The sequence below is a fragment of the Luteimonas kalidii genome, assembly GCF_029887935.1.
In the GTDB taxonomy this organism is placed as follows: Bacteria; Pseudomonadota; Gammaproteobacteria; order Xanthomonadales; family Xanthomonadaceae; genus Luteimonas; species Luteimonas kalidii.
Genome location: NZ_JARXRO010000020.1, coordinates 490,985 through 545,646, shown reverse-complemented (window position 1 = coordinate 545,646; position 54,662 = coordinate 490,985). Strand labels below are relative to the sequence as shown.

56 protein-coding genes, 1 tRNA gene and 1 pseudogene (2 of these 58 running past the window's edge) are annotated in these 54,662 nt (G+C 70.9%); 23 read left to right on the top strand and 35 right to left on the bottom strand.

Features of this window, described 5'->3' with window-relative positions; translation table 11 throughout:
* On the bottom strand, nucleotides 1–63 hold the 5' portion of the coding sequence (rplM, locus tag QFW81_RS16025; protein ID WP_280580204.1) for a 50S ribosomal protein L13. It extends 366 nt beyond the left edge of the window; only the first 63 of its 429 coding nucleotides appear in the window; the start codon lies at nucleotides 61–63; its stop codon lies off the left edge, out of view.
* Nucleotides 64–266: 203 nt separating this feature from the next.
* On the opposite strand from rplM, the gene coq7 reads away from it, so the two are divergent.
* Complete coding sequence (gene coq7 / locus QFW81_RS16020; RefSeq protein ID WP_280580202.1) at nucleotides 267–977, top strand: 2-polyprenyl-3-methyl-6-methoxy-1,4-benzoquinone monooxygenase; 711 nt, start codon at nucleotides 267–269, stop codon at nucleotides 975–977.
* 228 nt (nucleotides 978–1,205) lie between these two features.
* Here the strand turns inward: coq7 and speD are convergent, their stop codons facing one another.
* Nucleotides 1,206–2,000 carry an adenosylmethionine decarboxylase gene (gene speD, locus QFW81_RS16015; RefSeq protein WP_280580200.1) on the bottom strand — a complete coding sequence of 265 codons (795 nt, stop codon included), beginning with the start codon at nucleotides 1,998–2,000 and terminating at the stop codon, nucleotides 1,206–1,208.
* Between the two features lie 182 nt (nucleotides 2,001–2,182).
* On the opposite strand from speD, the gene crp reads away from it, so the two are divergent.
* Nucleotides 2,183–2,818: a cAMP-activated global transcriptional regulator CRP gene (crp, locus tag QFW81_RS16010; protein WP_425604073.1), complete on the top strand. Its 636-nt coding sequence runs from the start codon at nucleotides 2,183–2,185 to the stop codon at nucleotides 2,816–2,818.
* Nucleotides 2,815–3,288 (top strand): GNAT family N-acetyltransferase, encoded by a 474-nt coding sequence (locus tag QFW81_RS16005; RefSeq protein WP_280580196.1) that lies wholly within the window; start codon nucleotides 2,815–2,817, stop codon nucleotides 3,286–3,288. The genes crp and QFW81_RS16005 overlap by 4 nt, the downstream gene beginning before the upstream one ends.
* A gap of 166 nt (nucleotides 3,289–3,454) precedes the next feature.
* Here QFW81_RS16005 and QFW81_RS16000 read toward each other — a convergent pair whose 3' ends face one another.
* From QFW81_RS16000 to QFW81_RS15960, 9 genes are all read right to left on the bottom strand, one after another.
* On the bottom strand, nucleotides 3,455–4,168 hold the full coding sequence (locus tag QFW81_RS16000; RefSeq protein WP_280580194.1) for a haloacid dehalogenase-like hydrolase: 714 nt from the start codon (nucleotides 4,166–4,168) through the stop codon (nucleotides 3,455–3,457).
* Nucleotides 4,165–4,992 carry an indole-3-glycerol phosphate synthase TrpC gene (trpC, locus tag QFW81_RS15995; RefSeq protein ID WP_280580192.1) on the bottom strand — a complete coding sequence of 276 codons (828 nt, stop codon included), beginning with the start codon at nucleotides 4,990–4,992 and terminating at the stop codon, nucleotides 4,165–4,167. Before trpC ends, QFW81_RS16000 begins: the two co-directional genes overlap by 4 nt.
* A 148-nt stretch (nucleotides 4,993–5,140) precedes the next feature.
* Complete coding sequence (locus QFW81_RS15990; RefSeq protein ID WP_280580190.1) at nucleotides 5,141–5,500, bottom strand: antibiotic biosynthesis monooxygenase family protein; 360 nt, start codon at nucleotides 5,498–5,500, stop codon at nucleotides 5,141–5,143.
* 60 nt (nucleotides 5,501–5,560) lie between these two features.
* Nucleotides 5,561–6,601, bottom strand: coding sequence for an anthranilate phosphoribosyltransferase (gene trpD, locus QFW81_RS15985; protein ID WP_280580187.1), 1,041 nt, complete (start codon nucleotides 6,599–6,601; stop codon nucleotides 5,561–5,563).
* A gap of 66 nt (nucleotides 6,602–6,667) precedes the next feature.
* Nucleotides 6,668–7,246, bottom strand: coding sequence for an anthranilate synthase component II (locus QFW81_RS15980; RefSeq protein WP_280580185.1), 579 nt, complete (start codon nucleotides 7,244–7,246; stop codon nucleotides 6,668–6,670).
* Nucleotide 7,247: 1 nt separating this feature from the next.
* Nucleotides 7,248–8,738, bottom strand: a complete 1,491-nt coding sequence (gene trpE, locus QFW81_RS15975; protein ID WP_280580183.1) for an anthranilate synthase component I — start codon at nucleotides 8,736–8,738, stop codon at nucleotides 7,248–7,250.
* Between the two features lie 225 nt (nucleotides 8,739–8,963).
* Nucleotides 8,964–9,908 (bottom strand): lipid kinase YegS, encoded by a 945-nt coding sequence (gene yegS, locus QFW81_RS15970; RefSeq protein ID WP_280580181.1) that lies wholly within the window; start codon nucleotides 9,906–9,908, stop codon nucleotides 8,964–8,966.
* 440 nt (nucleotides 9,909–10,348) lie between these two features.
* Complete coding sequence (rpe, locus tag QFW81_RS15965) at nucleotides 10,349–11,023, bottom strand: ribulose-phosphate 3-epimerase (RefSeq protein ID WP_280580179.1); 675 nt, start codon at nucleotides 11,021–11,023, stop codon at nucleotides 10,349–10,351.
* 65 nt (nucleotides 11,024–11,088) lie between these two features.
* Complete coding sequence (locus QFW81_RS15960; protein WP_280580176.1) at nucleotides 11,089–11,427, bottom strand: J domain-containing protein; 339 nt, start codon at nucleotides 11,425–11,427, stop codon at nucleotides 11,089–11,091.
* An 88-nt stretch (nucleotides 11,428–11,515) separates the two neighbouring features.
* Here QFW81_RS15960 and QFW81_RS15955 point away from each other — a divergent pair, with 88 nt between their 5' ends.
* From QFW81_RS15955 to QFW81_RS15945, 3 genes are all read left to right on the top strand, one after another.
* On the top strand, nucleotides 11,516–12,412 hold the full coding sequence (locus QFW81_RS15955) for a phosphoribosylaminoimidazolesuccinocarboxamide synthase (RefSeq protein WP_280580174.1): 897 nt from the start codon (nucleotides 11,516–11,518) through the stop codon (nucleotides 12,410–12,412).
* A gap of 98 nt (nucleotides 12,413–12,510) precedes the next feature.
* Nucleotides 12,511–13,011, top strand: coding sequence for an Mpo1 family 2-hydroxy fatty acid dioxygenase (locus QFW81_RS15950; RefSeq protein WP_280580173.1), 501 nt, complete (start codon nucleotides 12,511–12,513; stop codon nucleotides 13,009–13,011).
* A 4-nt stretch (nucleotides 13,012–13,015) separates the two neighbouring features.
* On the top strand, nucleotides 13,016–13,927 hold the full coding sequence (locus tag QFW81_RS15945; protein WP_280580172.1) for a DMT family transporter: 912 nt from the start codon (nucleotides 13,016–13,018) through the stop codon (nucleotides 13,925–13,927).
* On the opposite strand, the gene QFW81_RS15940 is transcribed toward QFW81_RS15945, so the two are convergent.
* Nucleotides 13,911–14,828, bottom strand: a complete 918-nt coding sequence (locus tag QFW81_RS15940) for an NAD-dependent epimerase/dehydratase family protein (RefSeq protein ID WP_280580170.1) — start codon at nucleotides 14,826–14,828, stop codon at nucleotides 13,911–13,913. The genes QFW81_RS15945 and QFW81_RS15940 overlap by 17 nt on opposite strands.
* Before the next feature lie 104 nt (nucleotides 14,829–14,932).
* On the opposite strand from QFW81_RS15940, the gene QFW81_RS15935 reads away from it, so the two are divergent.
* The 6 genes from QFW81_RS15935 to mnhG are packed head-to-tail and all read left to right on the top strand — an operon-like array spanning nucleotide 14,933 to nucleotide 20,818.
* Entirely contained in the window at nucleotides 14,933–17,713 is a 2,781-nt protein-coding gene (locus tag QFW81_RS15935) for a monovalent cation/H+ antiporter subunit A (RefSeq protein WP_280580168.1), read from the top strand.
* Entirely contained in the window at nucleotides 17,713–18,084 is a 372-nt protein-coding gene (locus QFW81_RS15930; protein WP_280580166.1) for a Na+/H+ antiporter subunit C, read from the top strand. The genes QFW81_RS15935 and QFW81_RS15930 overlap by 1 nt, the downstream gene beginning before the upstream one ends.
* Nucleotides 18,084–19,631: a monovalent cation/H+ antiporter subunit D gene (locus tag QFW81_RS15925; protein ID WP_280580164.1), complete on the top strand. Its 1,548-nt coding sequence runs from the start codon at nucleotides 18,084–18,086 to the stop codon at nucleotides 19,629–19,631. Before QFW81_RS15930 ends, QFW81_RS15925 begins: the two co-directional genes overlap by 1 nt.
* A 13-nt stretch (nucleotides 19,632–19,644) precedes the next feature.
* Nucleotides 19,645–20,133 carry a Na+/H+ antiporter subunit E gene (locus QFW81_RS15920; protein ID WP_280580163.1) on the top strand — a complete coding sequence of 163 codons (489 nt, stop codon included), beginning with the start codon at nucleotides 19,645–19,647 and terminating at the stop codon, nucleotides 20,131–20,133.
* A complete protein-coding gene (locus tag QFW81_RS15915; RefSeq protein WP_280580162.1) occupies nucleotides 20,130–20,411 on the top strand; it encodes a K+/H+ antiporter subunit F in 282 nt (93 codons plus the stop codon). The genes QFW81_RS15920 and QFW81_RS15915 overlap by 4 nt, the downstream gene beginning before the upstream one ends.
* On the top strand, nucleotides 20,411–20,818 hold the full coding sequence (gene mnhG / locus QFW81_RS15910) for a monovalent cation/H(+) antiporter subunit G (RefSeq protein ID WP_425604072.1): 408 nt from the start codon (nucleotides 20,411–20,413) through the stop codon (nucleotides 20,816–20,818). The genes QFW81_RS15915 and mnhG overlap by 1 nt, the downstream gene beginning before the upstream one ends.
* A 47-nt stretch (nucleotides 20,819–20,865) precedes the next feature.
* On the opposite strand, the gene QFW81_RS15905 is transcribed toward mnhG, so the two are convergent.
* From QFW81_RS15905 to hppD, 4 genes are all read right to left on the bottom strand, one after another.
* Entirely contained in the window at nucleotides 20,866–21,810 is a 945-nt protein-coding gene (locus QFW81_RS15905; protein WP_425604071.1) for a sodium:calcium antiporter, read from the bottom strand.
* 56 nt (nucleotides 21,811–21,866) lie between these two features.
* The gene (locus QFW81_RS15900; RefSeq protein WP_280580156.1) at nucleotides 21,867–22,532 is read right to left on the bottom strand and encodes a hypothetical protein; all 666 of its coding nucleotides are present in this window, start codon (nucleotides 22,530–22,532) and stop codon (nucleotides 21,867–21,869) included.
* A gap of 122 nt (nucleotides 22,533–22,654) precedes the next feature.
* Nucleotides 22,655–23,959 (bottom strand): homogentisate 1,2-dioxygenase, encoded by a 1,305-nt coding sequence (gene hmgA, locus QFW81_RS15895; RefSeq protein WP_280580155.1) that lies wholly within the window; start codon nucleotides 23,957–23,959, stop codon nucleotides 22,655–22,657.
* Between the two features lie 57 nt (nucleotides 23,960–24,016).
* The gene (gene hppD / locus QFW81_RS15890) at nucleotides 24,017–25,126 is read right to left on the bottom strand and encodes a 4-hydroxyphenylpyruvate dioxygenase (RefSeq protein WP_280580154.1); all 1,110 of its coding nucleotides are present in this window, start codon (nucleotides 25,124–25,126) and stop codon (nucleotides 24,017–24,019) included.
* 93 nt (nucleotides 25,127–25,219) lie between these two features.
* Between hppD and QFW81_RS15885 the strand changes: the two genes are divergently transcribed.
* The gene (locus QFW81_RS15885; RefSeq protein ID WP_280580153.1) at nucleotides 25,220–25,699 is read left to right on the top strand and encodes a MarR family winged helix-turn-helix transcriptional regulator; all 480 of its coding nucleotides are present in this window, start codon (nucleotides 25,220–25,222) and stop codon (nucleotides 25,697–25,699) included.
* 55 nt (nucleotides 25,700–25,754) lie between these two features.
* Here QFW81_RS15885 and QFW81_RS15880 read toward each other — a convergent pair whose 3' ends face one another.
* The 4 genes from QFW81_RS15880 to QFW81_RS15865 all read right to left on the bottom strand — a co-directional run bounded on the left by QFW81_RS15880 (nucleotide 25,755) and on the right by QFW81_RS15865 (nucleotide 30,365).
* Nucleotides 25,755–27,332, bottom strand: a complete 1,578-nt coding sequence (locus QFW81_RS15880) for a peptide MFS transporter (protein WP_280580152.1) — start codon at nucleotides 27,330–27,332, stop codon at nucleotides 25,755–25,757.
* Between the two features lie 133 nt (nucleotides 27,333–27,465).
* Nucleotides 27,466–29,040, bottom strand: a complete 1,575-nt coding sequence (locus tag QFW81_RS15875) for an AbgT family transporter (RefSeq protein WP_280580151.1) — start codon at nucleotides 29,038–29,040, stop codon at nucleotides 27,466–27,468.
* The gene (locus QFW81_RS15870) at nucleotides 29,037–29,498 is read right to left on the bottom strand and encodes an NUDIX domain-containing protein (protein ID WP_280580149.1); all 462 of its coding nucleotides are present in this window, start codon (nucleotides 29,496–29,498) and stop codon (nucleotides 29,037–29,039) included. The genes QFW81_RS15875 and QFW81_RS15870 overlap by 4 nt, the downstream gene beginning before the upstream one ends.
* A 6-nt stretch (nucleotides 29,499–29,504) precedes the next feature.
* A complete protein-coding gene (locus QFW81_RS15865) occupies nucleotides 29,505–30,365 on the bottom strand; it encodes a tryptophan 2,3-dioxygenase (RefSeq protein WP_280580147.1) in 861 nt (286 codons plus the stop codon).
* A 123-nt stretch (nucleotides 30,366–30,488) separates the two neighbouring features.
* Here QFW81_RS15865 and QFW81_RS15860 point away from each other — a divergent pair, with 123 nt between their 5' ends.
* From QFW81_RS15860 to QFW81_RS15835, 6 genes are all read left to right on the top strand, one after another.
* A complete protein-coding gene (locus QFW81_RS15860; RefSeq protein WP_280580146.1) occupies nucleotides 30,489–34,061 on the top strand; it encodes a lamin tail domain-containing protein in 3,573 nt (1,190 codons plus the stop codon).
* 275 nt (nucleotides 34,062–34,336) lie between these two features.
* A complete protein-coding gene (pdhA, locus tag QFW81_RS15855; RefSeq protein WP_280580145.1) occupies nucleotides 34,337–35,410 on the top strand; it encodes a pyruvate dehydrogenase (acetyl-transferring) E1 component subunit alpha in 1,074 nt (357 codons plus the stop codon).
* Complete coding sequence (locus QFW81_RS15850) at nucleotides 35,407–36,438, top strand: alpha-ketoacid dehydrogenase subunit beta (protein ID WP_280580144.1); 1,032 nt, start codon at nucleotides 35,407–35,409, stop codon at nucleotides 36,436–36,438. The genes pdhA and QFW81_RS15850 overlap by 4 nt, the downstream gene beginning before the upstream one ends.
* 101 nt (nucleotides 36,439–36,539) lie before the next feature.
* Nucleotides 36,540–37,988 (top strand): dihydrolipoamide acetyltransferase family protein, encoded by a 1,449-nt coding sequence (locus tag QFW81_RS15845; RefSeq protein ID WP_280580142.1) that lies wholly within the window; start codon nucleotides 36,540–36,542, stop codon nucleotides 37,986–37,988.
* Between the two features lie 4 nt (nucleotides 37,989–37,992).
* A complete protein-coding gene (locus QFW81_RS15840; protein ID WP_280580141.1) occupies nucleotides 37,993–38,382 on the top strand; it encodes a bleomycin resistance protein in 390 nt (129 codons plus the stop codon).
* Nucleotides 38,383–38,400: 18 nt separating this feature from the next.
* Entirely contained in the window at nucleotides 38,401–38,784 is a 384-nt protein-coding gene (locus tag QFW81_RS15835) for a VOC family protein (RefSeq protein ID WP_280580140.1), read from the top strand.
* A gap of 186 nt (nucleotides 38,785–38,970) precedes the next feature.
* Here the strand turns inward: QFW81_RS15835 and QFW81_RS15830 are convergent, their stop codons facing one another.
* The 3 genes from QFW81_RS15830 to QFW81_RS15820 form a co-directional block, all read right to left on the bottom strand.
* Complete coding sequence (locus tag QFW81_RS15830; RefSeq protein ID WP_280580139.1) at nucleotides 38,971–39,918, bottom strand: MBL fold metallo-hydrolase; 948 nt, start codon at nucleotides 39,916–39,918, stop codon at nucleotides 38,971–38,973.
* An 80-nt stretch (nucleotides 39,919–39,998) separates the two neighbouring features.
* A complete protein-coding gene (locus QFW81_RS15825) occupies nucleotides 39,999–40,310 on the bottom strand; it encodes a hypothetical protein (protein ID WP_280580138.1) in 312 nt (103 codons plus the stop codon).
* The gene (locus QFW81_RS15820; RefSeq protein ID WP_280580136.1) at nucleotides 40,307–41,641 is read right to left on the bottom strand and encodes a tryptophan--tRNA ligase; all 1,335 of its coding nucleotides are present in this window, start codon (nucleotides 41,639–41,641) and stop codon (nucleotides 40,307–40,309) included. The genes QFW81_RS15825 and QFW81_RS15820 overlap by 4 nt, the downstream gene beginning before the upstream one ends.
* A gap of 128 nt (nucleotides 41,642–41,769) precedes the next feature.
* On the opposite strand from QFW81_RS15820, the gene QFW81_RS15815 reads away from it, so the two are divergent.
* The gene (locus tag QFW81_RS15815) at nucleotides 41,770–42,582 is read left to right on the top strand and encodes a hypothetical protein (RefSeq protein ID WP_280580134.1); all 813 of its coding nucleotides are present in this window, start codon (nucleotides 41,770–41,772) and stop codon (nucleotides 42,580–42,582) included.
* A gap of 173 nt (nucleotides 42,583–42,755) precedes the next feature.
* Here the strand turns inward: QFW81_RS15815 and QFW81_RS15810 are convergent, their stop codons facing one another.
* From QFW81_RS15810 to birA, 7 genes are all read right to left on the bottom strand, one after another.
* The gene (locus QFW81_RS15810) at nucleotides 42,756–42,956 is read right to left on the bottom strand and encodes a CsbD family protein (protein ID WP_149103621.1); all 201 of its coding nucleotides are present in this window, start codon (nucleotides 42,954–42,956) and stop codon (nucleotides 42,756–42,758) included.
* A gap of 262 nt (nucleotides 42,957–43,218) precedes the next feature.
* Nucleotides 43,219–43,374 carry an entericidin A/B family lipoprotein gene (locus tag QFW81_RS15805; RefSeq protein WP_280580129.1) on the bottom strand — a complete coding sequence of 52 codons (156 nt, stop codon included), beginning with the start codon at nucleotides 43,372–43,374 and terminating at the stop codon, nucleotides 43,219–43,221.
* Between the two features lie 169 nt (nucleotides 43,375–43,543).
* Complete coding sequence (gene rocF / locus QFW81_RS15800; RefSeq protein WP_280580127.1) at nucleotides 43,544–44,467, bottom strand: arginase; 924 nt, start codon at nucleotides 44,465–44,467, stop codon at nucleotides 43,544–43,546.
* Nucleotides 44,468–44,610: 143 nt separating this feature from the next.
* Nucleotides 44,611–44,686 (bottom strand) — tRNA-Thr (locus QFW81_RS15795).
* Between the two features lie 45 nt (nucleotides 44,687–44,731).
* Nucleotides 44,732–45,547, bottom strand: coding sequence for an SPOR domain-containing protein (locus tag QFW81_RS15790; RefSeq protein WP_280580126.1), 816 nt, complete (start codon nucleotides 45,545–45,547; stop codon nucleotides 44,732–44,734).
* Between the two features lie 9 nt (nucleotides 45,548–45,556).
* Nucleotides 45,557–46,294 (bottom strand): type III pantothenate kinase, encoded by a 738-nt coding sequence (locus QFW81_RS15785; RefSeq protein WP_280580124.1) that lies wholly within the window; start codon nucleotides 46,292–46,294, stop codon nucleotides 45,557–45,559.
* Complete coding sequence (birA, locus tag QFW81_RS15780) at nucleotides 46,291–47,289, bottom strand: bifunctional biotin--[acetyl-CoA-carboxylase] ligase/biotin operon repressor BirA (RefSeq protein ID WP_280580122.1); 999 nt, start codon at nucleotides 47,287–47,289, stop codon at nucleotides 46,291–46,293. The genes QFW81_RS15785 and birA overlap by 4 nt, the downstream gene beginning before the upstream one ends.
* Nucleotides 47,290–47,478: 189 nt before the next feature.
* On the opposite strand from birA, the gene QFW81_RS15775 reads away from it, so the two are divergent.
* Nucleotides 47,479–47,760 carry a hypothetical protein gene (locus tag QFW81_RS15775; protein WP_280580121.1) on the top strand — a complete coding sequence of 94 codons (282 nt, stop codon included), beginning with the start codon at nucleotides 47,479–47,481 and terminating at the stop codon, nucleotides 47,758–47,760.
* 49 nt (nucleotides 47,761–47,809) lie between these two features.
* Nucleotides 47,810–48,544, top strand: a pseudogene (locus QFW81_RS15770) (M90 family metallopeptidase); the annotation flags it as partial.
* 19 nt (nucleotides 48,545–48,563) lie between these two features.
* On the opposite strand, the gene QFW81_RS15765 reads toward QFW81_RS15770, so the two are convergent.
* The 5 genes from QFW81_RS15765 to dusA all read right to left on the bottom strand — a co-directional run bounded on the left by QFW81_RS15765 (nucleotide 48,564) and on the right by dusA (nucleotide 53,343).
* Nucleotides 48,564–49,991: an ATP-binding protein gene (locus QFW81_RS15765; RefSeq protein ID WP_280580120.1), complete on the bottom strand. Its 1,428-nt coding sequence runs from the start codon at nucleotides 49,989–49,991 to the stop codon at nucleotides 48,564–48,566.
* Between the two features lie 132 nt (nucleotides 49,992–50,123).
* The gene (locus QFW81_RS15760; protein ID WP_280580119.1) at nucleotides 50,124–50,810 is read right to left on the bottom strand and encodes a response regulator transcription factor; all 687 of its coding nucleotides are present in this window, start codon (nucleotides 50,808–50,810) and stop codon (nucleotides 50,124–50,126) included.
* A gap of 66 nt (nucleotides 50,811–50,876) precedes the next feature.
* Entirely contained in the window at nucleotides 50,877–51,104 is a 228-nt protein-coding gene (locus QFW81_RS15755; protein WP_280580117.1) for a hypothetical protein, read from the bottom strand.
* Nucleotides 51,105–51,388: 284 nt separating this feature from the next.
* Nucleotides 51,389–52,327, bottom strand: a complete 939-nt coding sequence (locus tag QFW81_RS15750; protein ID WP_280580116.1) for an arginine deiminase-related protein — start codon at nucleotides 52,325–52,327, stop codon at nucleotides 51,389–51,391.
* A complete protein-coding gene (gene dusA / locus QFW81_RS15745; RefSeq protein WP_280580114.1) occupies nucleotides 52,324–53,343 on the bottom strand; it encodes a tRNA dihydrouridine(20/20a) synthase DusA in 1,020 nt (339 codons plus the stop codon). Before dusA ends, QFW81_RS15750 begins: the two co-directional genes overlap by 4 nt.
* Nucleotides 53,344–53,438: 95 nt before the next feature.
* Here dusA and QFW81_RS15740 point away from each other — a divergent pair, with 95 nt between their 5' ends.
* Nucleotides 53,439–54,662, top strand: the 5' portion of a protein-coding gene (locus QFW81_RS15740; protein ID WP_280580113.1) for a site-specific integrase. Its footprint extends 63 nt past the window's final position; only the first 1,224 of its 1,287 coding nucleotides appear in the window; the start codon lies at nucleotides 53,439–53,441; its stop codon lies beyond the right edge, outside the window.

The window sequence follows — 54,662 nt, the reverse complement described above, 5'->3', positions numbered from 1 at the left end:
GGTGGCGTCGACGAGATACCAGTCGCGCTGGACGGTCTCGGACTTGGCGGTAAAGGTCTTCATCAAAAGGACTCCGGGCGGGTGCCTGGTCGGGCTGGTTGCGGGGCCTCAGGGGCCGCGGAACGTCGCCGCGCGTTGTGGAATGCGGGAAAAAGAAGCGGAATTCTAGCCGGCATCCCGGGCTCGCGCAAGCCGAGGGGATCGCCGCTGGCATCGCGGCCGATGCCGGGCGACCATGCAGGCCTACCCCGCGCCCGGAGCCCCCCATGCCAGACGCCCCCACCCCCGCGGCGCCCCGCGCCGCGCTGCCCGTGCCGTCCCCTGCTCCGCACCGGAGCCCGCCGCGCCACCTGGACCGGCTCGACCGGCTCCTGGTCGAAGCGCAGCGCGCGCTCGAGACCGTGCTCGGCCAGCCCGTCGCCCAGCGCGCCAACCCTGCCGGCGACACCCCCCTGCCCGATCTGGATCCCGCCGAGCGCCGGCACGCCGCCGGACTGATGCGGATCAACCACGTCGGCGAGGTCTGCGCCCAGGGCCTGTACTTCGGCCAGGCGGCGGTGGCGCGCGAACCCGCCACCCGCGAGCACCTGCTGGAGGCGGCGCAGGAGGAGACCGACCACCTCGCGTGGTGCGCCGACCGCCTGCACGAGCTCGACAGCCGGCCCAGCGTCTTCAATCCGCTGTGGTACGGCGGCAGCTACGCGCTCGGAGTGCTGGCGGGACTGCGCGGCGACGGCTGGAATCTCGGCTTCGTGGTCGAAACCGAGCGCCAGGTCGAGGCCCATCTGGACGAACACCTGCAGACCCTGCCCGGCGCCGACCAGCGCAGCCGCGAGATCCTGCGACAGATGAAGGCCGACGAGGCCCGCCATGCCGACAACGCCGAACTTGCCGGCGCACGCATCCTGCCGCAGCCGATCCCGACCCTGATGGCCACCGCCTCGAAGCTCATGAAGACGGTGGCCTACCGGCTGTGATGGCGCCGCCCGGCGGCAGGGCGGGAAACACGTCAATGGAGAACCGGCGCCGGAGGGGTCGCCCCCAGGGGGCGGGGTCCAACGGCCCGCAGGCACACCGCGACACTGCACCCCCTGCCGCCGCCCCTCCCTCCGCTCTTCCAGCCCTGGACGCGAAAGGCCCCGCATCGCGGGGCCCTCGGGTTCATGGCGTTCGCGCACACCGGGCGCGCCATCCACGACGGTCAGTCAGTCGAGCAGGTTGCGACCGTGGTAGAGCTCCTCGATCTCGCGCTTGAGCCGCGCCTCGATCTTCATCCGCTCCTTGAACGAGAGGTTGCGCGCCTTCTCCTCGAACAGGTACTGGTCGAGGTCGAAATCCTTCAGGTGCATCTTGGTGTGGAAGATGTTTTCCTGGTAGACGTTGACGTCGAGCATCTCGTAGCGGGACTTGATGTTCTTGGCCAGGTAGTCCTGGATCGAATTGATCTTGTGGTCGATGAAGTGCTTCTTGCCCTTGATGTCGCGGGTGAAGCCGCGCACGCGGTAGTCCATCACCACGATGTCCGACTCGAGGCTCTCGATCAGGTAGTTCAGCGCCTTCAGCGGCGAGATCACGCCGCAGGTCGACACGTCGATGTCGGCGCGGAAGGTCGCGATGCCGTTGTCCGGATGGGTCTCCGGGTAGGTGTGCACGGTGATGTGTGACTTGTCCAGGTGCGCCACCACCGCATCCGAGATCAATCCCTTGCCGGCATCCTTCTTGTCGATCACCGGCTCCTCGGAGATGAGGATGGTGACCGACGCGCCCTGGGGATCGTAGTCCTGGCGGGCGATGTTGAGGATGTTGGCGCCGATGATCTCGGCCACGTCGGTCAGGATCTGGGTCAGCCGGTCGGCGTCGTACTGCTCGTCGATGTACTCGATGTAGCGCCGACGCTCTTCCTCCGACGCCGCATAGCAGACGTCGTAGATGTTGAACGAGAGCGATTTGGTGAGGTTGTTGAAGCCCTGGAGCTTCAGGCGAGGCAGCGGCTTGACCACGTCGGACAGTCCCCGGTCGGGCGGGCGAAGGGCGGAATTATGCGGCAAAGCCCGTGACCGTTGGGGCAAGGCGTTTGCTCCGCGGGCGCCAACGTCCTAATCTCGGCGCTTCCCCCGTTCCCCCCTGCATGAACCCCAGCCCTGTGGCCCTGATCAGCAGCTATCGCCGTCCCGCCCATCCGATGGCCCCCGCCCCCGCGACCATCGAACGATTCCTGGCCCACTGCCACCGGCGACGCTATCCGCCGCGCACCGAGGTGTTCCGACCGGGAGATCCCGCCGGCACGCTGTATTTCGTGATCAGCGGCTCGGTGAGCATCATCACCGAGGAGGACGACGGCCGCGAGCTGGTGCTGGGCTACTTCGGCAACGGCGAGTTCGTGGGCGAGATGGGGCTGTTCATCGAGTCCGACACCCGCGAGGTGATCCTGCGCACCCGCACCCAGTGCGAGCTGGCCGAGATCAGCTACGAGCGGCTGTACCAGCTGTTCGACGGCACCCTCGCCAACGACGCCACCTCGATCATGTACGCGATCGGCGTCCAGCTCTCGCGCCGGTTGCTCGACACCAGCCGCAAGGCCGGGCGACTGGCCTTCCTCGACGTCACCGACCGCATCATCCGCACCCTGCACGACCTGACCCGCGAACCCGAGGCGATGAGCCACCCGCAGGGCACCCAGCTGCGCGTCTCGCGCCAGGAGCTGGCGCGGCTGGTGGGCTGCTCGCGCGAGATGGCCGGTCGCGTGCTGAAGAAGCTGCAGGCGGACGGCCAGCTGCACGCCCGCGGCAAGACCATCGTGCTCTACGGCACGCGATGAGCCACGGCCACTTCGGCCCGCCGGGCAACCTGCCCGACGCCGACCTGCGCAGCGCCAGCCCGGTCGACGCGGACGATGTCGCCGCGCTGCTGTGCGAACTCGGCTACCCCTGCGACCGCGACGACGCGCGACGGCGGATCCTGGCCATCGGCGAGAACGATCGCCAGGCGCTGGTGGTCGCGCGCGTGGGCGGCGCGGTGTCGGGGCTGGTGGCGCTGGACTTCATGTACTACCTGCCGCTGGACACGCTGACCTGCCGCATCACCGCGCTGGTGGTCACCTCCGGCGCGCGCGGCCATGGCCTGGGACGCCAGCTGCTGAAGGAGGCCGAACGTCGCGCGCGCGCCGGCGGCGCCGCGCGCCTGGAGCTGTCCAGCGGCTCGCAGCGCACCGATGCACACGCGTTCTACAAGGCCTGCGGCTTCAGCGACGGCACCGTGCGCTTCATCAAGCGCCTCGGCGACGCGTAGCGGGCCCGGCTGCGGTCGCGCAGAACCGCGCGGCCGGCCGACCCGTCCGCACGTGGATGTCGGCACGTGGATGCCTGCCCGTGCACGCCCGGGCTGCCGGAAGATCCGCCACGCGCGGAGCCGTTCCGGGCCCTGCCCGGCCCGGCTCGCGACGCCTCGCACCGTCCTAGGCGGGCGCGCCACCGCGGCCGGCGCAGCCCCAGTTGAGGATCGGCGTGCCCGCCGGCAGCACACGCTCGAACAGGGCCACGTTGCCGTGCTTGGGATTCACCACCACCGGCGTGCGCGCGGCCTTGAGCAGGGGCAGGTCGGCGCTGGAATCGGAGTAGGCGATCGCGATCTCGCCGTAGCCGCACTCGCGCAGCATCCGCATCTTCTCCTCGGCGTGGCAATGGCGCACGGCCACGATCGCGCCCAGCCGCGGGCCGACCCGCGTGCCGATCACGGGCACCGCCTCGTGCGCGACGAAGGCCAGGATCGCGCGTGCCAGCTCCGGCGGCGCGCCGGTGGCGATCACCACCCGGTCGCCGGCCTCGCGATGCCGGTGCAGGACCTCGAGCGCGACCGGCAGCAGCCGGCCGCGGATCTGGGCATCGTGTCCGGCGACGTAACGGTCGATCGCCGCGTCGAGCGTGCGCGGTCCCGGCATGCCCACGGTGCCGATCCACACATAGCCGGAAATGCCCCGGCGCCGCGTCGGCAGGAACGCGACCATCGGCCCCAGCACCGGCGTGGCCAGCAGCGCCAGCGCCGTGCGCCAGACGCTGCGCCGGATCAGCCACGCGAACAGATGGCTGCCCGAGTCGCCGTCGTACAGGGTGTGGTCGAAGTCGAACACCACCGCCGGTGCGCCTTCGCGCGAATCGGGTGCTGCGCTCATGTGGCGAAGAACAGCCGCTGCAGCGCGGCGCCCGGGTCGGGCTCGCGCATGAAGGCCTCGCCCACGAGGAAGGCCTCGACACCGGCCGCGCGCAGGCGCGCCACGTCGTCCGCGCCGTGCACGCCGCTCTCGGTCACCAGCCGGCGGTCGCGCGGCACCGCCTGGCGCAGCGACAGCGTGGTCTCGAGCGAGACCTCGAACGTGCGCAGGTTGCGGTTGTTGATGCCCAGCAGCGGTGCCGGCACCTGGATCGCGCGCTCCAGCTCGTCGATGTCGTGGACCTCCACCAGCACGTCCAGGCCGATCTGCAGCGCCGTGCCGGCCAGTTCGGCCAGCTGCGCGTCCGACAGCGCGGCGACGATCAGCAGGATGCAGTCGGCCCCGAGCGCGCGCGCCTCGTGCACCTGGTAGGGATCGATGGTGAAGTCCTTGCGCAGCACCGGCAGCGGACAGGCCGCGCGCGCCTGCTGCAGGAAGTCGTCATGGCCCTGGAAGAAGTCGACGTCGGTCAGCACCGACAGGCACGCCGCGCCGCCCGCCGCGTAGCTGCGCGCGATGTCGGCCGGATGGAACACGGGCCGGATCACGCCCTTCGACGGGCTGGCCTTCTTGACCTCGGCGATCACCGCCGGATCGCCCGCGGCGATCTTCGCCTCGATCGCGGCAGCGAAGCCGCGCACCGGCGGCATGTCGGCCGCGCGTGCCCGCATCTCGGGCAGCGGACACGCCGCCACCCTCGCGGCCACTTCCTCGGCCTTGCGCTGCAGGATGCGCTGCAGGATGTCGTCCTGTCGCGGCAGCGACGGGCGCAGCAGATGGTTCACGGGGATGGATCCTCTTCGATGCGGAGCGGCACCGCGCGCTGCCTGCGCGTCGGCGACGACGCATGATCGCAGCCCGCGCGCCACCGCGCGAGCGCCTGCGGGCACGTCGATGCCGGCGCGCATGCGCGCGATGCCGGTCGCAGGGTCCTCACGCCCGATCACCGGACGCCGCGTCCCGGTCCCAGCCATAAGCACGTTCGACCCGCGCGACCCGCAGCTCGAAGTGGCTGTACCAGCCGGCGCGGCCGCGTTCGCGCGCCGCCGCGTGCTCGGCATGGTCGCGCCAGGCGCGAATCGCCTCCTCGCTCTCCCAGTAGGCGACGGTGATCCCGAAGCCGTCCTCGCCGCGGGTCGATTCCATGCCCAGGAAGCCCGGCTGCTGCGCGGCCAGCTCGACCATGCGCGCGGCGGTCTCGCCGTAGCCGTGATCGCCGTCGGTGCGCTGCGCGCTGAAGATCACCGCGTAGTAGGGCGGCCTGGGAAGCCTGGCGAATGCGCTCGGAGACATGGCCGTGTCCTGCGGGGAAGCCCCGGAGGCCGGCGATTGTCGCAAACGCCCGGCGTGGCGTCAGCCCGCGTCCGCGGCCAGCCGCCGGGTACACGCGACGAACGCCTCTAGTCGGGCCATCGCCGCGCCGGACGCCACCGCTTCCCGCGCCCGGGCGATGCCGTCCTCGATCGACTCCGCCACGCCGGCCACGTAAAGCGCCGCGCCGGCATTGAGCGCGACGATCTCCACCGGCAGCCCCGCCTCGCCGCGCAGCGCGCCCAGCAGCATCGCCTTCGAACCGGCCGGATCCTCGACCCGCAGGTTGCGGCTGGCCGCCATGGCGATGCCGAAATCTTCCGGGTGGACCTCGTACTCGCGCACCCTGCCGTCGCGCAGCTCGCCGACCAGCGTGGCGGCCCCGAGCGAGATCTCGTCCATCCCGTCGCGTCCCCACACCACCAGCGCGCGCTCGGTCCCCAGCTCCTGCAGCACCCGCACCTGGATGCCGACGAGGTCGGGATGGAACACGCCCATCAGCACCGAAGGCGCGCTCGCCGGGTTGGTCAGCGGCCCGAGGATGTTGAAGATCGTGCGCACGCCCATCTCGCGTCGCACCGGCGCCACCGCCTTCATCGCCGGATGGTGGATCGGCGCGAACATGAAGCCCACGCCGGTCTCGTCGATGCTGCGCGCAACCTGCTCCGGCTGCAGCTCGATCGCCGCCCCCAGCGCCTCCAGCGCATCGGCGCTGCCGGACTTCGAGGACACGCTGCGGTTGCCGTGCTTGGCCACACGCGCGCCCGCCGCCGCGGCGACGAACATGCTGGCGGTGGAGATGTTGAAGGTGTGCGAGCCATCGCCGCCGGTGCCGACGATGTCGACCAGGTGGGAGCGGTCGGGCACCTCAACGGTGCGCGAGAGTTCGCGCATCACCTTCGCCGCCGCGGCGATCTCGTCCACCGTTTCCTTCTTCACGCGCAACCCGGTGAGGATCGCCGCGGTCATCACCGGTGAGACCTCGCCGCGCATGATCTGGCGCATCAGCGAGATCATCTCGTCGTGGAAGATCTCGCGATGCTCGATGGTGCGCTGCAGGGCTTCGTGCGGGGTGATGGTCATGGATTCGGGGGTTTCGGGACTCGGTGGACGGGAACCGGCGATCGGGAGACGGAGGGGCGCGCGCCGTCACCGCTCCAGGAAGTTCTTCAGCAGCGCATGCCCGTGCTCGGTCAGGATCGACTCGGGATGGAACTGCACGCCCTCGACCGGGTGTTCGCGGTGGCGCAGACCCATGATCGCCTCGAACGCGCCGTCCTCGTGCTCGGTCCACGCCGTGACCTCGAGCGCCTCCGGCAACGAATCGCGCTCCACCATCAGCGAGTGGTAACGCGTGGCCTCGTAGCCATCGGGCAGCGCAGCGAACACGCCCTGCCCCCGGTGCCGGATCGGCGAGGTCTTGCCGTGCATGATCCGGCCCGCGCGCACCACGCGCCCGCCGTAGGCCTGGCCGATCGCCTGGTGGCCGAGGCACACGCCGAGAATCGGCGTGGTCGCGCCGAGCCGCTCCACCAGTTCCAGCGACACGCCGGCCTCGTTGGGCGTGCACGGCCCCGGCGAGATCACGATGCGCTCCGGCGCCAGCGCCGCGATGTCGTCGACGTCCAGCTCATCGTTGCGCACCACCCGCACCTCGGCGCCCAGCGCCTGCAGGTACTGCACGAGGTTCCAGGTGAAGCTGTCGTAGTTGTCGATCATCAACAGCACGTCACAACCCCTTCGCTGCTTCGGCGACGGCGCGGAACAGCGCGCGCCCCTTGTTCATGGTCTCGTCCCACTCGGTCTGCGGGTCGGAGTCGTAGACGATGCCGGCGCCGGCCTGGACGTGCAGCCGGCCGTCCTGGATCACGGCGGTGCGGATCGCGATGGCGGTGTCGGCGTCGCCGTGCCAGCCGATGTAGCCGATCGCGCCGGCGTAGACGTTGCGCTTGACCGGTTCGAGTTCGCGGATGATCTCCAGCGCACGGATCTTGGGCGCGCCGCTGACGGTGCCGGCCGGGAACGTGGCGCGCAGCACGTCGGCGTAGGACAGGCCGGGTTTCAGCCGCCCCGTGACCTCGCTGACGATGTGCATGACGTGGCTGTAGCGTTCGATCACGAAGCTGTCGCCGACACGCACGCTGCCGGCTTCGGAGACATGGCCGACATCGTTGCGCCCGAGGTCGATCAGCATCAGGTGCTCGGCGCGCTCCTTGGGGTCGGCCAGCAGTTCGGCCTCCAGCGCCAGGTCCTGGTCGTGCGTGGCGCCACGCGGGCGGGTGCCGGCGATCGGGCGCACGGTGACCTCGCCGCCCTGCAGCCGCACCAGGATCTCGGGCGACGAGCCCACCACCTGGGTCCCACCGACGTCGAGGAAGTACATGTAGGGCGACGGGTTCATGGCGCGCAGTGCGCGGTACACGTCCACCGGGCGCGCGTTGAACGGCACGCTCATGCGCTGCGACAGCACGACCTGGAACGCATCGCCGGCGGCGATGTAGTCCTTCGCACGGGCGACGGCCGCCAGGAAGCCGTTGCGGGTGAAGCCGGATTCGAAGTGCGCTTCGTCCAGCGCCTCCGGGCGCAGCGTCTCGGGATAGCCGGCGCCGCCGTGGCGCAGCCGGTGCGCGAGCGCGTCGAGCCGGCGGTTGGCGCGCGCGAACGCCTGCGGCGCGCGCGGGTCGGCATGGACCACGAGATACAGCCGGCCCTTGAGGTTGTCGAACACGGCGACGTCCTCGCTGAGCATCAGCAGGATGTCTGGCGTGCCGAGCTCGTCGGGATTGGCGTTGGCCCGCAGTCGCGGTTCGATGTACTCGATGCACTCGAAGCCGAACCAGCCCACCAGGCCGCCGGTGAAGCCCGGCAGTCCTTCCACCCGCGGCACGGAGTGCTCCACCCGCAGGCGCTCGACTTCCGCGAACGGATCGTCCACCTCGCGCCGCTCGACGACCTCGCCGTGCTCGCTGACCGTCAGCGCGTGGCCGTGGAAGGCGTACACCCGCGTCGCCGGCAGGCCGATGATCGAATAGCGGCCGAAGCGTTCGCCGCCCTCGACCGATTCGAACAGGTAGGTATGCGGGCCGTCGGCGAGCTTGAGGTAGACCGACAGCGGCGTGTCGAGGTCGGAAAGGACCTCGCGCACGACCGGAATGCGGGTGTGGCCTGCGGCGGCCTGGCGCTCAAACGCGGCTTGCGGGGACTCGGCTTGCGGGGACACGCGGCATTTCCTCGGACAGCGGGCGGACGGTGGCGACGGCGGCGGCGGGCCACCATCGCCAGCTGTCGCCGACGGCACGGAAATGCGGGATTGCGGACGCGCCCATGGCGGTAATGTAACGGCTTCGCGGCGCGTTTTACAGGCGCGCAGTCCGTCACCCCCCCGCAGGCGGGCGCGCGCATCTCCAACCCTACACAGGTGTCCTCGCGTCCGGCTGAGGCGCGCCTACGCGGAAGGCGTTGGTTGCACCAGCAACGGACACTCCTGCGGCAGATGCATGCGCACGCGGCGCGGCACGCAGTCGATGCGGAAACGCGTGGCTTCCACCGGCTCTCCGTCGAGGTTGAGGGCCAGCGGCCGGGCCGCGTCGATCTCCAGCCACGGCAGCCGCGCCCGGGTGGCGATGCGTTCGAGCGCGGCGAGCTTGCCTTCGCTGAGCACCGTGCCGAGGGTGGCCGCCACGTCGCCGGAGAGTTCCGGAATCACGGTGACGTCCAGCAGCCCGTCGTCGATGCGCGCGTCCGGGCACAGCGCCTGGCCGCCGCCCGCCTGGCGGCCGTTGCCGATCCCCAGGGCGATGAAGCCGCCGCGCCAGTGGAAGTCCGGACCCCGCAGCGTCGCCTCGACCGGTTCGATCCGCCCCAGCTTCGCCAGCCCGGTGAGCAGGTAGGCCAGGCCGCCGAGCAGCTTCTTCATGCCCTCGGGCGTTTCGATCGTGACCTGGGTGCCGAAGCCGCCGCTGGCGAGGTTGGCGGCCCAGTGCACGCGGTCCTTCGCCTGCAGCCGCAGCAGGTCGATCGCGTGCGCGGGGCTGGACGCGATCACGTCGAGCGCTTCGCCAGGCGCGTCCGGCAGCCCCGCGGCCGCGGCGAAGTCGTTGGCCGTGCCCAGCGGCACCAGGCCCAGCGACGGCAACGCGCCGGCGGCCTCGTCGCGCGACGCCAGCGCGGTGGCGACCTCGCTCAGGGTGCCGTCCCCGCCTGCGGCGATGATCGTGCCGACGCCATCCGCGATCGCCTCGTCGACATGGCGTGCGGCGTCGCCGTCTTCCCAGGTCACGCGGACCTCCAGCGCCAGGCCGCGTGCGCGCAGCTGATGCACCGCCTCGCGCAGGTCTTCGTCACCTGCGGACTTGCCGTTGAGGATCAGGCGCCAGTGGGGGGTGGGCATGGGAAGAACACCGGTGCGGGGCGCATGGTGTAGCACGCCGTCGCGCCTCCGGCCTCACGCGGTCGTGATGCCGGCAGCGGACCCGCCGCGCGTCGGGGCGGCGCACCTCGACGCCCGCACCGCGTCCCGGGATCGTCGTGCTGCGGTCATCGCGATGTCATCTCCCGGCCGCAGCATCGAAGGCCATAGCAGGGACGACGGGCGGGGGCGGGATTGCCCTCATGTCTTCCGGCGACGGATCCGCCGCGACAAGGCGGATCCGTCGCCAGGAACACGGCGTTCGGCCCGGCGCCGGATCGGCAGCCGGCCTGCATCGGCCACGGTCACTGGGGCGCGCGCACAGGCACGAACCACCGCCCCTCGCGCGACTCTCCCCACTGCATGTGCATCCCGCGCAGACAGGTGTCCGATCGGGGAGCCTGTCGTACAGCCTGCCGATATCAGGACCTGGCCTGGTCGATCGCCGCACGCATCGTGGCGATCACCTGCGCATATTCGGGCTGGCCGAAGATCGCACTGCCGGCGACGAACGTGTCGGCACCGGCGGCGGCGATGGCGCCGATGTTGTCGGGCTTGACCCCGCCGTCGATCTCGAGCCGGATCGGCTTGCCGGTGGCATCGATGCGTTCGCGCACGCGGCGCAGCTTGTCCAGCGCGGACGGGATGAAGGCCTGGCCGCCGAAGCCCGGGTTGACCGACATCAGCAGCACCAGGTCCAGGTCCTCCAGCACGTGGTCGAGCACGTCCAGCGGCGTGGCCGGGTTGAGCACCAGCCCGGGTTGGCAGCCTTCGTCGCGGATCAGCTGGATCGTGCGGTGCACGTGGCGCGAGGCTTCGGGATGGAAGCTGATCGTCGTCGCACCGGCCTTCGCGAAGTCCGGCACCAGGCGGTCGACCGGTTCGACCATCAGGTGCACGTCGATCGGCGCGGTCACGCCGTGCCTGCGCAAGGCCTGGCACACCAGCGGGCCGATGGTGAGGTTGGGCACGTAGTGGTTGTCCATCACGTCGAAGTGCACCCAGTCGGCACCGGCGGCCAGCACGCGGTCGACCTCGTCGCCGAGGCGGGCGAAGTCGGCCGAGAGGATGGACGGGGCGATGACGGGCGCTTGCATCGGCGATGGATCCGGACGGGATGGGAATGGGAATGTCGCTGCCGGCAGCGGCGCGAGGCGGTCGGTCAGGATCGGCGGCGGCCGTCGCGACGACGGCGGATGCGATCGTAGGCGGCGTTGATCGCGCGCGCCTGCTTCTCGGCCTGCGCGCGCAGCTCGGGCGCCGCGCCGGCGACCTTGTCGGGGTGGTACTGGGCCATCAGCCGGCGGTAGGCCTGGTCGATCTCGGCATCGCTGGCGTCGCTGGTCAGGCCGAGCACGCGATAGGGCGCGGCGCGCCCGGGCGCGATCCAGCCGGCATCGAAGGCATGGCCGATGATCAGGCCGATCAGCCCGCCCGCGGGGTGCCGCAGCAGCAGCCAGCCGGCGATGAAACCCAGCAATTTTCCGTACCAGCGGTTCATGGACACAGTGTAGCCGCCCGGCCGGCCGGGCCGTTCATCGCCACTGCAAATGGCACTACACTTGCCGGCCCGCCCGAAGGCCACCTCCTTGGCGACCACGCTGCTGTCCTCCGACCTGCCCGGCCTGACCCTGCGCCATCGCGGCAAGGTCCGCGACGTGTACGACCTCGGCAACGACCGGCTGCTGATGGTGGCCACCGACCGCCTCAGCGCCTTCGACGTGGTGCTGCCCGACCCGATCCCGGGCAAGGGCGAGATGCTGTGCCAGATCAGCAACTTCTGGTTCGCCCGCACCGCGGCGCTGATGCCCAACCACCTCACCGGGGTCGAGGTGGCCGGCGTGTTGCCGGACGGCGTCGACCCGGCGCTGTACGCCCGGCGCGCGGTGGTCGCCAGGAAACTGCGCCCGGTGCCGATCGAGGCCATCGCCCGCGGCTACATCATCGGCAGCGGCTGGAAGGACTACCAGCGCACCGGTCGCGTGAGCGGCATCCGCCTGCCCGACGGGCTGCGCCAGGCCGAGCAGCTGGACGAGCCGATCTTCACCCCGTCGACCAAGGCCGCGGTCGGCGACCACGACGAGAACATCGACTTCGACACCGCGGTCAAGCTCGCCGGCGCCGACCTCGCCGAACAGGTGCGCGACGCGACCCTGCGCCTGTACAAGCACGCCGCCGCCTTCGCGGCCGAGCGCGGCATCCTGCTGGCCGACACCAAGTTCGAGTTCGGCACCGACGGCGACGGCCGCCTGTACGTGATGGACGAGATGCTCACGCCGGACTCGTCGCGCTACTGGCCGGCGGACGAATACGAGGTGGGCACCAGTCCGCCCAGCTACGACAAGCAGATCGTGCGCGACTACCTGGAAACGCTGGACTGGGACAAGACCCCGCCCGGTCCGCACCTGCCGCCCGAGGTGATCGAACGTACCCGCGCCCGGTACGCGGAAGCGCTGCAGCGGCTGGCGGGGATCTCGGTCGACTGAGCGCGCTGCGCGGCGTGGCCGCGGGGATTCCGACAGTCCGCGGCATCACTGGCCCTGCGCTATCCTGATCCGCGTACCGGCATCGTCTGGAGGAAGTCATGAACGCGATCCAGGATCCGCCGTCCGAACGTCCCATCGACCGCTGGTTCGCCAGCTACTCGGCCGATCACCGCAACGACGCCAACCAGTGGATCCACGTGTTCGCGGTGCCGCTGATCCTGTGGAGCGTGATCGCGCTGCTGTGGTGCATCCCGGTGCCGGCCGACAGCGGTTTCCGCAGCGGGCTGTGGGCGGGGCTGGCGTGCTTCGCGGCCTGGATGTTCTACTTCCGCGCCTCGCGCGTGATCGGCTTCGGCATGCTGGCGACGTTCGTGGCGATGCTGTGGCTCACCTTCTGGATCGAGCGCACGCTGGGCACCCGCTTCCTGCTGTGGCTGGCGATCGGCGTGTTCGTGGTGGCGTGGATCGCGCAGTTCGTGGGCCACAGCAAGCTGTTCGAAGGCAGGAAGCCGAGCTTCTTCACCGATCTGCGCTATCTGCTGATCGGCCCGGCCTGGGTACTGTCGAAGCTGTACCGGAAGCTCGGCTGGCGCTGGTGAGGCCATGACCGCCGCCGCGGGGCTGCGCGGCCGCGACCTCGCGCTCGCGCTGCTGATCTGCCTGTGCTGGGCGTTCAATTTCCTGACCTCCGCGCATGCGCTGCAGGAGATTCCGCCGTTCCTGTTCAGCGCGCTGCGCATGGCGATCGTGCTGGCGCTGCTGGTGGCCTTCATGCGCCCACCGCCGCGTTCGCAGTGGTGGCGGCTGGCCGGGATCGCCATGTTCACCGGCGTGCTGCACTTCGGCACCAGCTTCCTGGCGCTCAAGCTCGCCGGCAACCTGTCGTCGCCGGCGATCGTCACCCAGACCTACGTGCCGATGGCGGTGCTGCTGGCGTGGTGGTGGCTGGGCGAACGCTTCGCCTGGCGTACCGCGCTCGGGATCGGCCTGAGCTTCGCCGGCGTGCTGGTGCTGGGCTTCGACCCGATGGTGCTCGACCGGCCGCTGGCGCTGTTCGTGATGCTGGGCTCGTCGCTGATGGTGGCGATCGGGACGGTGCTGATGCGGCGCATGACCGGCGTGGGCATGATCGACCAGCAGGGCTGGACCGCGGCGTTGAGCGTGCTGCCGCTGCTGGCGATCAGCGCGGTGGTGGAACCGGGCGGATTCGCCGCGCTGCGCGAGGCGAGCTGGATCGGCTGGGGCGGCGCGCTGTACGCGGCGGTGTTCGCCTCGCTGCTCGGGCACGGGCTGTTCTTCAAACTGGTGCAGCGTCATCCGGTGGCTCAGGTCACGCCCTACCTGCTGATGACGCCGGTGTTCGCGGTGCTGCTGGGGATCTTCTTCTGGGGCGACCGTCCCGGACCGGCGCTGTGGATCGGCGGGGCGATGGTGCTCGGGGGCGTGCTGGTGGTCGCGATCCGCACGCTGCAGAAGAAGCGCCCGCCGGTGGCCGAGGTCACCCCGGAGGTGTGAGCATGGCCGCATCGGGCGCGAACGCGCGCGGCGCGTAGCCCAGGTCGCGCGCGGCCGGCGTGGCGTCGAACACCAGGTCCTCGCGCATGCGCGCGAGCGCGGCGTCGTTGAAGCCCGCCGCGATGCCGGCCCAGCGCGCCGGCGCCAGCAGGGTGCGGAACACCGCCGGCGGCAGCGTCCACAGGCGCGGGCGTGCCGGCAGCGCCGCAAGCACGCGCGCCACCATCTCGCGGTAGGGCATGGTGTCGCCGCCGGGAACGGCGTAGGCGTGCCCGGCCGCATCGGCCGCGTCGAGACAGGCCATCGCCGCGTCCGCGAGGTCGTCGACGTGCACCGGTTGGCGCAGGCCCGTGGCGTCGGCCGGCAGCGCGAATCCGTGCAGCCGGCGCGCCAGCATCGCGATCCGGGTGAGCGTCGCGTCGCGGCCCACGCCATAGACCAGGGTCGGCCGCAGCACGGTGGCGCCGATGCCGCGGGCGGCGGAGGCGTCGAACAGGCGCGCCTCGGCTTCGCGCAGGCGTCGGGCGACGTCGCGCTCGCCGGGGTCGATCGAATCGTGCTTCACCGCCGCGCTGGTGGAGCCGAACGCCACCACCCGCGCGCATCCCAGGTCGCCGCGTGCGAACCGCGCCGCGAAGGCATCCAGCGGACCACAGCTGAAGATCGCATCGACTTCGGCGGGCAGGTCGCGTCCGGTGGCCAGGTCGCCGCGCAGCCAGTGCACGCCGGAGGAACCGGACTGCGCGCCGCGCGAGAGCGCGTGCACCTGCCAGCCCGCGTGCAGCAGCCGCGCCAGCAAGGGCTGCCCGATCTGGCCGCTGCCGCCGAACACCAGCGCGCGGCGTCCGCGGGACGGACGCGGCGGCAGGTTCGGCAGCGCGTCGGCGACGGCGTCGGTCATCGACCAAAGCATAACGTGCACGCCGACACGCGGGCACGTCGGCTAAACTCGGGTGCCGGCACGGCGTTCGCGCGCCGCGCCGGCCCGCCCACACCGGACTCCCGATGCTGATCCTGCTCCTGGCCCTGCCCTTCGCGGCGGCGCTGGCCATCGCGCTGGCCCGCGGCGCATCGCGACGGACCATCGCCTGGGTGGCCGCTGCCGCGCCGCTGCTCGGCCTGGGGCTGCTCGCATGGCTGACGCCGGCGGTCATGGGCGGCGCGATACCGGCGGCGAGCCTGCCGTGGATTCCCGAAGCGGGACTGGCGCTGTCGCTGCGGCTGGACGGGCTGGCCTGGATGTTCGCCGGACTGGTGCTGGGCATCGGCGTGTTGATCGTGATGTACGCGCGCTACTACCTCAGCGAAGAGGACTGCTCGTCGCGCTTCTTCTCCTGCCTGCTGCTGTTCATGGGCGCGATGCTGGGCGTGGTGCTGGCCGGCAACCTGCTGCTGCTGGTGGTGTTCTGGGAACTGACCAGCATCAGCTCGTTCCTGCTGATCGGGTTCTGGACCCATCGCCAGGATGCGCGCCAGGGCGCGCGCATGGCGCTGACCATCACCGGCCTGGGCGGCCTGGCGCTGCTGGGCGGCGTGCTGCTGATCGGGCGCGTGGTCGGCAGCTACGAACTGGACGCGGTGCTTGCGGCGGGCGACGCGATCCGTGCCAGTGCCGAATACCCGGCCATCCTGGCGCTGGTGCTGGCCGGCGTGTTCACCAAGAGCGCGCAGTTCCCGCTGCACTTCTGGCTGCCGCAGGCGATGGCCGCGCCGACCCCGGTCTCGGCCTACCTGCACTCGGCGACGATGGTGAAGGCCGGCGTGTTCCTGCTGGCGCGCCTGCACCCGGCGCTGGCCGGCACCGACCTGTTCTTCTACGTGGTGACCACGGTCGGCGCGATCACGCTGCTGGTTGGCGCCTGGTACGCGATCTTCCAGCACGACCTCAAGGGCCTGCTGGCGTATTCGACGATCTCGCACCTGGGCCTGATCACCCTGCTGTTCGGGCTGTCGACGCCGATGGCGGTGGTCGCAGGCGTGTTCCACATCCTCAACCACGCCACGTTCAAGGCCTCGCTGTTCATGGCCGCGGGCATCATCGACCACGAATGCGGTACCCGCGACCTGCGCCGGCTGGGCAACCTGCGCCGCTACCTGCCGTGGACCGCGGCGCTGGCGATCGTGGCCTCGCTGGCGATGGCCGGCATCCCGCTGCTCAACGGCTTCCTGTCCAAGGAGATGTTCTTCGCCGAGGCCCTGGAGGCCGGCGACGATCGCGGCTTCCGCATCGCGATCAGCATCGCCGCGCTGCTGTACGGCGTGTTCGGCGTGGCCTACAGCCTGCGCTTCGTGCACGACGCCTTCCTCGGCAGCGGGCCGCGCGCGCTGCCGGTGGAACCGCACGAGCCGCCGATCTGGATGCGGATCCCGGTGGCGGTGCTGGTGGTGCTGTGCCTGGCGGTCGGCATCCTGCCCGCGCTGACGGTGGAGCCGCTGCTCAAGACCGCAGTCGCCGGCACCCTGGGTGATGCGGCGCCGACGTTCTCGCTGGCGGTCTGGCACGGCTGGAACCTGCCCCTGGCGATGAGCCTGGGGGGGCTGGCCGGCGGCCTGGCGTTCTATTTCATGCTGCGGCGGCTGTTCGCGCTGCACGATGCCATCCTGCGTACCTGGGGCCGGCACCTGTTCCAGGTCAACATCGAAGCGTTGTTCACCGCCGCCGGCAGGTTCACCCAGCGCGTGGCCGATGGCGGCATCCGCCGCAGCCTGTTCTGGATGATCGTGGTCACCCTGCTGGTGGGCGCGGCGCCGTTCCTCGGCGCGCCCGACCGCCTGCTGCCGGACCTGGAGCGTTCGCAGTCAATGCCATGGCTGGGCTGGATCCTCTGGGCGGTGATGGTGGCCTCCACGCTCGGCACGGTGGCAGTGCACGGACGCCGCCTCACCGCACTGATCGTGATCGGCGCGGTCGGGCTGCTGGTGAGCCTGGCCTTCGCGCTGCTGTCGGCGCCCGACCTGGCGCTGACCCAGCTGATGGTCGAGATGGTGACCATCGCGCTGATGATGATGGCGCTCAACTACCTGCCCAAGCAGTCCAAACAGGCGCGCACCCCGCTGCGCCGCTGGCGCGACGGCGCGCTGTCGGCCGTGGCCGGGCTCGGGGTGGGCGGACTGGCGTACGCGATGATGCTCTCGCCGCAGCAGACGATTTCGGGCGAGATGCTCGCGCGCTCGCTGCCGGAGGCCTATGGCGCGAACGTGGTCAACGTGATCCTGGTCGACTTCCGCGGCTTCGACACCTTCGGCGAGATCACCGTGTTCGCGGTCGCCGCGCTGGTGGTGCACGCGCTGCTGCGCTGGGCACGGCTGCGCCCGGACGAGGTGCTGCCCGGGCCGCCGGTGCAGCTGCCGATCCCGGCCGACCTGACCCAGCTGCTGTTCCCGCTGGCGCTCACGGTGTCGATCTACCTGTTCCTGCGCGGCCACAACGCGCCCGGCGGCGGCTTCATCGCCGGCCTGGCGATCGCGGTGCCGGTGCTGATCAAGTACGTGGTGCAGGGCGCGCGCGCGGTGGAGGCGACGTTCGGGTTCGACTACCTGCGCGGGATCGCGATCGGCCTGATCGTCGCCACCATCGGCGGCCTGGGTTCGCTCGTGTTCGGGCTGCCGTTCCTGACCAGCGGCCATGTCGACCTCGACCTGCCGCTGATCGGCCACCTGCCGCTGGCCAGCGCACTGGTGTTCGACACGGGCGTGTACGTGGTGGTGTTCGCCGGGGCGCTGCTGATGCTCTCGACCATGGGCACGGTGCGGCGCCGCCAGTTGCTCGAGGAAGGAGGACACTGATGGAATTCGCGATCGCCAGCGGGATCGGCGTGCTGGTGGCGGCGGGCGTGTACCTGCTGCTGCGGGCGCGCACCTTCGACGTGATCCTCGGCCTGACCCTGCTGTCCTACGCCACCAACCTGCTGATCTTCTCCTCGGGACGGCTGGTGGTCGGCAAGCCGCCGGTGCTGCGCCACGGGGTCGAGACGACCGCCGCCTACTACGCCGATCCGCTGCCGCAGGCGCTGGTGCTGACCGCGATCGTGATCGCGTTCGCGATGACCGCGGTGGTGGTGGTGGTCGCGATGCGCAACCACGCCGACCTGCACAGCGACCACGTCGACGGCCGCGAGCCCGGCCAGGCCGACAACAGCGCGCCGCCGCCGGCATGATGCAGCACCTGGTCCTCGCGCCGATCCTGGTGCCGCTGCTGTGCGGCGCGATCCTGCTGCTGCTCGAGCGCCGGCACAGCACCCGGGTGCTGCGCATCGGCGCGTCGATCGGGCTGGCGGTGCTGCTGGCGGCATCGCTGGCGCTGTTCGCGCGCGCCGCCGGCGGCGGGATCGAGGTGTACCTGCTCGGCGACTGGCCCTCGCGCATCGGCATCGTGCTGATGCTCGACCGGCTCGGTGCGCTGATGGTGCTGGTGACCAGCCTGCTGGCCATTCCCTGCCTGATCTACGCCTGCGCCGGCTGGGACAAGCGCGCGCTGCATTTCCACGCCCTGTTCCAGATCCAGCTGGCCGGCCTCAACGGCGCGTTCCTGACCGGCGACGTGTTCAACCTGTTCGTGTTCTTCGAGGTGCTGCTGATCGCCTCCTACGGACTGCTGCTGTCGGGCGGACGCGGCGAGCGGATGAAGGCGGGCATGCACTACGTGGTGTTCAACATCGTCGCCTCGACCCTGTTCCTGGTGGCGCTGGCGCTGATCTACGGCCTGCTCGGGACGCTCAACATGGCCGAACTGGCGGTGCGCATCCGCGAGGTCGCGGCGGAGGACGCGGCGCTGGTGCGGGCGGCGATGGGGCTGCTGCTGGTGGTGTTCTGCGCCAAGGCCGCCCTGCTGCCGATGTACCTGTGGCTGCCGGAGACGTATGCGCGCGCGCCGGCCGCGGTGGCGGCCCTGTTCACCATCATGACCAAGGTCGGGCTGTACGCGCTGCTGCGCGTCACCACCCTGATGCTGGGCGACGAGGCCGGTGCGCTGGCGGGGTTCGGGCGCGGCATGCTGCTCGCCTTCGGCCTGGTGACGTTGCTCCTGGGCGGCCTGGGTGTGGTGGGCGCGCTGCGTCTGCGGATCTCGGCCTCGTACCTGGTGCTGCTCTCGGCCGGCACGCTGTTCGTGGCGTTCGCGCTGGCGCAGCCCGGCACCATCGCCGCCGGCCTGTATTACCTGCCGCACAGCTGCTTCGCCGGCGCGGCGATGTTCATGATCGCGCACGCGGTGCAGCGCGAACGCGGCGAGGTCGGCGACCGGCTGCTGCCGCAGGCGCCACCCATGCCGCGCCTGACCGGGATGATGTACATGGTCGCGGCGGTGTCGCTGGTCGGCCTGCCGCCGCTGTCGGGCTTCATCGGCAAGTTCCTGCTGCTGGCCGCGGTGCCCTCGGCTCACACCGGCGCGGTGTATGCGGCGGTGCTGGTGGGCAGCCTGCTGGCGCTGATCGGCCTGAGCCGCACCGGCACCCGCCTGTTCTGGCGCACGACCGAGACCGCGCAGGTCGCGCCACCGGTTGCGGGCGCGCCCGTGCCGCGCAAGCCGCGGGTACGCAAGCGCGAGCTGTTCGCCACCACCCTGCTGCTGGGCTACGGCCTGGCCATGAGCGTGTTCGCCGCGCCGGTGCTGGAATACACGCAGATGACCGCGCGCCAGCTGCTGGCGCCCGGCGACTACGTGCGCGAGGTGCGCGCGGCCACCCCCGCCGCGCGCCAACCCTGATGCGAGGCCTGCCATGAGACGCCGCCTGTTCCCCTCGATCCCGCAAAGCCTGACCGTCTTCGCCTTCTGGGTGCTGATGGCCGAGGACTACCGCCCGGGCACCCTGCTCATGGCCGCGCTGCTGGCGTGGCTGATGCCGCACATCGCCGCGCGGCTGGAGCGCGAGTTCGCGCGCCTGGGGAACGTGTGGATCCTGGTCCCGCTGGCGATGCGGCTGATGGTGGACATCGTGATCGCCAACGTCACGGTCGCGCGCCAGGTGCTGGGCCCGGAGGCCCGCCTGCGTTCGCGCTTCGTGTGGGTGCCGCTGGACCTGACCAACATCCACGGCATCTCGGCCCTGGCCAGCATCATCACCCTCACCCCGGGCACGCTCAGCTCCGAACTGTCCGAGGACCGCCGCCACCTGCTGGTGCATTGCCTCGACGTCGACGACCCGCAGGCGATGATCGACGACATCAAGCGCCGCTACGAGGCGCCGATGCTGAAGGTGTTCCCATGATCGGGATCGAGGTCGACCTGTTCATCGCCGGCGGGCTGGTGGTGGTCGGCATCGCGATGCTGCTGTCGCTGTGGCGCCTGGTCCGCGGGCCGACCGCACCGGACCGCATCCTGGCGCTCGACACGCTGTACGTGAGCACGATCGCGCTGCTGGTGCTGTTCGGCATGTACCTCGACACCGAGATCTATTTCGAGGTCGCGCTGATCATCGCCATGCTCGGCTTCTTCGGCACCGTGGTGCTGAGCAAGTACGTGGTGCGCCGGGACATCGTCGAATGATCACCTGGCTGGTCGACCTGCTGACCGTGATGCTGCTCGTGGTGGGCTGCTTCTTCGTGTTCCTCGGCAGCTTCGCGCTGGTCAAGCTGACCCGCTTCTTCCACCGCATCCACGGACCCACCAAGGCCAGCACGCTCGGCGTGGGCTGCATCCTGGCCGCGTCGATCTCCTACCACGCCGTGCACGGATCCGGCCTGCATCCGCGCGAGCTGCTGGTCGCGGTGTTCCTGTTCCTGACCGCGCCGGTCGCCGCGCACCTGATGTCGCGTGCGGCGCTGTCGCTGATGGACAAGCGGCCCGAGGATCCGTCCGACCCGACCGGACCCGAGGGCCACATCCGCGACGATGCCGATGAACGCGCGGAGAAGCACGCGCGCGAACGCTTGCAGCCGCGGGACGGTCGTTAGCCCGCCGGCACCGCCCCGGGCAGGCGCAGCCCGCCCCGCGGCGTCGGTCAGAGCATCAACAGTTCGGCCGCCACCCAGGCCAGGAACGCCAGCAGCAGCACCGCGCCCTCGGCCCGGCTGATGCGCATCTCGCCGCGCAGCATCGGCAGCATCAACGCCGCCAGCACCAGCGCCGCCGGCAGCTCGAAGCGGACGAACGAGGCCGGCACGGGGACATCGCGCACCATTGCCATGCCGCCGACGACCAGCAGCAGGTTCACCAGGCTCGAACCGATCACGTGGCCGGCGACGATGTCGCCCTGCCCGCGCCGCGCCGCGGCCATCGCCGCGGACATCTCCGGCAGCGCGGTGCCGATCGCCACCACCAGCAAGCCGGCGAGCAGCGACTCCATCCCCAGCACCTGGCCCAGCGCGAGACCGCCCTGCACCGTCCACTTGGCGCCGAACGACAGCAGCGCGATCGCCAGCACCAGGCGCACGAGGTTGAGCACCGGATCGGTGCGGGTCTCGGCGAAGCCGGCGAATTCGCTGCGCAGTTCGGGCTGGCGGCGGCCGAAGGCCCAGGCGAAGCCCAGCACGGTGACGAACGCGGCCACCAGCACCACGCCGTCGAGCCGGGTCAGGCGTCCGTCCTGCCCCAGCAGGATCGTCGCCAGCGTGGCGACCACCAGGCACACCAGCAGCGACGGCAGCGCCTTCCACCGGATCAGCAGCGGCGCGCACAGGGCAGCCGCGCCGAGTGTGAGTCCGAAGTTGGCGATGTTGCTGCCGACCGCGTTGCCGAGCGCGAGGGCCGGATCGCCGATCCACAGCGCGCGCAGGTTGACCGCCAGTTCCGGGATCGACGTGGCGAACGCCACCAGGAACAGGCCGGTGGTGAACGGCGACAGCCCGAAGCGCCGCGCGAGTCCCGCCGCCGCCTTGACCAGCGAGTCGCCGCCAAGCGCCAGCAGCACGATGCCCGCGACGAAGTAGAACAGTGCCCCGGTCATCGCGACGCCCCCGTCCATCGAAGTGGCGCGATTCTAAGCCGGATGCCTCCCGTGCGTCAGGAACAGCCCTCGACGTAGTCCACCTGCGGCGGCACCCCGATGCGCCACTGGTCGACCCGGCCCTGGCCGTCGAGCTCGAACACCAGCGCGGCCTCGCCACCGCCGGCGTCGGTCACCCGCAGCACCTTGCCGGCCGGGTCGTACTTGTGCGGCTGTTCCTCCACCCGGCCCGCGTACAGCGTGCGCACCTCGTCGCCAGCCATGCCAACGTTCGCCCCGCCGGGCGCGGTGACCGACGCGTCGCGCACGTCGATGCGTACGAAGCGGTCGCCCTCGATCATGAAGGCGGTGCGGAAGCCCTCCGCCCCCAGCGGCTGCGGAATCAGGTAATGGCAGCCGCCCGGTTCCGCAGGCTGCGCATCGCCGAGGTCGCCGCCCCAGGCCTGGCGCACCGCCTCGGCGGTGGCGCCGAAGGCGGCCGGACCGAAGCCGGCGAAGGTAATGGTGCCTTCTGCGGGCCCGTCGACCCGCAGCGACCCGGTGGCCTGGCCGGCGGTGGCGGGCGGAACGGCCCGCTCCGGCTGGTCCGGCGCGGTCGCGGCCGGCGCGGCGGCCGCAGCCGGGGCGGCGCTGTCCGACGCCGGGGCGTCGGTGTCGCGCTGCGGGCTGCAGGCGCACAGCGCGACGATGCTGGCGGCGAGGATGGACAGGTGCAGGCGCATGCGGCGCTCCGGTGGTGATGTCGGGGCGCAGCCTGCCAGCGCGCGCGTGAGCGCGGCGCAGAGGCCGGGCAGACGGTGGGGCCGTGGCTGACGCGCGGACGCCACGCCGCGCGCGGACGCCCTCAGCGCGGGGGCGAGAAGTGGCTGCGCAGCCCGGCCCAGCAGGCCTGGTAGTCGCGCTGCCGATGCCCGGCCTCGGCCGCCTGCCGCGTCGGCTTGAGTACGCCCCGCGTCTCGAACATGAAGGCCATGGTGTCGGCGATGACGTCCGGCTTCGACAGGTCGGCGGAGGAAGCCTTCTCGAACGTCGCCGCGTCCGGTCCGTGCCCGCTCATGCAGTTGTGCAGCGAGCAGCCGCCCGGCGCGAAGCCTTCGGCCTTGGCGTCGTAGGCGCCGTGCACCAGGCCCATGAACTCGCTGGCGACGTTGCGGTGGAACCACGGCGGGCGGAACGTGTCCTGCTGCACCAGCCAGCGCGGCGGGAAGATCGCGAAGTCCATGTTGCCCACGCCCGGCGTGTCGCTGGGCGAGGTGAGCACCAGGAAGATGCTCGGATCCGGGTGGTCGAAGCTGATCGAGCCGATGGTGTTGAAGCGGCGCAGGTCGTACTTGTAGGGCGCGTAATTGCCGTGCCAGGCCACCACGTCCAGCGGCGAGTGGTCGATCGGCGCATGCCACAGGTGGCCGCCGAACTTGGCGATCAGTTCGAAGCCGCCGTCGAGCTGCTCGTACGCGGCGACCGGCGCCAGGAAGTCGCGCGGGTTGGCCAGGCCGTTGGAACCGATCGGGCCGAGGTCGGGCAGCCGCAGCAGGGCGCCGAAGTTCTCGCACACGTAGCCGCGCGAGGCGCCGTCGGGCAGCTCGACCCGGAAGCGCACGCCGCGCGGGATCACCACGATCTCCTGCGGTTCGACGTCGAGCACGCCCAGTTCGGTCGCCACCCGCAGCCGGCCCTGCTGCGGCACGATCAGCAGCTCGCCGTCGGCGCTGTAGAAATAGCGCCCGCGCATCGCGGTGTTGGCCGCGTACAGGTGGATACCCACCCCGGCGTGCGCGTCGCTGGCGCCATTGCCGGCGACGGTGTACAGGCCTTCGACGAAATCGGTCGGGGCCTCGGGCAGCGGCAGCGGGTTCCAGCGCATCTGGTCGGGCGAGACCGGCGTCTCGCCGAAGCGGTCGTGGAAGCGCGGCTGCGCGAACGGCTCGAAGCGGCCATGCATCGCCGCCGGCCGGATGCGGTAGAGCCAGCTGCGCCGGTTCTCGCCCCGCGGTGCGGTGAACGCGGTGCCGCTCAGCTGTTCGGCATACAGCCCGTGCGCGACCTTCTGCGGCGAATTGCGCCCCACCGGCAGGGTGCCGGGGATCGCCTCGGTCGCGAATTCGTTGCCAAAGCCGGACATGTAGGAGTGCGTGGCGGATTCGGTCATTGACGTGCCTCTCAGGCCCCTCTCCCCGTGGGAGAGGGGCTTCCTGGAGCGCGCAGCCTACAGCACGCCGCGCTGCATCTGGTCGCGCTCGATGCTCTCGAACAGGGCCTGGAAGTTGCCCTCGCCGAAGCCCTCGTTGCCCTTGCGCTGGATGATCTCGAAGAAGATCGGGCCCAGCGCGTTCCTGGTGAAGATCTGCAGCAGCTTGCGCTGTTTCGTCTCCGGGTCGGCGTCGATCAGGATCTTGTTTCGGGCCAGGCGCGCGACGTCCTCGCCGTGGTCGGGGATGCGCTGGTCGATCACCTCGAAGTAGGTGTCCGGCGTATCCAGGAATTCGACGCCCTGCGCACGCATCGCCTCGACCGTCTCGTAGATGTCGTCGGTGAAGCAGGCGATGTGCTGGATCCCCTCGCCGTGGTAGGTGTCGAGGTATTCGTTGATCTGCGACTTCGGATCGCTCGATTCGTTGAGCGGGATGCGCACCATGCCGTCGGGCGCGGTCATCGCCTTGGACAGCAGTCCGGTCTTGGCGCCCTTGATGTCGAAGTAGCGGATCTCGCGGAAGTTGAACAGGCGCTCGTAGTAGTCGGACCACTTCGCCATGTTCCCCTGGTAGAGGTTGTGGGTCAGGTGGTCGATGAAGGTCAGGCCGAAGCCCTTGGGCATCAGGTCCGCGCCGGGCAGCACCTCGTAATCCGGGTCGTGGATCGTGCCCTTGTCGTCGTAGCGGTCGACCAGGTACAGCATGCAGCCGCCGATGCCCTTGATCACCGGCGCGGCCACGGCCTTGCTCAGCTCGTCGCTGGCGTCGAAGGCTTCGGCGCCGTTCTTCATCGCCTGCACCCGCACCCACTCGGCCAGCTTGCTGAAGCGGATGGCGAAGCCGCAGGCGCTGGGGCCGTGCTGGGCGGCGAAACGCGCGGCGAACGAGTCGGGATCCTCGTTGATCAGGAAGGTGCAGTCGCCCTGGCGGTAAGTGCTGATCGGGCGTGTCCTGTGGCGCGCAACCTGCACGAAGCCCAGCCGCTTGAAGTAGTCGTGCAGCTGGCCGGCCTGTCCGTCGGGCGCGGCGTATTCGACGAATTCGAAGCCGTCGATGCCCATCGGGTTCTCGAACGTGGCGACCTGCATGCCCGCATGGGCGGGCGCCTGTGATTGCGCTGTCATGTGATACTCCTCGCGGGGAAGGCGACGCGGCCGGGCGCCGGGACCGCCTATTCTATAGTTTCACGAGAAACCAACAGCAAGGTGCAGCGCATCATGTCCGACCCAGCTGTCTCACAGGAACATGCGATCCTCGATCTGGAGCGTTTCCTGCCCTACCGCCTGAGCGTACTGTCCAACCGGGTCAGCAACGCGATCTCCAGCGAGTACCACCGCCGCTTCGGGCTGGCGATCACCGAATGGCGGGTGATGGCGGTGCTGGGCCGCTATCCGGGACTGTCGGCGCGGGAGGTCACCGAGCGCACCGCGATGGACAAGGTCGCGGTGAGCCGCGCCGTGGCCCGGCTGCTGGAGCGTGAACTGCTCAAGCGCGACATCCATGGCGACGACCGCCGCCGTTCGGTCCTGGCGCTGACCGACGCGGGCTATTCCGTGTACGACGAAGTCGCGCCGATGACCCTGGCCTGCGAACGCCGCCTGCTCGGCCCGCTGTCGGAAGAGGAGCGCGAACTGCTCTCGCGCCTGATCGACAAGCTCGCCGGCGAAGGCATGGACGAGATGCTGCGGCACATCTGAGCCGCCGCGCACGGGCGGCCCGACCGGCTCCCGTGCGCGCCCGCCCACCCCGGGATCAGGGGCGGGTTTCCTTGCGCACGTCGACGCCCGCCGCGACCGGTTCGCCCAGCTCGCGGGTGCCGGCCAGGTCGGCGTCGTCGCGCAGTGTGTCCAGGTGCATCAGGCGGCGCACCAGCGGCGCGATCACCAGCATGCCCGCGCCCACGCCCACCGCCAGCCAGCCGACGTTGGAATAGACCTCCAGCACCCGCTCCGGACCGGCGCCTTCGCCGCCCGTCGCCGCCGAGATCAGGCCGGCGGCGAAGTTGCCGGTGGCCGAGGCGAAGAACCACGCGCCCATGATCAGGCTGGCCATGTGCGCCGGCGTCAGCCGGTTCATCGCCGACAGGCCGACCGGCGACAGGCACAGCTCGCCCATGGTGTGGATCAGGTAGATCAGGAAGATGAACAGCACCGGCGTAGCGCCGGATTCGCCGGCGTTGGCGCCCATCACCAGCACCAGGAAGCCCAGCCCCACCTGGACCACGCCGAGCGCGAACTTGGTCGGCGTCGAGGGCTCCATGCCGCGCCGGCCGAGGGTCAGCCACAGCCACGCGAACACCGGCCCCAGCATCACGATGTAGATCGCGTTGAGCGACTGGAACATCGATGCCGGGACCTCCCAGCCGAAGATGCTGCGGTCCACCGAGCGGTCGGTGAACAGGTTGAGCGACGCGCCCGCCTGCTCGAACAGCGCCCAGAACAGGATCGAGCCGATGATCAGGTACATCGCCGCGAAGATGCGGTCGCGGTCGTGCCGCGGCAGCTTGGCCACCGCCACGTACAGCACGTAGCCGACCAGGAGCGCGCCGGCGACGCCGAGCAGGCCGCCCACCAGCTTCTGGTGCTGGATCATGAACCACACCAGGCCGACGGCCGCGAAGCCGAGACCGTACAGCAGCCACTCGAAGCGGATGCCCGCCACCGATCTGGTCAGCCGCGCCGCGTCGGGCGCCTCGCCCCGCCCCATCAGCAGCGGCTTGCCCAGCACGAACACCACCAGGCCCAGCAGCATGCCCACGCCCGCCGCGCCGAAGCCCCAGGCCCAGCCGTAGGTCTGGCCCAGGTAGCCGGCGATCAGCGAACCGAGCGCCGCGCCCAGGTTGATGCCCATGTAGAAGATCGTGTACGCCGGGTCGCGGCGCACGTCGGTGCGCGGGTACAGCTGCCCCACCATCACCGAGATGTTGGCCTTCAGGAAGCCCGAGCCGACGATGATGAACGCCAGCGCCAGCCAGAAGATGTTGATCTCCGACGCGCTCTGCCCGCCATCGCCCTCGAACGCCATCAGGAAATGGCCGAAGGTCAGCAGCACCGCGCCGAACGCCACCGCCTTGCGCTGGCCCAGGTATCGGTCCGCCAGGTAGCCACCCACCACGGGCGCGATATACACCAGCGCGGTGTACGCGCCGTAGATCACCGAGGCCTGCTCGTCGGAGAACATCCAGTGCTGGACGAGGTAGAAGATCAGCAGCGCGCGCATGCCGTAGTAGGAGAAGCGCTCCCACATCTCGGCGAAGAACAGCACGAACAGGCCACGCGGGTGGCCGAGGAGGGTCTTGCGTTCTTCTTCGGCGTACGGATTGCTGGACACGGGCGAGGGTTCCTCCACATAGGGGACGACCGCCCTCGAGGCGGTCGTTTCGCACGTAACTTAGCCCCGCAGCGCCGGGATGGAAAGCGCCGGCGGCGCCGGGCGGGCCCTCAGCCGCGGCCGGCGGCCGGGTTCAGCCGGCCGGGTACACGTAGCTCGAGCCCACCCCGAGCGGGATGCCGAAGGCCCAGAACGCCAGCAGGAAGCCGGTCCACAGCACCAGCAGCGTGAGCGAGAACGGCAGCATCAGCGCCAGCAGGGTGCCGATGCCGCTGGACTTCACGTACTTCTGGCAGAACACCACGATCAGCGGGAAATACGGCAGCAGCGGCGTGATGATGTTGGTGCTCGAGTCGCCGACGCGGTAGGCGGCCTGGGTCAGGTCGGGCGAGATCCCCAGCTGCATCAGCATCGGCACCATGATCGCGCCGATCAGCGCCCACTTGGCCGAGGCCGAGCCGACCATCAGGTTCACGAAGCCCGACAGCAGCACGATCCCCACCAGGGTCACGCCGGTCGGCATCCCCATCGCCTGCAGCGCGTTCGCGCCCTTGATTGCCATCAGGGCGCCGAGGTTGCTCTGGCCGAAGGCATAGATGAACTGCGCGGCGAAGAAGGCCATGACGATGTAATAGCCCATCCCGCTCATGGCCCTGGCCATGCCCTGGATGACGTCGCGATGGGTCTTCACCGATCCCGCGACGTAGCCGTAGACGATGCCCGGCACCACGAACAGGATGAAGATCAGCGGCACGATCGACTGCATCAGCGGCGCGGTGGCGACGAGCAGTTCGCCGGCGCCGCTGGGCGCATCGGCCGGCGCGCGCCAGGCCGAGCCCGCGGGCACCGAGGTCAGCACCAGCACCACCGCGAGCGCCAGCATCGACCCCACCGCCAGCAGCAGGCCGCGGCGCTCGCGCGCGGTGAGCGCCTCCATCGTCGGCATGTCGGCGGCATCGCCGTCGACCTCCGTGTTGCGCAGGCGCGGCTCGATCACGCGATCGGTCAGGAACCAGCCAACGAGCACGATCAGCGCCGTCGATGCGGTCGTGAACACGTAGTTGTTCAGCGGGTTCACCACCACTGCCGGGTCGATCAGCCGGGCCGCTTCCTGGGTCAGGCCCGAGAGCAGCGGGTCGAGGCTGGAGGGGATGAATGTGGCCGAGAAGCCGCCCGACACGCCGGCGAACGCGGCCGCGATCCCGGCCAGCGGATGGCGGCCGGCGGCGTAGAAGATCACCGCGCCCAGCGGAATCACCAGCACGTAGCCCGCGTCCACCGCCACGTGGCTGAAGATGCCCACCGCAATCAGCATCGGGGTGAGCAGCATCTTCGGCGTCACCGACAGGATCGCGCGCAACGCGGCATTGATGAAGCCGGTGTGTTCCGCCACGCCCAGGCCCAGCATCGCCACCAGCACCACGCCCAGCGGCGCGAAATTGACGAAGGTGCGCACCATCTCGGCCATGAACGCGGTGAAGCTGGTGCCGGCGAGCAGGTTGCGGATCTGGATCGGATCGCCGCTGCGCGGATCGAGTTCGTCGAAGCTGACGTTGGCCAGCAGGGCCGACACCCCCCACACCACCAGCATCAGCAGCAGGAACAGGACTGCCGGATCGGGCAGCCGGTTGCCGACGCGCTCGACGGCGTCGAGCACACGGGTGACGGCGGTGGACCTGGGCGCGGCGGCGTTCTGGGCTGGCGTCATCTGGGAGTCCCCGGTTCAGGATCTGGTTCGTCGGCGATGCTAGCAGCGCGCGGCCCGCCGCCCATTGCGAGGGCGGCCGCGAGCAGTGCATCGAACCCGGCGTGGGCCGGCAGCAGCAGGGCGCGCGCCTCTTCCAGGCCACACCAGCGCATGCCGACATGGCCGCCGGCGGCATGCGCCACCGGCGTGCCGCGCCACGCATGGAGGCCGAACGCGCGCAGGCGCCAGGGCTCGGGCTGGTCGCCGCACAGTTCGCCCAGCGGCTGCAGCGCACCGGCGTCGATGCCCAGTTCCTCGCGCAGCTCGCGCCGCAGCGCCGCCTCCGGCGTTTCGCCCGGTTCGAGGTGGCCTCCGAAGATGTCCCAGGCATCGGCCAGCCATGCCGCATCCGGTGCCCGCCGGCCCAGCAGCACGCGCGCGTCCCGGACCAGCAGTGCGCCGACGCAGTCGTGGCGCATCGCGCCCTACCGCCCCGGGCCGATCTGGGTGCGCACGTCGAACAGCTCCGGGAAGAAGGTCAGGTCCAGCGCCTGCCTGAGGAAACCCACGCCGGACGAACCGCCCGTGCCGCGCCGGAAACCGATGATCCGCATCACCGTGCGCATGTGGCGGAAGCGCCAGAGCTGGAACTGCGTCTCCAGGTCCACCAGGTCCTCGGCCAGCGCGTACTCGCGCCAGTGGCGGGCGGTGTCCTCGTAGATCGCCTCGAACACCGGCAGCAGCGCTTCGTCGCGCACGTGCGGCCGGGTCCAGTCGCGCTGCAGGTGGCGTTCCGGGATGGCGTGGCCCCAGCGCGCGAGGTACATCAGGAACTCGTCGTACAGGCCCGGCGCTTCGAGCACCTCGCGCAGGCCGGCCTGGCCCGCCGGATCGTGCGCGAACACCTTGAGCATGGCCGCGTTCTTGTTGCCCATCAGGAACTCGAGTGTGCGGTACTGCAGCGACTGGAAGCCCGACGACGGCCCCAGCACGTCGCGGAACTCCATGTACTCGGACGGCGTGAGCGTCTCCAGCACCGACCATTGCTCGGTCAGCTGGCGCAGCACCTGCTTGCAGCGCGCGATCACCTTCTGGCACTGCCACACCTGGTCGCGGCGCAGGAAGCCGATCGCCGCGGACAGTTCGTGGATCGCCAGCTTCAGCCACAGCTCCGAGACCTGGTGCTGGACGATGAACAGCATCTCGTCGTGGTGCGGCGGCGACGACAGCGGCTGCTGCGCGGACAGCAGCAGGTCGAGCCGCAGGTAGCCGGAATAGGTGATCCTGCCGTCGAGGTCGGTGTGGATCCCTTCCTCGAGCGGCCGTTCGTTGTCTTCGATGGCCATCGCGCGAGGGTAAACGCATCGCGCCGCGGCGTCATGCAAACGACACCCGGGCGGTGCACAATCGGCCGCTGGCAGGGGGGCCGGCCACCCAGTCCCGAGCGGACTGACACACAGGAGCGTGCAGTGGGCATTCGCCTCGTCCGCCGGCTGTTGCCGGCCCTGGTCCTTTTCTCCGGCCTGTGCGCCGTCAGCGCGCAGGCGCAGGTCGTCGTCAGCCAGGTCTACGGCGGCGGCGGCAACAGCGGCGCGCCCTACACGCAGGATTACGTCGAGCTGTTCAACCGCGGCACCGAGGCGGCATCGCTCGGCGGCCTGTCGGTGCAGTACGCGAGCGCCACCGGCACCGGCAACTTCGGCGCCGGCAGCAGCCAGATCCTGGTGCTGCCCGCGGCCACGCTCGAGCCCGGCCAGTATTTCCTCGTGGCGCTGGCGGGCGGCAGCAACGGCGCGCCGCTGCCCGCGGCCGACGCCACCGGCACCATCAACATGTCCGGCAGCGCCGGCAAGGTGGCGCTGGTCGAATCGACCGCGACGCTCGGCTGCAACGGCGGCAGCACTCCGTGCACGCCGGCGCAGCTCGCGCTGATCGTCGACCTGGTCGGCTTCGGCGGCGCCAATTTCTTCGAGGGCAGCGGCGCGGCGCCGGCGCTCAACAATGCCAGCGCCGCGTTCCGCGCCGACGGTGGCTGCACCGACAGCGACGACAACGCCGCCGACTTCTCCAGTGCCGCGCCCGCGCCGCGCAACAGTGCCTCGATCCCCGCGCCCTGCGCCGGCGGCGGCACCGTCTACGCCAGCATCGGCGACACCGCCGCGGCCGAAGGCGACAGCGGCACCACGCCGTTCTTCTTCACCCTCCAGCTCAACCAGCCCGCGGGTGCGGGTGGCGTGAGCGTGGACTGGGCCACGGCCGACGGCACCGCAATGGTGGCCGACGGCGACTACATCGCCGCCAGCGGCACGGCGACGATCGCCGAAGGCTCGACCTCGGTCACGATCGGCGTGGATGTGGTCGGCGATACCGCGACCGAAGCCGACGAGACCTTCTTGGTCGACCTGTCCAACGCCGTGGGCGCGGAACTGGCCGACGCGCAGGCGACCGGCACGATCCTCAACGACGATGTCGAGACGGTCGCGATCGCCGCGATCCAGGGCGACGGCCAGCTGTCCCCGTACAACGGCATGGCGGTGGCCACCACCGGCATCGTGACCGCGCGCAAGAACAACGGTTTCTTCCTGCAGACGGCCGACGGCGAGGACGACGGCAACCCCGCCACCTCCGAGGCCGTGTTCGTGTTCACCTCGACCACGCCGCCCGACGCGGCCGCGGTCGGCAATCGGGTGCTGGTGCAGGGCACGGTGGACGAATACGTCCCCGCAGCCGATCCGCACCAGCTGCCGCTGACCGAGCTGGTGAACGCGAGCGTGACCGCGCTGTCGGGCGGCCATGCGCTGCCGGCGCTGGTGGCGCTGACGCTCGAGCTGCCGAACCCCGCCGACGGCCTCGACCAGCTCGAACCGCTGGAGGCGATGCGAGTCGTGGTGCCCAGCGCCACGGTGGTCGCGCCCACCGGCGGCAACGTCAACGAGGCCCAGGCCAACGCCACCAGCAACGGACGCTTCGCGGTGGTCGTCACCGGCCAGGCGCGCCCGTTCCGCGAGCCGGGCATCCCGGTGCCCAATCCCGATCCGCTCGGCAGCGGCGCGACCGGCATCCCGCGCTGGGACTTCAATCCCGAGCTGATCGCGGTCAACAGCACCACCATCGGCGCCCCGGCCGCGAACGTCGCCGCCGGCTGCGTGATCGTCGATGCAAGCCTGGTCGGACCGCTGGACTACACCTTCCGCCGCTACACCGTGTATCCGGAGGGCACGCTCACGGTCGACTGCAGCGCCACCGGGCTGCCGGCACCGGCGCGTGCGCCGACCGCGGACGACGCCACGCTCGCGACCTGGAACCTGGAGCGCTTCTTCGACGACGCCAACGACCCGGCGATCGGGGAACCGGTGCTCACCGCGGAGGCCTTCGAGCGACGCCTGGGCAAGGCCTCGCTCACGATCCGCGGCTACCTGCATACGCCCGACGTGGTCGGCGTGGTCGAGGTCGAAAGCCAGCCGGTGCTGCAGCGCCTGGCCGACCGCATCAATGCCGACGCGGTGGCCGCGGGCGATCCCGATCCGGGCTACACCGCGCACCTGCTGGAAGGCAACGACGTCGGCGGCATCGATGTCGGTTTCCTGGTCAAGGGCCTGGAGGTGGCGCCGGGCGCGCCGCGTGTCGAGGTCCTCGACGTGCGCCAGCACGGCGCGGGCGAGACGCTGGCCAACCCGGACGGCAGCACCAGCCTGCTCAACGACCGCCCGCCGCTGTCGCTCGAGGGCCTCGTCCATTTCGATGACGGGCGCAGCTGGCCGTTCACTGCGATCGTGGTGCACCAGCGCTCGCTCAACGATGTCGACAGCGACGAGTCCGGCAGCAACGGCTGGCTCACGCAGGGTCAGCGCGTGCGCGCCAAGCGCCAGGCACAGGCGGATTTCCTCGCCGACCTGGTGCAGGACCTGCAGCTGGCCGATCCGGTCCGCAACCTCGTGGTGCTGGGCGACTTCAACGCCTTCGAGTTCAACGATGGCCTGGTTGACGCCATGGGCACGGTCACCGGCCTGCCCGCGCCCGATGCGCAGACCGCGGTGGACGGCGACGGCGTCGACCGGGTGGAACCGAACCTGCACAACCTGACCCTGCTGGCCGACGCGGACGAGCGCTATTCGTTCGTGTTCGACTACCAGGCGCAGTCGCTCGACCACGTGCTGGTCAACGACGCGCTGGTCGAATCGCCACTGGTCGCGGGCATCGAACTCAGCCACGCGCGCATCAACGCCGACCTGCCCGAGGTCGCGCGCAACGAGGCCGACAGCCCCGTGCGCCTGTCCGACCACGACCCGGCGCTGCTGCTGGTGCGGATCGCCGCCGGGCGCGTCGCGGACCTGTCGATGGAACTGGAGGCGCTGTCGCCCACGGTCGCGCCGGGCGCGGTGCTGGAGTTCGCGGCGGTGGTCGCCAATGCGGGGCCGGACGATGCCGACCATCCCGGCACGGGCTTCGTATTCGATGCCGGACTGGCGGACGTGGCCGTGGCTGCGCCGGATGGCTGGAGCTGCGAATCGCCGCTGGTCGAAGACGGCACCACCACCGTCGCCTGCAATGCGGCCTCGCTGGCGGCTGGCGACGAGGCGGTGTTCGCGCTCACGGCCACCGCCCCGGCGGCACCGGAGGGCAACGAGATCGGCCTGGCGGCCGCGGTTACCGCACAGACCGAGGATCCGGACACCGGCAACAACGACGCCAGCGCCACGGTGCGGGTCGAGGATCCGTTCGCCGGCATCCCGTGGCTGCAGGATGGCGTCGCCGTCGCGGACCTCTCCGGCGCGGCTGGCGACGAGTTGCTCTACCGCATCGACGTGCCGGTGGGCGCGCGCAACCTGCGTGTGCTGAGCTACGGCGGCAGCGGCGACGTGAGCGTGCACGTGGCACACGAGCGCCTGCCCACGACGGACGACTTCGACGGTCGGTCGCAGCGTCCGGGCAACAACGAAACGGTCGCGATCGCGATGCCGGAACCGGGCACGTGGTTCGTGCGCGTCTCGGGTGTCCGGGCCTTCGCCCGCGTGTCGCTGCGCGCGAGCATCACGCCGTAGAGTCGCGCCTTAGAGTCGGCCGCCCGCGACGCACCGACGCGGGCAGCGCCCGGCCCTCCGGGGCCGGGCATCGCGTGGCGCGCGAGAGCGCGCCGAAGGCCGCGTCGGCCCGCCATCGCAAAGGCCACGCCCGATCTGCAGCACGCCCCAGCGGACGAGGTCGCGCAACAGGGGCGCAAGCACAGCCAGGCGCCGCGCGCATGACGCGCCGCGCAACAGATCCTTACGCGGGAAACCTTATCATCGGCGGTCCGACGACGACCGGATGGCCGTGCATGCGCGTTGCCGCGAGCTTCGAGATCGAATACCTGCAATACCTGGGCGCCGATGGCCGGATGATGGCCGACCTCCCGGCCTCGGCTCCACCGCCGGACGAGGTCCTGGCGCTGTTCAGGCAGATGCTGTTCCTGCGCGCCTTCGACGGCAAGGCCGTCGCCCTGCAGCGCACCGGCAAGCTGGGCACGTATGCGCCCTGCCTGGGCCACGAGGCCACCCAGATCGGCATCGGCGCGCGCATGCGTCCGGAGGATGTGCTCGCACCCAGCTACCGCGAATACGGCACGCAGATCATGCGCGGCGTGCGACTGCGCGAGATCCTGATGTACTGGGGCGGCGACGAGCGCGGCAACGACTACCAGGTGGCGCGCCACGATTTCCCGTGGGCGGTACCGATCGCCACCCAGTGCCTGCACGCGGCCGGCGCGGCGCTGGCGTTCAAGCTGCGCGGCGAGCCGCGCGTGGCCGTGACCTGCTGCGGCGACGGCGGCAGCTCGAAGACCGACACCTATGCGGCGATCAACGCCGCCGGTGCGTACACCCTGCCGTTCGTGCAGTGCATCATCAACAACGGCTGGGCGATCTCGGTGCCGCGTAGCGCGCAGACCGGCGCGAAGACCCTGGCGCAGAAGGGACTGGCCGGCGGTCTGCACTGCCTGCAGGTGGACGGCAACGACCTGTTCGCGGTGCTCGAAGGCATGCGCCGCGCGATGGAACGTGCCCTGGGTGGCGAAGGCGGCAGCGTGATCGAGTTCATGACCTATCGCCTGCACGACCACACCACCGCCGACGATGCGCGCCGCTACCGCGACGAGGCCGAGGTGAAGGATGCATGGACCCGCGACCCGGTGACCCGTCTGCGCACCTGGCTCGGGGCGCAGGGACTGTGGGACGAGGCACAGGAGAAGGAGTGGCTGGCCGAATGCGCGCGCCTGGTCGACGTCGAGATCGACGCCTACCTCGAGACGAAGACCCAGCCGCCCGAGGCGATGTTCGACTATCTCTACGCCGACCTGCCGCCGGATATCCTCGAGCAGCGCGCGCAGCTGCTGGCGCTGGAGGGACGGGCATGAAGGCCGCCGTCGACCGCACGAAGATGGACCCCGCCGACGCCCCGGCCGGCAAGGCCATCACCCTGATCGAGGCCGTCACCCAGGCCCTGGCCTGGGAAATGCGCCACGACGAATCGGTGGTGGTGCTGGGCGAGGACGTAGGCGTGAACGGCGGCGTGTTCCGCGCCACCGCGGGGCTGCAGCAGCAGTTCGGGGCGACGCGCGTGCTCGACACGCCGCTGGACGAGACCACCATCGCCGGACTCACCGTCGGCATGGCCGCGATGGGCATGAAGCCGGTGGCCGAGGCCCAGTTCGACGGCTTCGTCTACCCGATGCTCGACCACATCATCTGCCACGCCGCGCGCTTCCGCTATCGCACGCGCGGGCGCCTGACCTGCCCGATGGTGCTGCGCGTGCCCTGGGGCGGCGGGATCCGCGCGCCGGAGCACCACAGCGAGGCCAACGAGGCGATGTTCACCAACGTGCCGGGCCTGCGCGTGGTCCTGCCCTCCTCGCCCGCGCGCGCCTACGGCCTGCTGCTGGCGGCGATCCGCGAGCCGGATCCGGTGATCTACTTCGAGCCCAAGCGCATCTACCGGCAGTACAAGGAGCTGGTGCCCGACGACGGCGAGGCGCTGCCGCTGGACGTGTGTTACGTGCTGCGCGACGGCAGCGACGTCACCCTGGTCACCTGGGGCGCGCAGGTCAAGGAAACCCTGGAGGCGGCGGAGCAGCTCGCGGGCGAAGGCATCAGCGCCGAGGTGATCGACGTGGCCACGCTCAAGCCGCTCGACTTCGCCACCATCGCCGAGTCGGTGGCCAAGACCGGGCGCTGCGTGATCGTGCACGAGGCGCCGCGCACCGCCGGCTTCGGCGCCGAGATCGCCGCGCGCCTGGCCGAGCACTCGATGTACGACCTGGTCGCCCCGGTCGAGCGCGTCACCGGCTACGACACCCACATGCCCCTGTTCCGGCTGGAGATGAAGTACATGCCGGGCGTGGACAAGGTGGTCGCGGCGGCGAAGCGCACCGTGGCCAATTCCTAGCGCCGCAGCGCGGGCGACTAGTCCCGGGCGCGACGCAACGGCGGCCGGCAGCGTCAATCCACATGGACATGGCGGGATCGCCCGCCCGACGGAACCACGACATGGCGAACACCAAGACCTTCCTGCTTCCCGACCTCGGCGAGGGCCTGCCCGACGCCACCATCGTCGAGTGGTACGTGCGCGAGGGCGACACGATCCGCCTCGACGACAACCTCGTATCGATGGAAACGGCCAAGGCCGTGGTCGATGTTCCGTCGCCGGTGTCGGGCAAGGTGCTGGCACTGGCCGGCGCCGCCGGCGACGTGATCACCACCGGTGCGATGCTGGCGGAGTTCGAGCTCGACGCCTCCCAGCCGCAGCGCGCCGAAGGCCAGGACACCGGCCACCACCACGGCGCCCCTACGCGCAAGGGCGTGGGCAGCCAGGATCCGGCGCCGGACGACCGCGTGGTGGCGTCCACCGAGGGCGGCGCGATCGAACAGACCGGCAAGTCCCCGCCTGAGGAGAAATCGGAGCCCGGCGAGGGCGAACGCGCCGACAGCGGGACCGTGGTCGGCGCGATGCAGGCCTCCGACCAGGTGCATGCGGAAGCGGCGGTGTCGTCCGGCGGCGTGCGCGCGATGCCCGCGGTGCGCGCGCTGGCGCGCAAGCTGAAGGTGGATCTGTCGCGCGTGCGCGGCAGCGGCGCAGACGGCGTGGTGACGATGGCCGACGTGAAACAGGCGGCCGCCGACGGGTCCGCCTCGGCGCCGGCGGGCGCGGCGGCCGCCCGTCCGTCGTCGCCCGCGGGGCAGGCGCGCGGGACCGCAGCGCCACGCGGGCAAGCCAGCCCGACGCGCACGCCCGAGCAGCGCACCGCGATGTCCGCCAGTGGCAGGCCGATGCGGACGCAGTCCCCGTCGGTCACGGCCACCGGACAGCCCGAACCGCTGCGCGGCGTGCGCCGCAACATGGCGCGGGTGATGGCCGATGCGCACGCGAAGGTGGTGCCGACCACCCTCGTGGACGATGCCGACATCCATGCCTGGCATCCCGGCAACGACATGACCGCGCGCCTGGTGCGCGCGATCTGCGCCGCCGCGCGCGCGGTGCCTGCGCTCAATGCCTGGTTCGACGGCGACGGCCTCACCCGCACGCTGCATCCGCACGTCGATCTGGGCATCGCGGTCGACACCGCCGACGGCCTGTTCGTCCCCGCGCTGCGCAACGCCGACCTGCTCGACGCCCGCGGCGTGCGCGAAGGCGTCGACCGCCTGCGCGCGCAGGTCGAAGACCGCAGCATCCCCGCGGCCGAGCTCGGCGGCCACACCATCTCGCTGTCGAACTTCGGCATGTTCGCCGGGCGCTATGCCACGCCGGTCGTGGTGCCGCCGAGCGTGGCGATCGTCGCCGCCGGGCGCGGCCGCCACCAGATGGTGCCGGTGGTGGGCGGCTTCGAGTCGCGCAAGGTCATCCCGCTGTCGCTGACCTTCGACCATCGCGCCTGTACCGGTGGCGAGGCCGCGCGCTTCCTCAAGGCGCTGCTCGACGATCTGGCGCTGCCGGAGTAGGCGCATGCCCGAGACGACGTTTCGCGCCCTGGTGCCGATGCTGCGCACGCGCGATCTCGACCGCGCGCTCGCGTTCTACGTCGGGCGCCTGGGCTTCTCGCTGACGCGTCGCAGCGACGCCGACGGCTGGGCCAGCCTGTCGCGCGACGGCATCGAGCTGATGCTGTCCACCCTGCATGCGGATGCCACGCAGGCGGACGGTACGTTTCCCGGCTCCCTGTACGTCCGCCTCGGCGATGCCGCCGCCGTCGACCAGCTGTGGTCGACGCTCGACGGCCACGCGCGCGTCTCGTATGCGCCGGACACGTTTGCCTACGGCATGCGCGAGTTCGGCATCCACGACCCGGATGGCGTGCTGCTGCAGTTCGGCGCACCGGTCGCCCCACCCTGCTGACCCCGACGGGAGGATCCCATGCCACACCACAGCCGCCTGAGCACCTTCGTGCTCGATTGCGAAACGGACGACCTGGCACCGCACGTCGAGTTCTGGAGCCGTGCGCTCGGCAAGCGCGTCGATGCGCTGGACGAGGACGGCGACGGCAAGTATGCGCGCCTGCACACGGAGGCCGACGAACCGGTCCTGCTGCTGCAGAAGGTCCCGCACCCCGCGCGCATCCACCTGGACATCGAGACGGACGATGTCGATGCCGAAGTCGAGCGCCTGGTCGCACTGGGCGCGCGCAGGATCGAGCAGGTCCATACCTGGTGGGTGATGGAGGCCCCCAGTGGCCACCGCTTCTGCGTGGTGCGCCCGCAGCGCACCCCCCTCGGTCCGCACCTCAATCGCTGGGACTGAGTTCGTTCGCGTTGCCGCCACGGGTGGCACTCGATCACGGCGCCTGCGGTCCGACGTGATTCGTCTGGGCACAGCCCGACGCGACGGGTCCGGCGGATCCCGAGAGCGCGCTGTGGCGGTGCCCCGCGGCGCGCGACAGCCGGCGCCAGCTTGCTTGCCCCGCGCACGCGGCGCAGGCCGCGCCTGTCAGTCGCCGCGCGCCTTCGCGAGCCGGTCGAGCCACACGCCCAGCCCCTGCGCATTGATCTCGATATCGCCGCCGAGCACGTCGGCTACCGCACGCGCGGGATCGTCGACGCCATGGTCGGCCGCGGCTTCCACGTAGAGCATGGTCAGGCCGTCGACGATCCGCGCATGGCGCTCGCCCGCATCCTCCACGCCGTGCGCGATCGCGACCATGGCGTCCACGCGCGCGACCAGGTCGTCGGCCAGACGCTCGCATTCGGTGACGATGCCGTAGTGCGCCACCCGGATCGCGGCCGGGCGCTCCGCCAGCAGTCGCCGGATCGAGGCCTTCATCTGTTGCGGATCGAACTGCACCGGCGAGGTCGTCGGCACTGCGAACGCGCCGCGGGCATTGTCGAACTCGCGGTAGCTCAGGCCGAACGCGTCGCCGGCGATCCAGCTGCGCGTGGCAGCGTCCCACACGCTGTAGTGGTGCAGAGCGTGGCCGGGGGTATCAGCGCAGCGCAGCGGGCGGCCCGCAAGCGCCACGACGTGGCCGTCTTCGGCCACCACCACCCGCGCCGCGTCCACCGGCAGCATGCCGGCGTGGTCGCGCTCGAACATCGCCTCGCCGTAGACCCGTTTCGCGCCTTCGATCAGGCGCGACGGGTCGACCATGTGCGGGGCTCCGCGCGGATGCACCACCAGCCGCGCGTTGGGCAGCGCCTGCATCAGCGGGCCGGCGCCACCGGCATGGTCCAGGTGCACGTGGGTGACCAGCAGCCAGTCGATCGCATCGCGCTGCACGCCCGCCGCGTCGAGCGCCTCCAGCACGCGCGGCGCGCACGGGGCGGTGCCGCAGTCGACCAGCGCCGCGCGTCCGCCGTCGCCGTGCACCAGGTAGGCCGCGCACAGCCGTGGCCGGAGGTAGCCGGTGTCGATGAGCGTGATGCCGTCGTCCTGCGCCATCGCATGCGTCCCCTCCCGTGGTCCGGCTGCAGTGTCGCCGATGACGCGGCCGCGGTCGACCGCTCCGCCCCCATGCCCGGTCAGCTGCGCGGGCGCAGCACCCTCCGGCGCACGAGGAAGGCGAGTCCCAGGACGCCGAGGAACACGCCGTAGCCGAGGGCGGTGGCGAGGATTTGGGGCCACAGCCGGCCGTACTGCGTGTCCGCGTTGTCCATCGACCAGTACACGCTCCACAGGAAGGCGGCCACGGACACCGCCAGCGTCGCCACGTCGTACACCACGCGGGCCGCGCCGCGAGGCTGGCGCGGATACCAGCAGTACAGCGCGGCGAGGATCGCGAACCAGGGCAGGAACAGGATCAGGGTCAGGTTGAGCTCGACCAGCGGATTCATGCCTGCGTCTTCGCGGCCCTGTCGGCGTCGGCGGCCGCGATCGCGTCCAGTGCCGCGCGCACGTCCGACGCGTCGACACCTTCGCCCAGCGTCGCGGGCGCCTGCGCCAGCGCCAGGGTGCCGCGGCGAAGCGCCGCGATCGCCTGCCCGGCCTCGCGCGGTGCATCGAAGGCATGGCTCTGCAGCAGCACGCGCTCGCCCTCCACCAGCTTGAAGTAGAACCTGCCGTCGGCTTCGCGATACTGCTTGAACGTCGCCAGCGGTGGCTTCGCGGCCGGTGCCTCCTCCTCCTGCAGCGACCCCAGCCGCACCTGCGACAGGTCGCGCAGGCCCACTGCCTCGCGCACTTGCGCCAGCAGCGGCGTGGCGTAACGCTCGCGCAGGCGTCGGGCGCCGTCGCGCAGCGTGTCCTCGATGTCGCCAGGACGCGCGACCAGGTCAAGGTAGCGCGCGCGCAGCGGTGCGATCTCGCGCTCGAGCAGATCGGCCAGGCGCTGCTTGGCTTCGCCCCAGCCGATGCCGTCGGCGAAGGCCTGGCCGAACGCGGCGGCCTCCTCCGGCGTGGCGAAGGCGCGGTACAGCTCGTACAGCGCCGAACCCTCGACCGGCTTGGGTTCCCCGGGCGCGCGCGAATCGGTCACGATCGAGAACACCAGCCTGCGCAGTTCCGCCTCCGGCACGAACAGCGGAATGGTGTTGTCGTAGCTCTTGCTCATCTTGCGCCCGTCCAGGCCGGGCAGCGTGGCCACGTGCGCCTCCACCACCGCCTCGGGCAGCGTGAACCACTCGCGCCCGTAGACGTGGTTGAAGCGCTGTCCGAAGTCGCGCGCCATCTCGATGTGCTGCACCTGGTCGCGGCCGACCGGCACCCGGTCGGCGTTGAAGATCAGGATGTCGGCCGCCATCAGCACCGGGTACATGAACAGGCCGGCGGTCACGCCGCTGTCGTCGTCCTCGCCTTCGGCGCGGTTCCTGTCCACCGCCGCCTTGTAGGCATGGGCGCGGTTGAGGATGCCCTTGCCGGCGACACAGGTCAGCATCCAGGTCAGCTCGGTGATTTCCGGTACGTCGCTCTGGCGGTAGAACCAGACCCTGTCCGGCTCCAGCCCCGCCGCCAGCCAGGTGGCGGCGATCTCCAGCGTCGAGCGCTGGGTGCGCGCCGGGTCCTGCGCCTTGATCAGGCTGTGCAGGTCGGCCAGGAAATAGAAGCTTTCGCTGCCCGGATCGCGGCTGGCGGCGATCGCCGGCCGCACCGCGCCGACGTAGTTGCCCAGGTGCGGGGTCCCGGACGTGGTGATTCCGGTCAGGACGCGGGTGGGACGTGCGGGCATTGCGGGGCACCGGAGGCGGCTGCGGAAGCGGGGCCGCAGTTTAACCGCTGGCGGGGAACGCCCCTCCGCGCAACCCCACCGCCTGCCTCCATGCGTTCGCCGGATCGGTCCATCACGAGATGCCCGCCATGACCCGTTTCCCCGTCCTGCGTCTGCTCCTGCTGCTGCTCGTCTCGTCGACGCCTGCCCTCACCGCCGCAGGTCCGCTGGTACGCGTGGACGTCGTCGACCGCGACCGCGGCCAATGGCTGCCCGTCCATCCATCGCGGGGTGAATCCTGGATCGCGGCCCCCCCCGGCCACCGCTACGGCGTGCGCCTCACCAACACCAGCGGCGAACGCGTGCTGGTGGTGCTGTCGGTGGACGGGGTCAACGCCGTCACCGGCGAGACGGCCCACCCGGGCCAGACCGGCTATGTGCTGGCACCGTGGCAGAGCGCCGAGATCGACGGCTGGCGCAAGTCCTACCAGGACGTGGCGGCGTTCGTCTTCACCGCGCTGGAGGACAGCTATGCCGCGCGCACCGGCCGTGCCGGCAACGTCGGGACGATCGGAGTGGCGGTGTTCCGTGAGCGCGCCTGGCCACCCGCGGCGTCCGGGCCCTCTCCGCCGATCGCGCGTGGCGAGGAGCGCATTGCCTCGCGACGCCATGCGCCCGCCGCGGAGGCTGCGCAGGCGCATTCGGACCGCAGCGCCGGGTATGACGCCCACGCTCGCCAGCGGATCGGCACCGGCCACGGCCCCCGCGAATGGTCACCCGTGGGACAGACCTCGTTCGTGCGCGCCAGCCGGCGGCCGGCCCAGGTCAGCCAGCTGCGCTACGACGCGCCGCATGTGCTGGCGGCACGCGGGATCCTCCCGCGCGGGTGGACAGACGGCGCGGCGGGTCCGCGGGCGTTCCCGGGCACGTTCGTGCAGGACCCGCCCGGCGGCTGGCGCTGAGATGCGTCGCATGGGAACGCAGGGCGCGGATGCCGCAGTCTCCAGCGCGCGGCTCAGCACCGACGTCGACATACGTTCAAAAGGAATGGGCCGGCGTATGCCGGCCCATTCTTCGTACGAATCGATCACTGCGACCCGCTCCCGCGTCGGCGGCGAAGCGCGGCCGCGCGGGATCAGTTGAGGGTCTTCTCGAAATCGCGCACTTCCTGCTCGGCGCGCTCACGCTCCCAGCCGTAGCGCTCCTGCAGCTTGCCCGCGAGGTACTTGCTGTCGCCTTCGGCAACGTCGAACACGTCGTCGGTGAGGTCGCCCCACTTGGCCTGGGCCTGGCCCTTGAGCTGGGTCCACTTGCCGGCAATGATGTCTTTGTTCATGACTGGGAATCCTTGTTCGGGTGGGAATGTCATCGCTGCGGAACGTGTGCGTCCGCCTCGATGGACTGATCTTCGCCGCCGCCCCATCACGACCGCATCAAGGTTTCGTAAGCCGTCGATCACAACAATGACTGGGCGCGAGCGCGTGTTCAGTCGGCCCCGATCGCGACTTCATCGATGGGCCCGCCACTGCTGGCCCGGGCGTCCACGGAACGAAAAAAGCCGGCTTTCGCCGGCTTTTCTCGCCCCATACGGGAGTCACTCACTTCGGATCGGTACCGCCGGTGTCGTCGGCCGCATCGCCGATCTTGTCGCCGACTTTCTCGACATCCTGGCCGAAGCCCTTGGTGGTGTTGCACGCCGACAGCATGCCCACCGAGAACATGGCAAGCAGCATCATGGCCATCAAACGCTTCATCTGGTTTCTCCTCGAGTCTCGTCGATGCGGTCGCAGTGGATCCGCGCCCGTCGAGGGACATCAGACCGGTGGAGGCGTGAAAGCCGCGTTGAATGCGGGCTTCCGCACGGCGCGGCGGGACTGGACGACCCCGCGCCGTTCACCAATGTGCAAGGCGCGTCAAGACGGCTCAGTCCCGCATCAGGGTCGACTTGCCGAACAGGCTCTCCACCAGATCGACCGCCAGTTCGGCGGTGGCGTTGCGCGCATCCAGGGCCGGGTTGACCTCGACGATATCGAGCGAACCCAGCAACCCGGTATCGGCGATCATCTCCATGATCAGCTGCGCCTCGCGATAGTTCACCCCGCCCGGAATCGGGGTGCCGGTGCCCGGCGCGATCGTCGGATCGAGGATGTCGACGTCGAAGCTCACGTGCAGGTGGGTGTCCGGCGCAAGGTCCTGCAGCGCCTGCTCCATCGCCCGCTTCATGCCCACTTCGTCGATGTAGCGCATGTCGTAGATGTCGAGCCGGTGCTCCTTGACCAGCCGCTTCTCGTCCTGGTCCACCGAGCGGATGCCGAGCTGCCGCACCTGTGCCGGAACGATCGCCGGCACGTGCCCGCCGATACCGGTCAGCGCTTCCGGGCCGATGCCGCATAGGCACGCCACCGGCATGCCGTGGACGTTGCCCGAGGGCGTGATCGTGCTGGTGTTGAAATCGGTGTGCGCGTCCAGCCACAGCACGCGCAGCGCCCTGCCGGCGCGGCGGCAGTGGTCTGCGACAGCGGCGATCGATCCGATCGCCAGGCAGTGGTCGCCGCCGAGCATCACGGGCATCCGGCCCTCGCCGAGGATCCCCGACGAGGCCTCGAACACGCCGCGGTTCCAGGCCACTACCTCGTCGAGATGACGGTAGCCCGCCTGCGGCCCGCGCCAAGGGTTCTTGGGCCCGACGACGTCGCCGGCGTCGACCACATCGACCCCGCGGGCCGCCAGCGCCTCGCCCAAACCGGCGACCCGCAGCGCTTCGGGCCCCATCGAGGCGCCGCGCGTGCCTGCGCCGACGTCGGTCGGCACGCCGAAGATCGAAACCGGTGGATAGCGTCGTGGCATGCGGCAGCTCCTGCGCGGATCGGGCCCGCAGTCTAGCGATGCCCTGCGGCCGCATGGATGGCGCGCCGCAGCATCGGCGGCGTCGCGGATCGTGCATTGCGCGCAATCGGCTGCCCCGCACGCGGCGGGCAGGATCCCGGCCCTGGTGCCGCTTATCCGATTCGAACGGATGACCTACCGCTTACAAGGCGGTTGCTCTACCAGCTGAGCTAAAGCGGCGATGGCCCGGGCGCGACCGGACGGCGGCATTCTAGCCCAGACGATTCAGGGCCCAGCCGCGGCGAACCCGGCGCAATCGATTGGCTCGCGCCGCGTCGCGCCGGCGGCGCGCTGCAGCACCGCCAGGTCGGCCTGCGCCCCGGTCGCGACATCGACCCACTGCCGCACCGGGCCGCCGTCGCCGATCGGCGCCTCCACCGCCTCGAATCCCGCGGCCTGCAGCGCCATGCGATGCCGCCGGGCCGCGTCCTCGCCGCCGAAACGTCCCAATGCGATGTCGATCCGCCCTCCGGCGTCGGCGGACATGAGGTAGTGGTCGCGGAAGCCGGCGGCGACGAGGCGGGCGGCCATCGCCTCCGCTGCGGCCCGGTCGGCGAGCCCTGCCAGCCGGACGTCCCACCCGCGCGGTGCGCTGCGCGCCTCGCGCAGGGCGACGCGCAGCACGGCGGGACGCAAGGCCGCGGCAGCGCGCGTCGCGGCCTGCGCCCCGTCGAACGGACCGAAGGCATGGCACTGGGCCGCGTCGGGCAGGGCGACGGTGTCCCGGGGCGGGTCAGCCTGCGCCGCGGTGGCGGACTCGGGCTCGGGGCCGGGCTCGGGCCCGGGCTCGAGCCCGGCGTCCGGACCGGCGCGACCGTCGGCGGTCGCTGGCCCGCGCGCCTGCGCCGGCACCGCGGGCACGGACTGCGGTGCAGGCAAGGTCGCAGCCGCGGACGCGGGCTCACCCAGCAGGCGCAGCGGCTCGACGCCCGCGGGCAGCGCCACGGCGGGTGGGGGCACGTCCTTGGCGCGGGTCGCCCACCACAGCGCGACGCCAAGGTTGAGGATCAGCAGCAGGACGATCAGGGCGCGCGCGAACATCGTCCGATTCTAGGACGTCCGCTCGACCCGGGCCCAGCACGCCAGGCCTTCCAGCACCAGCGCCGGTGCCGGCACCGCCTGGTCCAGGTACGGCAGCAGGGCGTCGGCGCCGCCGCCGTGCAGCAGCACCGGCACCGGTCCGCCGCACAGCTGCGCCGCAACCTCGCGGCTGCGGTCCACCAGCGCCAGTGCAGCGCCGAGGCAGCCGGACGCCAGCGCGTCTCCGGTGTCGTCCGCGAACTCCCGATAGCGGCCACCGGTCGGCGGCAACTGCGCGGCGCGCCCGTGCAACGCTTCGCGCATCAGCGCGGGCGACGGCGCGATGCGTCCGCCGTGGTGGCGTCCGTCGGCGTCCACCAGGTCCAGCGTGAGCGCAGTGCCCACGCCGGCCACCAGCCATGCGCCGCCGCGCGCATGCGCGGCGAGCATCGCCAGGAACCGGTCCACGCCCAGCCGCTCCGGCGCCGCATAGGCGATGCGAAGGTCGTCCCAGCGCCGCTGGGTCGATGCCAGGCCGATCCGGCTGCAGCGCGACGCGAGCGCGTCAAGCAATGCCACGCGCAGCGTCGGCGCGGCGACGCTCGCGACGTATGCGGCATCGATGCGGGTCGGGAGCGCCCGTTCCCACCCGGCCTGCAGGGCTCGGCCGTCGTGCGCGAACGCCAGCACCTCGCCCAGGCGGCCGTCCTGGTCCAGCGGCGCGCACTTGAGCCGCGAATTGCCGAGGTCGAACACCCATGCGCTCATCCCGCATTCCCGCCGGTGCGCAGGCTCGCCTCGCCGGCGTGGAAGACGCGTTCGCCGAGCGGGGTGCGCACGCGCAGCGCACCGTCGCCGGCAAGCCCGAGCGCCATTCCCTGGTGGACCCCGTCGCCGGCCTGCACGCGTACCTCGCGCCCGGCCAGGACATCGCAGCCCGCATAGCGCGCCAGCACCGGGGCCAGTCCCTCCCGGTCGAAGGCCGACAACGCGGGCAGGAGCGTCCCGAGCAGGGCGGCGGCGACGGCATCGCGCGGCGGCGGCGGGTCGTGGAGGGCGCGCAGGTCGATCCAGGGCTGGTCGATGCCGGCGCCAGTGGCGTCCGGCATCCGCACGTTGAGGCCGATGCCGATCACCGCACGTGCGGGCCCACCGTGCTCGCCTCCACCTTCGACCAGGATCCCGCCGAGCTTGCGCAGTCGCTCGCCGTCGGCGACGACCACGTCGTTGGGCCACTTCAGCCCCGCCCGGCCGATGCCCAGCGCGCGCAGAGACTCGACCACGGCCACCCCGGCCACGAGGCTCAGACCGCCCAGTCGCGCCAGCCCGCCCTCGAAACGGCGCGCCACCGACAGGTACAGGTTGGCCGCCAGCGGGGAGGCCCAGGGACGGCCGCGCCGCCCGCGTCCGCCGGTCTGGCGTTCGGCCAGCAGCACCTGCACCCCGCGCCCGGCCTGGGTGCGGCGGAGCAGTTCGGAACTGGTGGAATCCAGCGACCAGGCGACCTCCAGCGTGTCCACGTCCGCCTGGAGGGCCGGCGGCAACGCTGCGTGGATGCGCTGCGCGTCCAGCAGGTCGACCGACCCGGCCAGCACGTAGCCGCGCCCGGGCTGCGCCTCGATGGCCACGCCCGCCTCGCGCAGGGCCTGGATCCGCTTCCACACCGCGGCCCGGGTCTGCCCGGCCTCGCGCGCCAGGGTGTCCCCGGACACCGGACCGGCAGCCAGGCGCTGCAGCAGCGCGCGGTCGGCGGACGCGGTCACGGGGCGGGGATCGAGGCCATGGCGGGATTATCGTGGATCGGCCTGCCCACGCGGGACACCGCCGGCGCAGGCGGTCCGTCGCGCCTGCCGGGCGTCTTGTCGCAACCCCCTGCAACCATCCGCCCCCCCGCCGCATCCGGGGTATAGTGACTTGTTGCCGCCGCAACAACTGGCCGAAGGATGGTTGCCATGGCTTCTGGATCGAATACCCGCGTGCTGCTGTGCCTGCTCCTGGGCTGCGCCGCGCTGCCCGCGGCGGCCCGCCAGCCCGCGATGATGGACGCCAATGGCGCGGGCGCCGGTTGCCCCGTCAGCGCCGAGGCGGACACCGAACTCGAACCCGTGCGCACCGACAAGCGCGCGGTGGCACCGACGCGCGCACGTCCCGCACCTGCGCGACGGGGCGGGGAAACGGATGCGGCCACGCGCGCCCCGCGCTGGCACAGCTTCCTGCCGGGCATGATCCGCTGAGGATTCCGGGGTTGTGCCCGGAAGGCTGATCCAGCGGCTGTTCGGCCGCGCGCCAGACCCGATCGACGACGCCACCTGGCACCAGGTGCTGGCGCGCGTGCGCTGGATCGCCGCACTGGACCCGGTCCGCGCCGAGCGGCTGCGCACCCTGGCCTCGCAGTTCCTGCAGCGCAAGACCATCACCCCGATCGAGCCGCTGCAGCTCGACGACACCCGGCGTGCGGTCCTGGCCGCCCTGTGCTGCCTGCCGCTGCTCGAGTTCGGCGCCGAGGGTCTGCACGGCTGGTCGCAGCTGATCGTCTATCCCGACGCGTTCCGGGTGAACCGCAGCCACGTCGATGCCGCCGGCGTGCTACACGAATGGGACGACGACCTCATCGGCGAAGCCTGGGACAGCGGCCCGCTGATCCTGTCGTGGGCCGACATCGAATCCGATCTCGACGACCCGCATGCCGGCTTCTGCGTGGCGGTGCACGAGATGGCGCACAAGCTCGATGCGCTCGACGGCGTCCTCGACGGCACCCCGCCGCTGCCGCGCGACTGGCAGCGCGCGTGGGCACGCGATTTCCAGCAGGCCTACGACCGCTTCGCCGCCGACGTCGACGCCGAGCGCGAAGTCGCGATCGATCCGTACGCCGCCGAGGCGCCGGAAGAATTCTTCGCGGTGTGCAGCGAGTACCACGTCAGCGATCCCGGGACCCTGCGCGATGCGTTCCCGGACGTCGCCGCGCACCTCGAACGCTTCTACGGGCCGCCTCCCGGAGCGCCCGCGGCGCATCGTTGACCGGCCCTGCGGGATACCGCTACAGCCCCGGCGGCAGCCGTACCTCGAAACGCGCGCCGCCGAGTTCGGTCGAGCGTCCCACCTGCAGCTCGCCGCGATAACTGCGCACGATGTCCTGCACGATCGACAGGCCGATGCCGTGGCCCTGCACGCGTTCGTCGCCACGCACCCCGCGCTGCAGCACCAGCGGGATGCGGTCCTCGGGAATGCCCGGGCCATCGTCGTCGACCGCCAGCAGCAGGCCCGGCCGCCGGTTCGGGGCGCTGGCACCGGGCCTGACGGTGAGCAGCACGCGCGCGCGCGCCCACTTGAAGCCATTCTCGATCAGGTTGCCGAGCAGTTCCTGCAGGTCGCCCGGCTCGCCATGGAAGCGCGCGGCCGGATCGATCTCGAACTCGCAGATCACGCCCTTGCTGGCGTAGATCTTCTCCAGTCCCTGCACCAGGGTCTCGGCGTAGGGCTCGATCTCGATCGGCGCGGAGAACAGCGTGTGCCCCGTGGACGCGGCGCGCCCGAGCTGGTAGCTCACCAGGTCGTTCATGCGCTGCAGCTGGGTGGCCACGTCGGCGCGCAGTTCGCCATCGCCGGCATCCGAATCCAGCCGCGCGCGCATCACCGCCAGCGGCGTCTTCAGGCTGTGGGCCAGGTCGGACATGGTGTTGCGCTGTTGTTCGAGGTTCTCGCGTTCGCTCTCGATCAGGGCGTTGATGCTGTCGGTCAGCGGCTCGAGCTCGCGCGGATGGCGCTCGCCCATGCGGTTGGCCTGTCCGCGCTGCACCCGGGTGAGCTCGTCGATCACCTTGCGCAGCGGCCACAGGCTCCAGCGCAGCACCAGGGTCTGCAGCAGCAGCAGGATCACGCCGGCGATGCCGAGGTAACCCCACAGCGCGGCGCGGAACACGCGCACCTGCCGCGGCACGGTGCCGGCGTCCTCCATGACGTAGATGGTGAACGGGAACTCGGCCTCGGGCGAGGACTCCTGCGGCGCCCAGACCATGCCCAGCCCGTAGCGGTATACCTGGCCCGGGGTGCCGTCGCTGCGGGTCATCGGCAGGGGCCCCTCGAACAGCTCCTCGCCGCCCGCCAGCATCGGCGCCTCGGGCAACTGCGGGCCCGAGGCGGAACGCGAGATCCAGCTGCTGTTGGGCAGCACGATCTCGGCATACAGCCCGCTGCCGGGCCGGTCGAAGCGGTCGTCGGGACCGTTGTCGGGCGAATACAGTTCGCCGTTGCGCAGGAACTCGACGTCGCCCGCGTAGGCGAAGACGTAGTTGCGCAGGCGATCGCGCTGGCCTTCGCTGGCGACGTCGATGAAGGCGCGGTCGAGCGCGTAGCCGGCGAGCGCGAGAAAGGCCACGAGCCCGAGACTCGCAGCCATCAGCTGCCGCGCCTGCAGCGAACGCGGGCGCCAGGGCAGCACGCGCGGAGACTTGCCGGTCGTGCTCATGGAATCAGTGTCGGGACATCGGTGCGCGGGGCCAGGCGCGACGCCATGGCGCCCCAGACGACACGATAGCCGATCAGGCGTGGCGTCCGCCGCCGGGGCGACCGGTCACCGGCGCCGGTGACCGGCGCGGCCTCAGCCTTCGCCGTTGCGCGGAATCGCGAAGCGATAGCCGCGTCCGCGCACGGTCTCGATCGGCTTGAGCGTGCCTTCGGGGTCGAGCTTCTTGCGCAGGCGGCCGATGAAGACCTCGAGCACGTTCGAGTCGCGGTCGAAATCCTGCTGGTAGATGTGCTCGGTGAGGTCGGCCTTCGAGACCAGCTCGCCGGCATGCATCATCAGGTACTCGAGCACCTTGTACTCGTAGCTGGTGAGGTCGACGTTCTGCCCGTGCACGGTGACCGTCTGCGCGGCCAGGTCCAGCACCACCGCGCCGCATTCGAGCGTGGGCTTGCTCCAGCCGGCGGCGCGGCGCACCAGCGCGTTGATGCGCGCCAGCAGTTCCTCGACGTGGAACGGCTTGACCAGATAGTCGTCCGCGCCCTGCTTGAGGCCGTCGACCTTGTCCTGCCAGCTCGAGCGCGCGGTCAGGATCAGCACCGGAAACTGCTTGCCCTCGTCGCGCAGGGCCTTGACCAGTTCCATGCCCGACATCTTCGGCAGGCCGAGGTCGATGATGCCGACGTCGAACGGCACTTCGCGCCCCATGTACAGGCCCTCCTCCCCGTCCTGGGCGGCGTCCACGGCAAACCCTTCGCGCTTCAGGCGCGCGGCCAGGGTTTCCCGCAGGGGAGCTTCGTCTTCGACGAGCAGGATGCGCATGGAACGACTCCGTTCAGTTCATTGACGCGGCCAGTGTGGCCGGACTTTCCTGAACAGGATGCCGTGTCAGTCGTGGTCGTCGCGTGTAGGACGGGAGGGCGGCGGCGGCGCGCGGCGCTGCGGATCGTCGACGTAGATGCGCACCCGGCCACGGTCGTCCATCGCCTTGATGCGGTTCACGTCGCGGCCATCGGCCTGCATCCGCTCGGCACTGAGCACGCGGCTCCCGCGGTTGCTGCGCTCGAACCGGCGCACCGAATCCGACAGCGCGTCGCGGTTGCGGTTCGGCGGCACGCTGGCCCGGCCTCGCTCGCGATCGTCGCTTCCGCGGCGGTCGCGCGGAGGCTCCTGCGCCCAGCCATCGGCCCCGCCGGCCAGCGCCGCACACGCGAGCGCAAGCGCAAGCACGAGTCGGGACGGGCGGGACGACGGGAGGCTCATGGACGAGGATGGACCGCAGGCACGGCGAGGCCTGTTCGCGAGGGTGGACCGGCATTCTTGGTCCGCGGCGGTGAATCGGTCCTTAACTTTTCTTTCACCATCCGGGAGGCGTTCATCGCGATGGCCCGGGTCGGGGCTCAGAACACTTCGGCGACGCAGCACCGCAGCGAGCCCCCCGCGGCCTCGATGGCGGAGAGTTCGACGCTCTCCACGGAGAACCCGGCGGACGCCAGCATGTCCTGCGTGGCGAAGGACAGCGCCCGGTGGGCGGTGGCGCTCATGCTCACGCGCGTCGACGTCAGGCTGATGGCATTGCCGGCGAACGCCTGCCGCTCGTGAGCCTCCAGCCGCGCTGCGTGCGGATACAGACCGGCGATCGCCGAAGCCACGCCCGGGTCGGCAAACCCGTCCGGACTCACCAGCATCGCGCGCCCGGCCAGCACCGCGAGCACCACGTTGGCGTGGTATTCGCCGGGCGCGAGTTCGAAGGCCAGGGTCGCACGCAGGCCGAAGGCCGCATGCAGCAGCGCCGCGCCCTGCGCGTCGCAGCGTTCGGACAGGCCGCAGTAGCCCAGCCCCCGGGCACGATCGATGACCAGCGCGCCGGTCAGCTCGCAGGGATGCGGCTGGGCGGACAGGTCGAGCTCCTCGTAGCCCATCACGTCACGGAACCACGCCCGGATGTCTTCGCGCGCCGCCTCGCGCCAGCGCACGGCATGCCGCATGCGTCCGACGACCAGCCGCGGCGCGAAGGCTTCGGGCCTGCACGCGTCGGCGCGTGCGGTCGCAAAGACGTTGTTGGGGAACAGCGCGTCGGGCGTGTCGGCGGCGCCGGCGAAGCACGCGGTGGGCAGCAGGCGCGACAGCGCCATGTGCAGCGCACGGTGCTGGCGGAGCGCCAGCGCGGCATCGAACCCGTCCGCAGCGGCCATGTAGCGGTTGTCGCCGGCCGATTCGTCCGCGCGCGCGAAGCCGTCGGGCGCGACCAGGAACGCGGCGCGCGCGGTGGCGGGGCCGAAGTCCGGCATGCAGTCGCGGGCCGCGGCAAGGAAGGCCGCGACGTCGCGGGTGATCACGCCGCCAGCCCCGGGGTGCCTGCCGTTGCCGCGAGCGCGCGTTCGACCAGCGACCAGTCCGCACCAGGGCGATGCACGCCCTCGCTGAGCACCTGGCGGAACGCGCGTCCGCCTGGCTGCGCATGGAACAGGCCGAGCACGTGGCGGGTGATGTGCCGCAGCGGCACGCCAGCCGCCAGTTGCGCCTCGGCGTAGGGACGCAGCGCGCGCAGCAACGCCTGCCGCGGTTGCTCGGGTGTGCCGCGCAGTGCCGCATCGAGCCGATGCAGCAGGTAGGGCTCGTGGTACGCGGCGCGGCCAAGCATCGCGCCGTCGGCATGCGCCAGATGGCCGAGGGCCTCGGGCAACGAGGCGATGCCGCCGTTCACCACCACCTGCAGCTGTGGACGCTCGCGCTTGAGCCGGTAGGCCCAGTCGTAGCGCAGCGGCGGCACCTCGCGGTTCTCCTTCGGCGACAGGCCCTTGAGCCAGGCATTGCGCGCATGCACCACGAACATGCCGCAGCCGGCTGCCGCCACGGTATCGACGAAGCCGAGGAAGCGATCCCAGTCGTGGTCGTCGTCCACGCCGAGACGGCACTTCACGGTTACCGGCACCGGGCGGCTCGAGACCTCCACCGCGTCGATCATCGCCGAGACCGAGGCGGCGACCAGCGCCGGCTCGCGCATCAGGCAGGCGCCGAAGCGCCCCGCCTGGACGCGATCGGACGGGCAGCCGCAGTTGAGGTTGATCTCGTCGAATCCGTGCTCGGCGCCGATGCGCGCCGCCTGCGCCAGCAGGGCCGGTTCGCTGCCGCCGAGCTGCAGCGCGACCGGATGTTCGACCGGATCCATCGCCAGCAGCTTCGCGCGGTCGCCGTGGATCACTGCGTTGGCGTGCACCATTTCGCTGTACAGGCGCGCCGACGGCGCGAGCAGACGGTGGAACACCCGGCAGTGCGAGTCGGTCCAGTCCATCATAGGCGCGACAGCAATCATTTTTTCGTTGTAATTCAATGCCTTATCCAATAAAATCATCTACATAAATCGGGCGTGTGCACCCGCGTGTGCACTGGAATTCGCCCGATTTCGCCCCTCTACGACAGCCCGGTGCACACATAGCGCACACGAACATGGCGACGATCACCCGACTCAAGTCGGGCCACTGGCGAGTTCAGGTCCGACGCAAACAATCGTATGCCAGCGAAACCTTCCTGCGCCACGAAGACGCGCGGAAGTGGGCGACCGCGACCGAGCGGCAGATCGATCTTGGCGAGTCGCCACTGAAGCGCGGCAAAGCCGACCCCAAGACCCTCGCCCACCTGATCGACCTGCACGTGGACGACATGCGCGAAGTCGGCAAGGCACCCCGCCGCTCCAAGCAGTTCACGCTCGACGCCCTCCGGGCCAAGCTCGGCACCGTCAAGCACAAGAACCTGACCCGCGAGCGCCTGATCCAGTTCGGCAAGGACCGCGCAAAGGAAGGTGCCGGCCCGGTCACGCTGAGCGCGGATCTCGGCTATCTCAAGCTGGTGCTGACCCATGCCGCCGCGGTGCACGGTGTCGACGTCAAGGTCGAGCCCGTCAACCTGGCGCGCGTCGCCCTCAAGCGCCTGGGCCTGATCGGCAAGTCCCGCCAGCGCGACCGGCGCCCCACCCCCGACGAGATCAGGCGCTTGCTCGATCACTTCGACAGCAACCGCTACCTGATGATCCCGATGGGCCGCATCGTGCGCTTCGCGATCGCCAGCGCGATGCGTCAGGAGGAAATCAGCCGGATCCGCTGGAGCGACATCGATGTCGAGCAACGCGTCGTCCTCGTGCGCGACCGGAAGGATCCGCGCGAGAAGGACGGCAACAACCAACTGGTGCCCCTGCTCAACCTGGGCGGCTTCGACGCAATGCGCCTGATCCGAGTGCAGCGCAAGTACCACCCACGGGGCGATCTCATCTTTCCCTACAACCCGCGTTCGGTTGGCACCGCGTTCCGCCGCGCCTGCCGCGAACTGAAGATCGAGGACCTGCACTTCCACGACCTGCGTCACGAAGCCACCAGCCGCCTGTTCGAGGCGGGCCTGCGCATCGAGCAGGTCGCACTGGTCACGGGCCACCGCGACTGGAAGATGCTCAAGCGCTACACGCACCTGCGGCCCGAGCACCTGTATCGCGACAAGGCCAAGCGCCCCGGGGATGACATGGCCGAGGTGGTGCGTGCCGCCGTCCGCTCACTGGCGACCGAACTGCATGTCTCGCCGGCCCAGCAGGCATCCCCCATCGATGCAAGGGCAGTGACCCTGCAGGAAGCCGCACCGCTGCTGCAGCAGTTGGCCGCGTTGCTGCTCGATCAGGAGTCACCC

Coding starts and splice junctions, on each gene's coding strand:
- coq7 (WP_280580202.1), top strand. CDS start 267: ATGCCAGACGCCCCCACCCCCGCGGCGCCCCGCGCCGCGCTGCCCGTG.
- crp (WP_425604073.1), top strand. CDS start 2,183: ATGGCCCCCGCCCCCGCGACCATCGAACGATTCCTGGCCCACTGCCAC.
- QFW81_RS16005 (WP_280580196.1), top strand. CDS start 2,815: ATGAGCCACGGCCACTTCGGCCCGCCGGGCAACCTGCCCGACGCCGAC.
- QFW81_RS16000 (WP_280580194.1), bottom strand. CDS start 4,168: ATGAGCGCAGCACCCGATTCGCGCGAAGGCGCACCGGCGGTGGTGTTC.
- QFW81_RS15990 (WP_280580190.1), bottom strand. CDS start 5,500: ATGTCTCCGAGCGCATTCGCCAGGCTTCCCAGGCCGCCCTACTACGCG.
- trpD (WP_280580187.1), bottom strand. CDS start 6,601: ATGACCATCACCCCGCACGAAGCCCTGCAGCGCACCATCGAGCATCGC.
- yegS (WP_280580181.1), bottom strand. CDS start 9,908: ATGCCCACCCCCCACTGGCGCCTGATCCTCAACGGCAAGTCCGCAGGT.
- rpe (WP_280580179.1), bottom strand. CDS start 11,023: ATGCAAGCGCCCGTCATCGCCCCGTCCATCCTCTCGGCCGACTTCGCC.
- QFW81_RS15960 (WP_280580176.1), bottom strand. CDS start 11,427: ATGAACCGCTGGTACGGAAAATTGCTGGGTTTCATCGCCGGCTGGCTG.
- QFW81_RS15950 (WP_280580173.1), top strand. CDS start 12,511: ATGAACGCGATCCAGGATCCGCCGTCCGAACGTCCCATCGACCGCTGG.
- QFW81_RS15945 (WP_280580172.1), top strand. CDS start 13,016: ATGACCGCCGCCGCGGGGCTGCGCGGCCGCGACCTCGCGCTCGCGCTG.
- QFW81_RS15940 (WP_280580170.1), bottom strand. CDS start 14,828: ATGACCGACGCCGTCGCCGACGCGCTGCCGAACCTGCCGCCGCGTCCG.
- QFW81_RS15935 (WP_280580168.1), top strand. CDS start 14,933: ATGCTGATCCTGCTCCTGGCCCTGCCCTTCGCGGCGGCGCTGGCCATC.
- QFW81_RS15930 (WP_280580166.1), top strand. CDS start 17,713: ATGGAATTCGCGATCGCCAGCGGGATCGGCGTGCTGGTGGCGGCGGGC.
- QFW81_RS15925 (WP_280580164.1), top strand. CDS start 18,084: ATGCAGCACCTGGTCCTCGCGCCGATCCTGGTGCCGCTGCTGTGCGGC.
- QFW81_RS15920 (WP_280580163.1), top strand. CDS start 19,645: ATGAGACGCCGCCTGTTCCCCTCGATCCCGCAAAGCCTGACCGTCTTC.
- QFW81_RS15915 (WP_280580162.1), top strand. CDS start 20,130: ATGATCGGGATCGAGGTCGACCTGTTCATCGCCGGCGGGCTGGTGGTG.
- QFW81_RS15905 (WP_425604071.1), bottom strand. CDS start 21,810: ATGACCGGGGCACTGTTCTACTTCGTCGCGGGCATCGTGCTGCTGGCG.
- QFW81_RS15900 (WP_280580156.1), bottom strand. CDS start 22,532: ATGCGCCTGCACCTGTCCATCCTCGCCGCCAGCATCGTCGCGCTGTGC.
- hmgA (WP_280580155.1), bottom strand. CDS start 23,959: ATGACCGAATCCGCCACGCACTCCTACATGTCCGGCTTTGGCAACGAA.
- hppD (WP_280580154.1), bottom strand. CDS start 25,126: ATGACAGCGCAATCACAGGCGCCCGCCCATGCGGGCATGCAGGTCGCC.
- QFW81_RS15885 (WP_280580153.1), top strand. CDS start 25,220: ATGTCCGACCCAGCTGTCTCACAGGAACATGCGATCCTCGATCTGGAG.
- QFW81_RS15875 (WP_280580151.1), bottom strand. CDS start 29,040: ATGACGCCAGCCCAGAACGCCGCCGCGCCCAGGTCCACCGCCGTCACC.
- QFW81_RS15870 (WP_280580149.1), bottom strand. CDS start 29,498: ATGCGCCACGACTGCGTCGGCGCACTGCTGGTCCGGGACGCGCGCGTG.
- QFW81_RS15865 (WP_280580147.1), bottom strand. CDS start 30,365: ATGGCCATCGAAGACAACGAACGGCCGCTCGAGGAAGGGATCCACACC.
- pdhA (WP_280580145.1), top strand. CDS start 34,337: ATGCGCGTTGCCGCGAGCTTCGAGATCGAATACCTGCAATACCTGGGC.
- QFW81_RS15850 (WP_280580144.1), top strand. CDS start 35,407: ATGAAGGCCGCCGTCGACCGCACGAAGATGGACCCCGCCGACGCCCCG.
- QFW81_RS15845 (WP_280580142.1), top strand. CDS start 36,540: ATGGCGAACACCAAGACCTTCCTGCTTCCCGACCTCGGCGAGGGCCTG.
- QFW81_RS15840 (WP_280580141.1), top strand. CDS start 37,993: ATGCCCGAGACGACGTTTCGCGCCCTGGTGCCGATGCTGCGCACGCGC.
- QFW81_RS15835 (WP_280580140.1), top strand. CDS start 38,401: ATGCCACACCACAGCCGCCTGAGCACCTTCGTGCTCGATTGCGAAACG.
- QFW81_RS15830 (WP_280580139.1), bottom strand. CDS start 39,918: ATGGCGCAGGACGACGGCATCACGCTCATCGACACCGGCTACCTCCGG.
- QFW81_RS15825 (WP_280580138.1), bottom strand. CDS start 40,310: ATGAATCCGCTGGTCGAGCTCAACCTGACCCTGATCCTGTTCCTGCCC.
- QFW81_RS15820 (WP_280580136.1), bottom strand. CDS start 41,641: ATGCCCGCACGTCCCACCCGCGTCCTGACCGGAATCACCACGTCCGGG.
- QFW81_RS15815 (WP_280580134.1), top strand. CDS start 41,770: ATGACCCGTTTCCCCGTCCTGCGTCTGCTCCTGCTGCTGCTCGTCTCG.
- QFW81_RS15810 (WP_149103621.1), bottom strand. CDS start 42,956: ATGAACAAAGACATCATTGCCGGCAAGTGGACCCAGCTCAAGGGCCAG.
- QFW81_RS15805 (WP_280580129.1), bottom strand. CDS start 43,374: ATGAAGCGTTTGATGGCCATGATGCTGCTTGCCATGTTCTCGGTGGGC.
- rocF (WP_280580127.1), bottom strand. CDS start 44,467: ATGCCACGACGCTATCCACCGGTTTCGATCTTCGGCGTGCCGACCGAC.
- QFW81_RS15790 (WP_280580126.1), bottom strand. CDS start 45,547: ATGTTCGCGCGCGCCCTGATCGTCCTGCTGCTGATCCTCAACCTTGGC.
- QFW81_RS15785 (WP_280580124.1), bottom strand. CDS start 46,294: ATGAGCGCATGGGTGTTCGACCTCGGCAATTCGCGGCTCAAGTGCGCG.
- QFW81_RS15775 (WP_280580121.1), top strand. CDS start 47,479: ATGGCTTCTGGATCGAATACCCGCGTGCTGCTGTGCCTGCTCCTGGGC.
- QFW81_RS15765 (WP_280580120.1), bottom strand. CDS start 49,991: ATGAGCACGACCGGCAAGTCTCCGCGCGTGCTGCCCTGGCGCCCGCGT.
- QFW81_RS15760 (WP_280580119.1), bottom strand. CDS start 50,810: ATGCGCATCCTGCTCGTCGAAGACGAAGCTCCCCTGCGGGAAACCCTG.
- dusA (WP_280580114.1), bottom strand. CDS start 53,343: ATGATTTTATTGGATAAGGCATTGAATTACAACGAAAAAATGATTGCT.